Raw genomic sequence first — 57671 nt, forward strand, 5'->3', positions numbered from 1 at the left:
AAACTTTCTCCATCGTAACCCGCACTAACATCACCCGCAATATAAAAGAATCCTCTTTTGTCTGCAGAAACACCTCTGATCCATAAATTGGCACCGGTTGTACCCAAAATCTTCGCCCATTTGTAATAACCATCTGGATGAAATCCTAAAACAAAACTATCTTGGCTACCAGAAAGAGTTTGGTCAAAAAAAGTTCCCGAACCAATCACATGGCCCACGACGTAAATTTGGTTCGTAGAAGGATCGTATGTCGCTTTCACTCCATAAATTGACATACTATTTCTACCTAACAATCGTTTCCATACTATGGAACCATATTTGTCGTATTTGAAAACAAACACATTATATGGACCACCGGCATTCTCATCATCAATGTTTGTTAATTCCGTATGTCCTGTAATATAAATATTTCCTTGTAAATCTGAAGTGATGCCCACTCCCGCAATTAGTTGAGTTGCATTTGCGTAAAAGATTTTTGACCAAAGTAATTCCCCTGCACTAGAGAATTTGATCAATAAAGATCCAAAATCAGTAGATGAATATCCAACAAAGGCACCAACCGTTGATCCTGTTAAAATGACATCACCAAAAGTATCTACATGTATCGACTGAATATCAGAATGATTATTGCCTACTGAGCCCATCTGTCGAATCCACAGTCGATTCCCATTAGGATCGTACTTTGCTAAAAAAAGATCCGTATACAATCCATTAGCTATTTTTGTTTGCCCAGGAAGGGCTCCGGTTACTTTGCCAGCGATATAATTATTACCTTCGGAATCGGTAGCCGATGCAAATGAATTCGTTGTAATTCCGGAAGTACCACCTAACAGTCTTGTCCATTGTTTGATACCTTGGTTTTGTTGTTTGATTTCAAAACAAGGAACAAGTTGGTTCAAACAAGTCCATATAGCAGTTTCTAAATATGCTTTTGAATTTGAATCTGATGGATTATTGAGATTACTTTGTGTACATTGAAAAGTAAGAGGAAGTATAATTAAAAATAAAAGTATTCGAATTCTCATAGAACCCTTCTAAGTTTTATTGACTTTGTATGGCCGGATCTAAAATCCCTGCCTCTAAAAATCCTTTCGCCCTTAAAATACATGAATCACACTTGCCACAAGGTTTTCCACGCACAGGATCATAACAAGAATGAGTTAGGTGGAGTGGAGCGTCTACCTGGATTCCCAGTTCAATAATTTCTTTTTTGCCCAGATGCAAAAGTGGAGTTTTGATTTGGATGGAATCACCATCGCCACTCACACCTTTTTTTGTCCCGAGATTTGCCATCTTTTGGAAGGATTCGATAAATTCTGGCCGGCAATCCGGGTATCCTGAATAATCAAGTGCATTGACTCCAATGTAAATGGAATCATAGCCATGACCTTCTGCGAGTGACAATGCAAACGAAAGAAATAATATATTTCTTCCAGGAACATAAGTATTCGGAATCTCTTTTTCATTACCACTAAACAAGAATTTTGCGTTCTTTCTCACCTTGATTTTTTTTTCAGTGAGAGAACTTCCCAAAAAGAATCCCGGATCCAATTTTTGGATCACATGTTTGATACCGAGAGTTTTCGCGATTTTTTTACTTTTGATCAGTTCAATTTTATGTTTTTGAGAATAATCGAAAGATAAAGCGAGTATAGGTAATTTTTTGTTTTTAGGATAACCGAATTCTTTTGCTGCCACATAAAGACAAGTGGTTGAATCGAGTCCACCTGACAGAAGTACAACGGCACCTTTTTTTTCAGATTTGGATTTGGGAGAGGAATCCGTAACGGAAACCATTTACTTTTTCGGCCCTCTGTATACACAAGAGCTAGTACAAGTTTCGTAGAGAGTGATTTTATCGAGCAGTGGCAATTTTGGTTTTAATTGGTTCCAAAGCCATACTGCAATGTTTTCACTCGTTGGATTTTCAAGTCCAGGAACATCATTTAAAACATAATGATCCAAATGTTCGTCTAAGATTGGTTTTACGATGGATTTTAGTTCCCCAAAGTCCATGATCCAACCTGTATGCGGATCAATTTCTCCTTTGAGATACACAGCAAAACGAAAGCTATGGCCATGCATTCTTTTGCATTTATGGCCTTCGGGAACATTTGGTAAAAAATGTGCGGCTTCAAAACCAAAGGTTTTGGAAAGTTCAAGTTCTTCCATTACTCTTCCGTCGCGTATTCCGTAAAGAGTGACTTTTGGTTTCCCGCATGGTCTTGGAATTCCACTGGGTAATTGGATGTGAAACAAGCATCACAAAATCCACCACCCTTATGTCCTTCTACCGCTTTGTGCATTGTATCCAATGTTAAATAAGCAAGGGAATCCACACGAAGATACTTTTGGATTTCATCAATGCTATGTGTGGATGCAATGAGTTCTTTATGTGTAGGAATATCGATTCCGTAGTAACATGGAGAGACCGTTGGTGGTGCAGAAACTCGGAAATGGATTTCTTTAGCACCAGCATTACGAATCATTTTGATGATTTTGCGGCTTGTGGTTCCCCGCATCACCGAGTCGTCAATGATGACAACACGTTTCCCGTTCACCACTTCTTTCACCACATTGTATTTGATTTTGGCTCCAAAATCCCGAATCTTTTGATCCGGTTCAATGAAGGTTCGACCAATATAATGAGAACGCACAAGACCACTTTGGTAAGGAATTCCTGACTCTTCACTGTAACCAAGTGCCGCAATATTTGCGGAATCGGGAACAGGAATGATCACATCGGCTTCCACTGGCATAACACGTGCAAGCTGGCGACCGAGGGATTTTCTTACTTTGTAAACTGATTCTTCGAAAATATAAGAATCAGGTCTTGCGAAGTAGATATATTCAAAAATACAAAGGCTTGGTTTTGCTTTTGGGAATGGATAGAGAGAACGCATTCCGGTGTGGTCTATGACAACCATCTCCCCCGGTTCCACATCTCTTACATATTCCGTTTCTGTGATATCAAAAGCACAGGTTTCCGAAGCAAATACAATCGCCCCATCCGAACGTTTCCCCATGACAAGTGGTCGGAAACCATTTGGGTCTCTTACCGCAATTAGGTATCTAGGAGTTAAAACTAACAGAGAGTAGGCACCACGAACTTGTGCAAGTGATTCACAAAGTGCTTCTAACAAATCTGTTTTATGGCTTTTCGCCATTAAGTGGACGATGACTTCAGAATCGATGGTGGTTTGGAAGATCGATCCGTCTCTTTCGAGGCGATTTCGAATGTCCCAGGAGTTGACTAGGTTTCCATTGTGGGCAAGAGCCACAGGACCTAAGTGGGATTCCACGCGGATGGGCTGAGCATTTCGTAAAAAACTCGCTCCCGTTGTGGAATACCGGTTGTGACCAATGGCCGCATCCCCAATGAGCTCTTTGATCTTCGGTTGAGTGAAGATATTTGCCACGAGACCCATGTTGGCATACCGGTATAAGTGAGATCCATCGGTTGTGACGATCCCACTGGACTCCTGGCCTCGGTGTTGCATCGAGTACAAACCTAGGTAGGTAAAATTAGCAGCTTCCTTGCTATTGTAGATGCCGAAAATGGCACATTCTTCTTTTGGTTTGTCAGATTGGAGAATCATTGTTAGAATGACAATTGCAGTATTTCCAAAATCCCAATTAGATGCAAATCAATTCCAACTATATTCTCGTTGATACAGCAAAAGCTTTGGATTTAGCTCTGATCAATCTCAGACAGTCCAAAATCATGTCGATCGACACCGAGTCCTCCGGTTATTACACGTACTATCCCAAAGTTTGCCTCATCCAGATCAATTCTAATGGCAAAAATTACCTGATTGACCCACTAAAGATCACAAATTTGTCAGCTTTGGGTCCTTTATTCGAAGATGAGAACATTCTCAAAATCTTCCACTCGGCACAAGACGACATCAAAGCCTTAAAAAGAGACTTTGGGTTTAAATTTGTGAACACGGCAGATACAATGATCAGTTCTCGTTTGTTGTCATTAGAACAAAGTTCGTTATCACATGTTGTCGAACATTACCATAAAGTAACACTTTCTAAAGTAGAACAGAAGTCTAATTGGGAAATTCGTCCCCTTCAAAAACAACAACTTAAGTATGCAGCACTAGACACTGCTTATTTAGAATCCATTTGGTTGAAAATGGAAGAAGAACTCAAACGTAGAACTCTCTACGATGAGGCAAAATCAGAATTTGAATTCATAGCTTCTGAAGAGTATGTAGCCAAAGAAGGAGAAGGATTCTCTCTTGGAAAATTTCCTGACATTCTCAATTTCACTCCACTCGAAAGAAGAAAGATTTTAGAACTCCTTCGTTATCGTGACGAAAAAGCAAAACGAATCAACAAAGCAAGTTTCCGCGTTTTTAATAATGATAGATTGTCACAAGCAGTCAAAGGACATCCGAACGAAGAAAAATGTGTGGAATGGTTTGGCAAAAAAGACGGAACCGAAATTTTCAAACTTTTGACTGCGGAATACAATGATCCGATTGATACTTCTGAACTTTCAAAACGTCATGGCGAAGACTTAAACGAAGACGAAAACCATAAATTCGAAAACGCTAAAAAATGGCGACTCCGTATTATGCGCGCTAGACGGATGGAACATTCCCTTCTTCCTTCGAACAAACAACTCATTGTTATTTTACGTGCAGCCCCAAAAACCTTAGAAGAACTAAAAGCCCTACATGTATTTTCCGATTGGAAAGTACAAAACTACGGTCCAAGTTTACTTGCGGCCATCCAAGGACTTCCTTTTGATTCGATGATCAACCGTTTGGTGGCCATTCGTTCCAAAGAAGCATTTGTTGCCAAACGTAGGAAAAAACAAAACCAAAACGCGAAAGACGAGGGTTGATGTTACCCTACGAATCCTTTGTAAAAAAGCTTTCAAAGGACTTCGACGAAATCCCAGACACAACCGAAGTGAAGTCTGGGGTGGTCTTTCCCCTTTTTGGATCTAAAGAATTTGCAGAAGGAATCATCCTTACCGAACGTTCTAAAAACTTAAAATCTCATCCCGGCCAAATCTCCTTTCCGGGAGGTGTGAAAGAAAAAGAAGATCCCAATCTTCTTGTCACGGCCCTTCGGGAATGGGAAGAAGAGATGGGAGTTCACCGCTCCAGTTTGAAGGTTCTTGGAAAATTGGAAGGTCTCCATACAAGGACCGGTTTCCATATCACCCCATTTTTAGCCACTTATGATGGTGATTTTTCCTTTCAGCACAATACGGATGAAGTCGAAAGAGTCTTACTCGTTCCCTTTTCTGATCTTTGGACAAGTCCATTCTATTCCATCCAAATCCCAGGAAGGGATCATTTTGCTTATTATTTTGATTTGCCAGAGGGTCTACTTTGGGGAGCCACTTGCGAAATGATTTTGCGGTTCCTTCGAACACATTCATCCTTTGATAGAACACCGCTTCTCGTAAAACCAAACCTATCCAAACCGCCCTTTTTGGACCCCAAATCCCTCTAAGGTCTAATTCGATTTCCGCCGATGGTGTACAGGTGCGGGAAAAAATGAAAAACCTAGGTCGGCCATTAACAAAATCTTATGCCACCTTAAGTTTTATTTTGTTTTTACTTTCCTATTTTCCTCTTTCCACACAATCACAACCTAACAAAAGATATGTGTTTATACTCGATGCCAGTGGTTCCATGTCAGAAAAATGGGATGGAAAAACAAGGATGGCCGTTGCCAAAGAAAAACTTTTACAAGTCCTCGGAGGAATGCCAAAAGATGTGAGTGTGGGACTTGTTGCTTACGGGAATCGAATCGCTGGTTGTTCTTCCGCAAGATTGTATCACCCCATCCAACGAGGGGCAGCCTCCATTGTGAGTCAAAAAATTTCATCCATTGTCCCTGCAGGATCCACTCCCATAGCACAAACCTTAAATGTGGTCGGAGAGTTTCTTTTGAATGATGTCCAAGAAACGGAAATTATTTTTATCTCTGATGGAGTGGAAAGTTGTGATGGAGATCCGAAAGCGGTTCTTTACCAAATGAAACAATCGGGAAAAAAATTCCGATTACAAGTCCTTGGGATTGATATTGATCCCAAAGGGGAAGAAGACTTAAAACGCCTTTCCATTTTAGGAGATGGGAATTATTATTCTTTGAAACGGCCGGAAGATTATGATTCGTCTTTCAAACGAATCTTTTTTAACTCTACATTGGAACCACAAACGGTCACGGGAACAACTAATTCGAATCCAATCACTCCCACAAACTCTGAAAACCAAATCAAAATTCTAAACATCCTTCCTTACGAAGATGGATCCGAATCTGGCTATATTCTCAATTACGAATACTCAGGAAAAACCAATACTTCTTATATGATTCAGTTGAATCTCTATCCTGCAGAAGAAAAATTACGAAGTTTTCCCATCCCACCACTACGAGAACGTAGGATGGGAGACTTAACCAAACACCAAATTGAATTGAAGTCGGGGCCAGAAGGAAAAGGACGATTCGTTTTTCCACTCCCAAAGGGAAAACGAATGAAGGCTTCCGCTGAATTATGGGATTTGACAGGAGTTCCGAAAATTCTTGCTCTCTCGGAAGAAAAACCCGTTCACGAGAATTCAGGTTCTGACCGAAACTGATAGTAATGAGACAGAATTCGACAGTCTGGAAATTCAGGAAACCTAGCCTATTCGCCCTAGGAATCCTTATCCTTTTGGGGAATCTTTCGCTCCAAGCGGAGCGTTCTATAAGCCAAATTTTTGCTGAAGAACGAACCAAACAAGGAGATCTCCTCTACAAAAAGGCAAAAGAATTTTTGGAAGACCGGAATCACTGGCAATCGGTTGAATCTTGTAAAAGTTTTTTAATCCTCTACCCTAGCCATCCGAAAACACGTGAGGTAAGAAAGGCATTAAGCTCCAATTATAGAATGACAGGAGATATTTTGGCACTTGCCGAAAATGAACTGAAAATTTATAAAGAATTTCCTAATACAGAAGAAGGACTCGAATCCTACTTAATTTCCGGCAAAGCCTATGTCCGTATGGGTCGAGAAGACAAAGCCTATCAGATTTTTCAGGACATTATCAAAAATACGTATTCCAGTAAAATTGCACAAGAAGCGGAATTAGAACTGACTCAGATGGAAATTTTGGGAGAGAGTAAAAATAAGTAATTTTTACGAAAATATTGCCCTAGGGATCTCCGATAATAAACTAGGCACGTTGAGCAAAAAGGGTTCAGAGATTTAAGAATGTCGTTTTTTCAAATGGTTACTTTCCCGGCGAACTCCTACATCATTGTAGAGGGGAAAAAGGATGCGAACAATTTCTATATCATCCGCGAGGGGAAGGTACGTGTCACTCGTGAGACGGCTGTTGTCGGCGAAGATCCGAACCAAGTTTTAGGACCTGGTGATTTTTTCGGTGTAGTTGCTGCCATGAGCCAACACCCTCAGATCGAATCTGCCACTTCACTTACCAATGTATCTTTAATTTCTGTTAGTTACGACCAGTTTGGAACCTTAATCCAAAAGTCTACTGCCGTTGCAATGAATATCATTCGTTTCTTCTCCATGAAGTTACGCCAATTTGATACCACAATCACAAGATTGTCTTTTAGAAATGCTGTTGAAGAAGATCCAAACGAACTCTTTAAGATCGGTGAATACTACTTCCAACAACAGAATACATCCCATGCAACCTTTGCTTACCAAAGTTATTTAAAACACCTTCCCAATGGGCAGTTTGTTCCGCAGGCAAAACTACGTTTGCAGACAATCAACCAGCCATTCCAATCAGCTCCCATTGATTACAATAAATTCAATCGAAACTACAAAGATAGTGAGATGATCTTTTGTGAACATGAACCAGGTAAGGAATTATTCATTTTACAAAGTGGAAAGGTTAAAATTTCCAAAATCGTAAACCAAAACGAAGTGATGCTCGCCGTTCTCCAAGCAGGAGATATTTTCGGAGAGATGGCCATCCTCGACAACAAACCTCGCTCCGCTTCTGCAGTGGCAGCGGGTGATGTGGAACTACTTGCCATCAACAAAGCCAACTTTGAAGGGATGGTAAAAGCCCAACCTCAATTGGCAACTCGTCTCATTACACTACTCTCTGAACGAATTTGGATTGCTTACAAACAACTTGCGAACCTACTTCTAAAAGACCCACAAGGTCGAATTGTGGATACACTCATGACTTTGGCTGAAAAGAACCGAATCAAAGTGACACCCAAACAAGCTTACAATTTTGAAATTGGAACCAAAGACCTTCTCAAAATGGTAGGCCTCACCGATCCAAAAGACGAACTCATCATCTCCGATATCATGAAGAATAATAAATTTATTCGTATGGATATGGGAAAAATTGTTTGTTCCGACATGGCAGAGCTAGAAAAACTCGTCCAATTCTATCATAAAAAGGCTAACATGGAGAATAAGCTCAAGAAGCTGAAATAACTTCTTGCCAACTTTTCCCTCCTGACTTATGTTAGAGGCCAGCAAAATATGAGTGATAAGATACTAGTAGAAGAAAAGGGAAATACGATTCGTGTTCGTTTTATGGATCAGATTCTCGATGGAAATGCACCGGAACTTCGTGAAATTTTAGCAGAAATTTTAGAAAAGAATGCTCAGGAAATCTATTTGGATTTGGAGAAAGTGGTGATAGTGAGTTCTCTTGGAATCTCTCGTCTCCTCTCTTTTAAAAACAAAGCTGATGAAAAGAAAATGACAGTTAAGATTGTCAACATCCAAGACAAACTAAAAGAAACTTTAAAGAAGTTGATGTTAGATCAGTTTTTCGGACTTTAAACCAATTTAATTTTTCCAATTTTAACCCACTAAAAACCCAATCTGAAAATCTGCCTTTCTCTAGAGTTGATTCTGATTGGGTTATTTATTGATTCTCACAAAACTAAATTTCCAACATAACAAATTGAATTGATTTTCATTCGTATCAATTTTTAATTTCCCGTTATGTCCAAACGCATTCAAAAAATTCTAAACCGTTTACAACTTGTTCATCTCACAAAGGGCTTAAGTGATGAAAGTGCTCGTGCTTTACGAGTGAATGCCACTTTCCAAACCATTATGTTTTTGATTCCTTCTTTACTTGTACCTATTATTTATTTTACAGAACCACCCGAAACCCATTTAACTTCTTTTATCTCTTATTTAGTTTTAGTAATACCTTTGGCTTACTCTCGTTACCTTTTATATAAAGGAAGTTATGCGATGAGTGCGGTATTTGCACTCTCTTCGAGTAATTTTCACATAGCCTCACTTACCTTTTTCCAGGCAGATGATCCAGCTCCCCTTGGATTTTTACTTTTTTCGGTTATGCCTTTTTTGATGATCCCTCGTAAAAATATTAAACTGAGATGGTTCTTTGTGAGTTTGTCTGCGTTTTTATTTTTAGGTTCTCAATTCTATTATAGAGTTATGGGAAATGAAGGTCTCTATGGTCCACCGAAATGGGTTGTTCCGGCTGATTATTTAATGCCACCCTTAACTTTAATTGTTATATTTTTTATTCTTTTAATCAATCAATTCGTAAAAGCAGTCAACAGAGCAGAAGACAAACTCATCGCAGAACACCAAAAGTCAGAAAGTCTGTTACTCAATGTTTTACCATTGGAAGTTGCCAGGGAATTAAAACAAAATGGAGTGAGTAAACCTAGACATTATCCATCAGCTACTGTTTGTTTTACGGATTTTGAAGGATTTACAAAAATAGCAGAAACTCTTTCCCCTTCAGAACTTGTGGAAGAACTCGATCGTTGTTTTTCTTATTTTGATAGTTTGATGGAACGTCACAAACTCGAAAAACTAAAAACCATTGGTGATAGTTATATGTTTGTTGGTGGGATTCCCAAAACCAATTATACACATGCGATTGATAGTGTTTTAGCGGCTCTCGAAATCCAAGCCTTTATGAACCAAATGAAAGAAATCAAAGCGGCACAAGGTTTACCTTATTGGCAACTAAGACTAGGAATTCATTCGGGAGAGTTAATTGCAGGAGTCATTGGGGATAAAAAGTTTGCTTATGATGTTTGGAGTGATACGGTAAATACTGCCAGTCGATGTGAATCATCGGGAATGACTGGAAAGATCAATATATCCTCATCTACCTATGAACTGGTAAAAGATTTTTTCCAATGTGAATACAGAGGAGAAGTTCCGGCAAAACACAAAGGAAATATAAAAATGTATTTTGTAGAAGGACTCCTTCCCGAATTACAAAGGGAAGGCCATCCTCAAATTCCAAACCAAGAGTTTGTGAATCGTTACAAATCTCTTGGTAAAACGCACCTATGAAAGAGATTCTTTTCGGTGATTAAAATCCTTGGTCCTTTAAATCAGCTTCCATCATGATTTTAACCAATTCTTTAAACTTTACTTTTGGTTCCCAACCTAACTGACGTTTTGCTTTTTCTGGATTTCCAATAAGAAGTTCAACTTCAGTAGGTCTATAGTATTTTGGATCAATTTTGACAAGAACTTGGCCAGTTTTTTTGTCTTTACCGATTTCTTTGTCGTCCTTACCTTCCCAAACTACTTCGAATCCTGCAATTTTGTAAGACTCTTCGATAAACTCGCGCACTGTATGAGTTTCGTTGGTTGCCACAACATAATCATCTGGAGTATCTTTCTGTAACATCATCCACATCATTTCTACGTAGTCAGGAGCGTAACCCCAGTCACGTTTAGAATCAATGTTTCCCATTGTGATGTAAGGAAGTTTTCCCGCTTTGACAGCAGCAACGCCAAGTGTGATTTTTCTTGTCACAAAGGTTTCCCCACGTCTTGGAGATTCGTGATTGAATAAAATACCGTTAGAAGCGTGCAAATTGTACGCTTCTCTGTAATTCACAACTGCCCAATATGCATAAAGTTTTGCTACTGCATAAGGAGAACGTGGGTAAAATGGTGTTTTTTCAGTTTGTGGAACTTCTTGGACAAGGCCGTAAAGTTCAGATGTAGATGCTTGGTAAAACCGTGTATTGATCCCAGTTTGTTTGATGGCATCTAGAATTCGTAAAGTTCCTACTGCGTCTACCTCAGCTGTATATTCAGGAACTTCAAAAGAAACCTGAACATGGGACTGAGCAGCAAGATTATAGATTTCTGCTGGTTGGATTTTTTCTAAGATTCTGTTTAGGTTAGAAGAATCTGTCATGTCTCCATAATGGAGGTGGAGGTTTGAGTTTCCATGTAGATGTTCTATTCGGTTACGATTGAAAAGGCTCGTTCTACGAACGATTCCATGGACTTCGTACCCTTTTTGGAGCAGGAGTTCTGCCAAATAGGAACCGTCTTGGCCTGTGATTCCGGTTATTAGTGCTTTTTTCATAGATCAGGGATCAGTATTTTAAATTTCTTTGGTAAGAAAAGGAAAAATGAGTCTGAAATGGTAAATATTCTGAAAATTTAGGTCTGATTTCCTTTTGCCATTTCCTCCATCCTTCCAACTGTGACATTTATTACAAAAATTACAGTTATGTTTCAATCCATTCCCAATCCATTTCGAACGGTATTCCTTCTTTGGTGTATCTACTCCTTTCCTCTGGCACTCATCGCGGAAGAAAAACCAGAACCCAAAGCGGAAACCAGTGCGAACCCTGTAAGCCCGCCAGCCAATGCGCCTTTACAGGTGACAGCAGCGCCAGAAAACAAATCCAACTGGGAAACAGGACTAGGAAAAGGGATCAAGGCCACTTCCTCTGACGGCCAACACAATGTTCAACTTAGGTTTCGGTCCCAAGTCCAAGGAAACCAAAGTTTTCAATTGGATCCTTCCCAAGACACAACTAATTTTTTAGTCCGCCGAACGAGATTACAACTCAAAGCAGGACTATTCAATGATACTTGGCTTGTAAATTTACAAATGGGATTTGCAGAACGAGATATGGAAAGCCAAAGAAGGAACACATTACGAGATGCGAACATTGTGTACAACCAATATCGTGATGTAAAAGTTGCCTTTGGGCAAATGAAAGTTCCTTTTAGTAGGCAACGTTGGAATTCTTCCAGCGCCTTACAAACAGTAGATAGATCTTCTGTGACTGCCGAGTTCAACTTAGATCGTGATGTAGGAACTTATCTTTTTTCAGAAGATCTATTTGGCAGCAAACGAATGTTTGCTTATTATCTTGGTGTTTTTGGAGGACAAGGAAGGAACCGAGTCGAAAGACAAACTCCAGGTGTTCTCACAGTAGCAAGATTTGTATTTTCTCCGTTTGGTGGGATGTCAAAATCCGGCTCCGATAATGACTGGTTGTCGGAAGCTGATTTTGCCAGATACAAAGAACCTAAATTGTCTCTTGGGGTTTCTGGAGCCTATAATAAAAATTCAGACCGTTCACTTAGTACGCACGGTACAGAATTTACTTTTGCAAAATTCAATTATAGTCATGCCGCTGGAGATATTTATTTTAAATGGATGGGGTTTTCCTTCCAATACGAATGGTTATGGAGAAGAGCAAACACAGCTTATGTAGAAAGAACAGTAAGCTCCGCACTTTCCAGAGAATATTCTAGAAGTGGACAAGGTCACTTTGTACAATTCGGATATTTGTTTACGACTAATTACGAACTTAGTTTTCGATTTGGAGAATTTAGACCTTTAGGAGAAACCGATCCTAGTTTGAAGTATTCTCGTGAAATGGGAGGAGCTCTTTCCTATTATTTTGCTGAACATAATTTAAAGTGGCAAACAGATTACTTTTATTATACAGGAACTCCTACGGCTGCGGAAGGGGACCATGTGGTTCGAACCCAAATACAGGTATTTTATTAAAATGAAGCAATTGATTAAACCAATCATCACAATACTTTTGTTAGCTGTATTGAATATAAATTGTAAGGCACAAAGAGACAATAAAATACAGGAAACGAAAAACAAATGTTTAGAAACTATGTATTTAGCAAGTCTCAACGCAGGAAAACCAGGGTTTAGTGGGACATTTCAATTTTTAGGTTCTTGTTCTGGAACGTCTAACTATTCACCGTCTTGTATAGAACAATATGCTGTCGTCAAAGAAGAAATCGTATGCCCTCTCGGATATACAAAATCATCTGTAAAATGTTCCGTGCAAAACTTAGTGGGAGTTTGTAGATACCAACCAAACGGTGATACAACCAAGGTAACAACTGTAGTATACGCAAAACCAAATGATACCAGTGACACCGCCATCGCTAACTGTCAGAGTTATGGGGTTGGTTCCATTTTTACAGAAACCTATTTAAACCCCGGCGATAGATCCACTTCTCTGGATTCAATTCTTACCACTGCCTTTGTTTGTATCGATAAAGCAGAAAAAAACTAAAACAATCCTTCATACACTTTGGCTTTCTTTGTCGTCAATAGAAAAGGACGGCCAAAGGAATTGGTGAGTGTAGCATCAGGATCAACTCCTGCGGCTTTATAAATGGTGGCAACAAGATCCCGAACATGAATCGCTTCCTTTAGATTTACTGGTTTGGATCCAGTTTCATCGGTTTCTCCCAAAACATATCCTTTGTCAAATGGACCTCCTCCTAGTAAAGTGGACCAAACTTTAGGATGGTGGTCACGACCATCTCTGGATCCCACATCAGGGGTTCTGCCAAATTCACTCGTCAGACAGAATAACGTTTGTTTAATGAGACCAGTGTTATTTAGATCTTCTAACAGAGCAGCAATCCCCATATCCGTTTCTTTCATGATTTTGGTGATTTGTGCCTTGTTTCCAGTATGAGTGTCCCATCCTCCAATCGATATATGAATGAATGGAACTTCCTGGGCCGCGAGTCGTTTTGCCAGTAACATAGCTTTGCCTTGCCATGTGGTTCCATACCGTGTTCTTGTTTTTTCATCTTCCAAATTAATTCGAAAACTATCTATGTTTTTGGAATTACGAAATTCTTCTGCGGCCACGAGCATATTTTTCCAATGTTTGGATTCGTTAGTCGGATAGGTTTTTGCAAATTCCGTATTCATAAAGGAAACCAAATCTTTTCTTCGAAGGATTCGATCATCGGCAAATTTTCCATAGGATGGATTTAAGTGTTGGATGGGTTCGTCCACATTTCCAATATGATAACCAGAATAATCGATTCCCAAAAATCCAGAGTTACCATTTTTTCCCCCTCTTCCGCCAATCGTCACATAACTTGGGAAGTACGATGATTTGACTTTTGATTTTTTTGCATAAGCAATCACGGAGCCGAAATGAGGGATGTCGGGAAAACCCATAGCTTCCGTCATTCGGTATCCAGTTCCAAGTAACATTTGTGCAAATCCATGATCCCCTTCTTCACTCCAAGTAGAACGAATGATTCCTATCGAATGCAGTTGTTTGGCGGTAAGGGAAAATGGTTCCAAAACAGAAAGCCCAGAAATACTGGAACTGACTTTTCCAAAAGCACTATTAGGTTTGGGATCTAATGTATCGACATGACTCATCCCTCCCATCATTTCAATAAAGATAACAGACTTTACTTTGGAAGGAAGGGTGATGGATTCCTCTTCTTCCGAAGCGTGTAAACTACCGAAAGGATTCGATGAAAAAAGAAAGGGACTTATCCCCAAACTGAGAATTGATTTTTTTAAAAATTCTTTGCGATCCATAATTTTGCCTTAGTTGATGTGTTGGAACTCTTGGCTATTGATAAGAGCCCAGAGAATGTCTTGGAGTAAATCTTTGTCAAAAACAGTGTCTGGTTTTATCATCAGTGTTTTAATTTTTTCTGTTTCACCAGCGCTAGGTCCACGGCCTAAAAGTCGGAAGTAAAGATTGTTGATGACCATGTTCATTGACTTTAGTTGATCAAACTCTGCTTTCACAAGAGACTCTTTGTTACCAAAATCCCAAACAAGTTTTCCCACCACACGGCCATTCATTAGTGTTAACATTTGTTCTATGGTGAGTTCATCTACATCATCTGAAATGTCCACACGTGGACCTGAACCAAATACAGATAACATCGTGTGATAAGGAGCAGGTCTTTCCACTTCGACGGCATTTGAAAATTCTTTTAAGTTATCTTGAGGAAAGCGAACCGAACCCGTACCGGTCAAATCATAAGGTTTTTGGCCCATAAGACCCGTTAACCAAGATAGATTTCTTTCACGGATATTACTGATCTTTTGGGAATCAGAGATTCGGATGAGTGAGTTCAGGAGTTGGTCACTGTCCAAACGTTTGGGTGAAAAATACCGAATGGGATCTTGGTCTGTTGCCTTACTTGTCAGCGAACGATTGTAAACATCGGATGTGACAATGTACAAAATCAGTTCTTTTAGTTTGAAGTTGTTGGTTAAAAAATAAGAATCGAGATGATTTAAAATTTCTTCCCCTGTTACGACAGTGTCTTCATTCCAATCATCGAGTGGAGTGAAAAAACTCCAACCCATGAGTTCTGTCCACACTCGGTTGATCAAAACTTTGCGAAACCGATCATTAGATTTGTCGGTCAACCAATTGGCAAAAGCTTTCCTACGATCCTCACCGGGTTTGAGTTTAGCCTCTTTCCCATCCAAGTATTTGGGACGTACCAAATCTCCACCTGGTGCATCATCTGTATGAGGAAAACGAAGTCCCAGTTTGGGTTGGTAATAGAGAGTGGCAAATTCCACTTCATGTTTCTTTTGATAGTCTTTCCTTTGTTCGTCGGTCCACTTGTTCCAATTATCTCTATTCCATTCATTGTTTTTGTCTTGGAGATTTTTTTGCTCTTCCATCGGAAGATGGAGTTCTAATTCTCTCGGAACATAACTAAAAGATTTTCCATACCGATCCGCTTCCCAAGTGCCATCTCGAAAGAATTGTTGGCTAAAAAAGGCAGCAACAGCATAATAATCTCTCCTCGTAAAATCCGAGATATAAGGATGGTCATGGCACCTAGCACATGCTACTCGTTTTGCATAAAACAATCGTCCAACATACTCTGCTGTTTGTAAAGGATCGGCTCCGTCTCGAATGTAAAATAAAGTAGCCGGTGTTTCCTTAACGTTTCCTGTTGCTGTCAACATCTCTTGCACCAATTGGTCATAAGGTTTATTTTTATGAATGGATCCTGCTATGTATTGAAAGAAAGCTCCCGTTGGAATTTTACGTCCTTTGGATTTGTCTCGTAACATAGATGTAAACTTGGTCCCCCAATATTCAGCAAACTCAGGTTGTTTTAAAAAACTGACAGCAAAGGATTCTAAACTTTGGTCCTCTGGAAGCGCTTCTAATTCTTTCCATTCGTTTGCGCTAGGAATTACCCCGCGAAGGTGAAGGGAAAGCCTTCGAAAGGAAATTTTTCTGTCCGCCTTAACTATATTAGGTGAATATTTCGAATACAAACTATCTAGTGGATGAACCGCATTCTGTTTTGAACGGGACTGAATGTATCCAAAAGAGAAAATGACTAGGATTAAAGACAGGAGTAAGAATCGAAAATTGCCAAATGGTTTTAGTACCAATCTCATATTCCTAGAATTCTAGAATGGATTTTAAGATTTGAAAATATTTTTCTTGCAAAAGTCAATTTTTTGCGGATAAACCTTTGTTGCGATGGCAGAAGAAAAAATCTATGAAATGCTTTGGGACTGCGAGTTTTGCGGTTCTAAAAAGTTACTTGGGAAAACACATAGGCATTGTCCGAATTGTGGAGCCACACAAGATCCAAATCGTAGATACTTTCCAAACGATGAGGATAAAGTTGCAGTCCAAGATCATATTTACTACGGAGCCGACAAGGTTTGTCCTTTTTGCCAAACTGCCAATGGAGCAAAAGCCACGTTCTGCGGAAACTGCGGTGGTTCTCTCGATGGTGCTCAAAATGTAAAACTTCGTTCTGACCAAGACGGACTCACTGAAGATTCTGTAAAAAGAGCAAAAGAAGACTTAGCCTTCCAAAATTCTGAATTCATCAAACCTCATCCCAAAACTCCCAAATGGGTTTTGTGGTTACTAGGAACTATCGTCTTTGGTGGGATTGGATTTGTTTGTCTCGGAGTTCTTTGGACCGAAAAAGTAGAACTACAAATCACCCATCATGAATGGTCGCGCACCATTGCCATTGACCAGTTCAAACCAGTTTCTGAATCGGAGTGGTGTGATTCTATGCCGATGGGTGCGTACAGTGTGTCCAGAAGCCGTCAGATCAGAAGTTATGATAGTATCCCTGATGGAGAAGATTGCCATACAGTTCGTTCTGATCGTGGAGATGGAACGTTTTCAGAAAGTGAAAGTTGTTCCACCAAATACAGAAAAGAACCTGTTTATGATGATCATTGCAGTTACCGGATTGATAAATGGGCCTTTGATCGCAATGCAGTAGCGAAAGGATTTGGAACTACGCAAGAACCGTATTGGCCGACTCCTCAAATTCGCGAATGTTCCAGTACGAGTATCGGTTGTGAAAGATTAGGTGCAAAGGAAGAAAAGTATTTAGTTCATTTCACAGAATCCAGTGGTGAAACCAAAGGAGAAAAACATGACTGCGAATTTGATATGCCAAAATGGAAATCACTGCCAGCCAAAGCGTTGTACCAATCAGAAAAAAGTGTCATCTTCAATTACATTACTTGTGACACCATACAAACGTTAGAAGGAAGTTCAATAGAGGAATAAAATGGATCAAACCTGGTTAAAAACCACATTAGAAAGATTTAAGAACGAACAAGATCCCATTCGGAAGTTCTTAAAAGAAACCAAACTATTTGAAGAAGCTCTGGCCAACCAAGAGTTTGAAAAAACCGACCTTCTCGTTCGGAAGGAACTGGGAGGTTTGCTCTCAACCTTTAAGGAAAGTTTTCGTAAACTGGAAGAAGGTTTTGTGGCAAAAGCCCAAATTCAAAATATCGGAAAAACAAATCCAGCCATAACACTTCTCGATCGAATCATTATGAAGGTGAGTTCTGCAGGTTATGGACTGAATGGACTTGGTACTGGTGTCAAAGCCACATCTGAAGAAATAGAAAAACTATTAAACCATGACTTTTCTATGTTGGAAAAAGCCGGTATTTTACAAAAAGAAATTTTGGAAACTTTACCAACTGCTTTTGTTACAAATCCAGAAACGGCAATTGAATCGATTAACAAACTTTTGTTAGACTTCGAAACTCAATTTGAATCAAGAAACTCAATCTTTTTAAAAAAATAGGATAAGGATATAAACTATGGCACTAATAGATAGAATTAAATTTGAAGGAAATCCTAACGAAATTGTTTGGAAATACCCATCGGATGAAATCAGCACCGCAGGACAACTTGTCGTCGATGAAAACCAAGAAGCCATCTTCTTTAAAGAAGGAAAGGCTTTGGATACCTTTGGGCCAGGAACTCACACCTTAAAAACAGGAAACATTCCAATACTCGAAGCTCTCGTCAATCTTCCGTTTGGTGGCAAAACTCCCTTCACGGCTGAAGTTTATTATGTTAATAAAGCCATCTTTGCCATGAAATGGGGAACAAACACTCCCATTCCTTTGGAAGATCCGAAATACAAAATTGTTCTTAACATTCGTGCCTTTGGGGATTACAAATTCCGTATTAAAGATTCTAGATCCTTTTTACTGAATGTAGTGAAAGGTGGAAATCGAACCACAAACGAATCCGTTGATGAATTTTTAAAACCAAATATCGTTCGTGGAATTGGTGACTTCATTTCTGAAGTGATCTTAAACAACAACACCTCTGTTGTAGAAATTAACAAGTTTAGAGATGAAAGTTCTACCGCAGGAAGAGTCAAACTCGCTCCTGAATTCGAAAAATATGGAATCGACTTAACAGAGTTTAACGTATCTTCGGTGAACTTTGACCAAAACGACCCGAACTACCAAAGAATCCAAAAAATCATCACCGACAAATTTGAAATTGATATGCTCGGAGACAAATACCAACAAAAGAAAATGTTCGATATTGGACAAGCTGCTGCGGAAAACGAAGGCCAAGGTGGTGGTGCCATGGGTGCCGGTATGGGCATGGGAATGGGGATGAATATGGGCCAGATGATGGGCAATATGATGAACCAAGGGGGAGGCCAAAGTGGTGCGACACCGGCAGCCAATGATCCAGCAGCTCGGATTGCAAAACTAAAAGGATTACTGGATCAGGGTCTTATCAACGCAGAGGAATTTGAAGCCAAAAAAAAGGAAATCCTTTCCTCTTTGTAAAAACAAATCTCCTATACCAAACTTTCGCAAACCGAAAGATAATACTCCATCTTGAGAAAATATCTAAATTTCTTTAGATGGAGGTTGGAATAGAATTACCAATTTTCAATTTGACAAATTGCACGAAACTCGTGTAAAATAATAAGTATGAAAAGTATTACTTTTAGAGCTGATGAAAGAGCAATCGAAAAAGCTCGTTTAAAAGCTAGTAAACAAAAAAGGTCACTCAATGACATTTTTAATGAATGGCTTCGTGCTTATTCTGAATCTGAGCCAAAAGATTTTGATCTAGATGCATATTTGAAAAAATTTGAATATGTGAAGATAAACCGAAAAATAAGCCGTGAAGAAGCAAATGAAAGGTAAAATCTTCATCGATACGAATGTATTTATTTACTTCTTTTCACATAAAGATTTTGAAAAAAAGGAAATCTCTTCAAATATTATAAAAGCTTCTTTTAAATCTGATAGATTTTGTATAAGTTACCAAGTCATCCAAGAATTTAGCAATGTAATACTTACAAAAGGACAACCACCAATGAAAGGTCAGGATATTTCAAGTTTCATAGAAAAAATCTTAGATCCAATTTGTTCTTTTTTCCCCACAATTGAGTTTTACAAAAATGCTCTGAAATTAAGAGAGAAGAATAAATTATCTTATTATGATTCTTTGATTGTTTTGGCCGCTTTAGAACTTGATTGCGATTATTTATTGTCTGAAGACTTTAATGATGGAACAAAAATTAACAAATTGAAAATCATCAATCCATTCAATAAGATAAATGCAAAATTGCTAAACTCTATTCTATAATTCCCAATTTTCAAATATTAAGAAAACAATTGTTTGATCTCTGCTAAATTGGCTTCGGCTTCGGCTTCACCTTTATCGATGATTTCTTGGTAACGCGCAAAATCAAATAATTGAAATTCTTCCAAATGGAAATGTACAAAAAGATCCATTTTGGGACGTTTGAGACGAGTGATCTCTCGTCCTTCCAAGGTAATGGTTCTTGTCATGATCTGCAATATCGGTGGGTATTTTAAAGTATCCCAAATATAACGAAAGAAACCTTTTTCTGTTGTGTTACGATCTTCAAAGAGTTTGACAGGAACAATTTCTTGCAAAGGAGAAACGTTGATTCCCATCACCACATCTGCACCTTTAGAACGGATCAGATTTTCGGGAACATTGTTGATCATTCCCCCATCCACTAACAATTTTTCACCGAGCCGGTAAGGAGGAAAAGCTCCTGGCAAACTCATGGCACAAGTGAGAGCTTCTGTAATGGGTCCTTGGTCAAAGATATGTTCTTTTCCGGTTTGTAAGTCCACAGCAGAAGTGGCAAAAGGAAGAGGAAGTTCTTCGATTCTTTGGTCACCGAATCCTTTTTTCAACATCCGCTTCATTCGTTTCCCTTTAAAGAAGGCAACAATCGGAAGTGTAGGATCAAATGCACTTTCCAAACCACCAAAGAAATTTTTTACCATTTCTTCAATTTCTTCAGGAGTATTTTTTCTCGCATAAAGAGCAGCGATCACAGCACCCATCGAAGCACCAGATACAAAATCAAAATGGATTCCTTCTCTATGTAAAACTTTAAGTAAACCAACATGAGCGAGGGCTCTGGCACCACCACCACCTAACGCCAAACCTCTGGTTTTAGCTACTAAGTATCTTGCTAAGGTATCCTTTTGATAAAAGGTTTTGAGAGATTGGTCTTGTGGGAGATAACTTTTACGAACTCCACTTTCCATCATACGGATGGCACGACCTTCAAAGTTGCGAATTCGACTTTTCCAAAAATGAAGGATCTCTTCTTTTTCTTTATAAAATTTTTCTGGTTCATCTTCCCAAAAAATAATAAAGTCGGATTGAACTACTAAATAATGTAGGTCCGTCCTAGAAGTGGATTCATCAAAATAAATATGAAGTAAGGGAGTTTTGTTTCTAAGATTGGTTAGATACTCTGAAATTTGAGTGGGATCCATTCCTTTAAAAGTAGAAATTGGAATGGCCGCCGATAGTTTTTTGGTGACTTCTCCATATTCATCTATAAACGATTTTACTTTTTCACCAAAATGGTATTCTGGTTCCAAGGGAACATGAACACATAACCGGCGTAATCCGACAAAACTATCTTTATGATTAGTTCTGTTTAAATTTTCTCGCATCCGAGATCCCATCATTTGAATGATGTTTTGTGCAAAAACTTTTTCCTGTGATGCTAATTGTAAAAACAATTTTCCATTTAATACATAAACAAGAGAGTCAATCACGGCAATGGCGGAAGTAGAATGATTGGAACTGGAGATGAGTGAGTTCTCAGCCAAAACTTGGCCAGTCCCCACATATACATGACTTTGGCCAGATACGTTTTCTAAAAGAATTTCACCGTATCTGACAATATAAATCGATTCCGAAGACTCTCCTTTGTAATAGAGAGCTTCGTGGCTTCGAACTAGTTTTTCTTGGACATTGTTAGAAAGTCGTAACAAAACGGAAGGGGGAAGTTTTTTGAACAAATCCACAGACTTTAAAAATTTTTGAATCGCCTGTCTTTCTAATTCTGTTCGTTTCATTTTCCCCTCGTTCTATTAAATTCGTATGTTTACCCACTCCTTCTTACGAAATTTTCTGACAAAAAGCACTGCCATGAGTAAAATCCAAATAAAAAACGCAGACCAGATTCCAACTGTTCCCCAAGCTAGGACTATCCCGAGTAAATAAGCGAGTGGTAACATGATGATAAAGGATACGATGAGGTAAACAAACATCACATAGTACATCATCCCTGCACTACGAAGTGCCGAACCAATCACCATATGATAAGCATCTCCCACTTGGACGAGAGCAACGATACAAAGTGCAGGGTAAGCTTCTTTGATGACCGCAGGAACATCCGTAAAGAGACCAATGAGCCAAGGGCCGGAAATGATAAAAAAGAGTCCCATACTTCCCATAACGATGGCCGAGAAGGTAGCAGAACGCATAGTTCCTTCATAAGCCAATCGCAATTTACCCTGGCCCATAGATTGACCAAGAATGGTAGTGGCAGCAATCCCAAAGGAAAAACCTGGCATAAAAGACAAACTAAGACATGTTAATACAACACTAGCAGAAGCAAGAGTTGTGGTACTAATCATACCGGCGATTTTATAAAATCCAGAGAAAGCAAAGTTAACAAGTGTTCCTTCTACCGCGGGTGCAAAACCAACCATACAAAGTTCTTTGAGGGTTTCAGCACTTGGTGCAAAAATTTTGTATTGAAAGAATTTGATTACATCTTTGCGGAAAAAATAAAACACTACAACTAGTAACGCAGGTATGGAGGACAAACTAGATGCGATGGCCGCTCCCTTCACTCCCCAAGCAGGAAAACCCCAGTTCCCAAAAATGAGTAACCAGTTAAAAAAGATATTTGTGACCGCGGCTAAAATAGAAGAAATCATACCCACTTGTACAATTCCAATTCCATCAAAAAATCCACGTAAAGCAAATCCTACAAAGAAGAGAACGGTTCCCACAAACCGGTAAGATAAATACACTCCAGCGACTTCGATCACTTGTGGATCATCTCCGATCCAACCCATAAGGTTGGGAGCGTAGATAAATCCGAAATAGGATAGTAATGCTCCTAAAACAAAGGATAAATATACTGAATTGACTAGAGTGATTCCGACACCTTTGTCATTTTTTTCGCCAAATCTACGTGCTACGATGATTTGTACTGCCATGGATCCACCCATAAGAAAGGCAAAAATGGAAAAATAAACCATTCCACCAAATCCAACAGCGGCGAGAGGAACTTCTCCTAGTTTTCCAACCATAGCAGTATCAGCTACCATGATGGCAGTATAACTGATCATTCCAAAAAAAACAGGGATTGCTAATCCAAGAATTTTCTGATTCAATCGAGTTGGCTTCAAGATGCGTCTAATTTTGTGAAGCATAGTTTTGTCATTCTTATATGTATTGCGATCTACACAACCACCTTTATGGATGTTTACCCCCCGAAACACTGTTTCGCATCGGCAAAAATAACCCAGAACCAAGATGGCACTTATATCTGGATTCTTATGAAAAAGCTTATGGTGTAAAAATTCGACCTTCGACTTTTTTTGAAGATTATGCTGACCTGAAAGATTTTTCCAAACTCTATCACTTTCGAGAAAAGGCTCCTTTTTTACATTTCCAAGCAAAGTTTAACCTTATCATCGCCTTAGTAAAGTTTGATGAAAAGGAAATAACAGAAGTCACTCATGATGTAGTCCTTTCTAATAGTTTGGAAGATATCAGTTATGCAGAATATCGTTTGATGTTTGGAAAAGAAGAACCCAAAGAAATATTTTATAGTAAACTTATGGCTTGTTTGGAAGGGCTTTCTAAAGGAGAAAACTCTGCCAAAAAGGAAGGCAAAAGCATCCAATCAAAACTAGTCATGTCCTTACATAGAGATTTAAATTATGAAAGGCATTATGATTGGATGAAAAATTGGATGGAAAAAGATTCAGTCATTCGAAATGGACTTGTCGGAATCGATTTTTGTCATATAGAAGAAGGCCATCCTCCCAAAGATAAAAAATCTTTTTTCCAATCCGTAATCAATGATAACAAAGCAGAACCAAACACTGCATTGTCGATTCTCTACCATGTAGGAGAAAGTTTTCGAGACAAAACTCCCTTCTCAGCTGCACGTTGGGTTTTAGAATCAGCACTAAACGGCGCCCATAGACTGGGACATGCTTTGGCACTCGGAATTGATTCAGATTATTTTTTAGGGGATGAAAGAACAGAACTTGTATCGGAAGCCAAAGACCAAATCGAGTGTGAACTGGAATCTTATGATGAAATCACAAGTTACGGTGCATTTTACCCCAAAGAAGAACTCGAACTCAAACGAAAGGAACTGAAAACAAAATCAGATTCAGAACTACTAACCATTCCTTTTGATGAAACCCAGTCCCAATACTTTCACACATTTCAAAACTATGTTATGTCTACTATTGCAAAAACAGATGCTGTGATTGAATGTTGCCCTTCTTCCAATTTGTATATTGGAATGTTGGAATCACATATTGATCATCCCATCACAAGATTTTTGCAAAATGATATCAAACTCACCATAGGTTCCGATGACCCTGGTTTATTTGGAACAACTATGTCCGAAGAGTATGGACATGCCCATACAGCGGGACTGTCCGAAAAAGATTTAGAATCCATTCGAGAAAACTCATTTTCCTACCGTTCTACCAAACTTTCCGGTCGTGAATTGGATTGACCCTGACACGGATTAGGTAAACTGGAATGTATGCGGATTTTTTCCCAAATATTTGTGCCTATGATTGTGATCCCTCTGGCGATGGGACCTCTTCTCGGACAAACCAAAGAGGGATTTTATGACACAAATAATTATGACTTAAGAAATCTTCCTAAGTCCGATCCAGAATCCAATGTTTTGCAAGATGTCACACTTCCTCCGAAGTTTGAAACCCCCATTCTTGCGACTCCGAAAAATGCAAAAACCCAATACAGTGGAATCGAATCCATTCCTGGTGCTGGAGCTATGCTCAATTCCAGAACTACATCCAACTCGAGTCAAAACGCAGCCAATCCTTATAGTTTGACCAGTTCCCAAAATTTACCAATCAACCCACTCACTGGGGAAATCAACGAACAAGCTCTGCAAAACCAATTACAAAAAAGTAGAATCAAACAAGAGTTAAAGAAAAAACAAAAAGAAGAGTTTGATGAAGACTCCGTTTACGAAGAAACAAAGTTTCGTAGAGCGTATATTATTTTCTTCTTAACCTTACCGTTTGCTCTTATTGTTTCTGCTGGAGGTGTGGCACTACTTGCACCAACCTTACAAAAATCGGCCTTAGCCAGTGGAATTCTCATTACTGGTACGACCGGTTTATCTGGAACCAATGCGTATTTGGACAGACAACGAATCGAAGAACACCGCGAAAAGAAAAAACAACTGGCTGAAGTTTTCCCTTGAAGTTCAAACGATTCTTCGTTTTTCTCAACCGTTTATACCTTTATTTACAAGTCCAAAGATTCGAAATTCGAAATTTTTATATAGAACACCTTCGTTTGTTTGGAAGGGCTTTGTATATTTTATTTGGATTTTTATCTGTGACCATTTTGGTTTTAGATTTTGGATTTTATTATCCCGAAAGTTGGAAAGAATACGTTACACTCTCTATTCGAACCTTGGTATCGTTTTTTATTTTTTATGAATCGATCCACTTAATATTTACAAACAAACGATGGAGAGAATATGTTTCTCTTCATAAAATAGAACTAATCATCTTACTTATGTTAGGATTAGAATTCATATATGAAAAAAATATAGTTTCTGTTCTTAAATCTTATCATATATCTGGAGATGATACCACACTCATTTTTTTATCAGCCAACCAAGTTCTGTTTTTGTTTTCTAATTTGGCTCATTTCTTTCGACTTTCCAGAAAAAATGATTCTAAAAAACTAAACCCTTCCATTGTATTTGTATCTTCTTTTGCCTTTATCATTCTACTTGGTGTTTGTTTTTTACATTTCCCAAAATCTACAGATGGAACCGTAAAATCCATTGATATCATATTCACAACAATCAGCGCCACTTGTGTGACAGGACTTTCTACCGTTAACTTAGGAACTCAGTTCACACTGTCCGGTCAACTTGTTGTATTACTTCTGATCCAAGTGGGTGGACTTGGACTTATGACCTTAACCAGTTTTTTTTCCATCTTTCTCGCTGGAAAAGTTTCTGTGAGTGATACAATGATGATCAAAGATCTTCTTTCTGAAGAAACAATGGGTCGCGCCAAAGAAATTTTAAAACAAATTACCATCCAAACTCTTGTCATTGAATCGATTGGAGCTATTTTATTATTTTATAGTTTTCCTTCTAACTATCCCATAGCTTTGTCCGAAAAAATTTATTATTCCGTCTTTCATTCTATTTCAGCCTTTTGTAATGCTGGCTTTAGTTTGTTACCGAGTGGACTGGCGACAGAAGCCTTCAAACATTCCGAAGGATTTTTATCTGTAATTATGTTTCTCATTGTTCTAGGGGGACTTGGATTTCCTGTTTTGTTTCAAATTCGAACGAGACTTTCCAATCCCTTTGATTATAAGTTTCGATGGTCTGTCACATCCAAACTTGTATTTTGGACTACCGGTTCTCTTTTGTTATTTGGTTGGGTTTCCTATTATTTTTTAGAGTTAAACTTAAGTTTAAGAGGACTCACCACTACAGAACAAATTTTTCATTCTTTGTTTTATTCGGTAACCACAAGGACGGCTGGGTTTAATACATTAGAGTTAAGTCAAATGGGATTTCCCATTACCTTTATTTCCTTCTTTTTGATGTGGGTGGGTGCCTCGCCCGTTTCCACAGGAGGTGGAATCAAAACCACAACCTTTGCCATCTCTTTATTAAATATTACCAATCAAATACGCGGAAAAGATAGAATGGAGATAGACCATCGAACGATTGCTAATTCATCCATTGCAAGAGCCAGTGCAACTATCGTTCTTTCTTTATTTGTGATTTTTATAGCCATCTTTTGTTTGTTATTAACAGAGAATGCTAATTTTATCGATTTATGTTATGAAGTGGTGTCTGCTTTCGGGACTGTTGGTTTGACCCGTGATCTCACTCCTCATTTAAGTGATTATGGAAAAATCATCATTTGTACTGTAATGTTTGTAGGAAGAGTCGGAATTTTGACCTTACTTGTTGCCCTCTCTAAAAAAGTAGATCGTATCTCGTATGAATATCCGAAAGAATATGTGGTTGTAGGTTGAATTTTGTATGCAAAGAAAAAAAATAGCAGTCATCGGAATTGGAAGTTTTGGGAATTTATTTGTTCGATATCTTTTTGATGATGGGCATGAAGTCATTGCCATTGATAAAGATCCAATGGTCATTGATTCCATAAAAGATTATGTAACCATTGCTGTCACCCTGGATGCTACCGATGAACATGCATTACGATCACAAGGCATTGCTGACGTGGATTACGCGGTCATCGCTCTTGCCGATGATTTTGAAACTTCTATCATCTGTGCCGATAGTTTAAAAAAATGTGGTGTCAAAAATATTTACGCACGTTACCAAACTCCATTACAAATGAAGGTTTTGGAACTTCTTGGAATCAAAGACCTTTTTAATCCAGAAGAAAGAGCGGCAAGAAGTATGGCAGAAACATTTTCCTTTTCGGGAATGCGTTCTAGTTTTTTACTTTCTGATGAATACAGTGTAGTAGAAGTTACGGTTCCGAAACGTTATATCAACAAAACCATTGCAGACGCTGACCTACGTCATAAATACAATATCAATGTCATCACCATCAAACGCCCCACGATCAATAAAGAAGCCAAACGAGTATCCGATTCCAAAAGCGAAAAAATCTTAGGAATTCCACATGGAAACACAGTTCTCAAAGAAGACGATATCATTGTTCTTTTTGGGTCACAAACAGATCTGGCTCGTTTTTTGGAAACATAAACTATGGGTCCAGAAAGAATCATTTGTTTGACTGAAGAACCTACAGAGATGTTGTATCTGTTAGGTGAAGAAAAACGAATCGTCGGAATCTCTGTTTATACGGAACGACCTCCAAGGGCAAAGGAAGAAAAAACAAAAGTTTCTGCTTTTATCAGTGGAAATCTGAAAAAAATTACAGCTCTCGAACCAGACCTAGTTATTGGTTTTTCTGATATCCAATCCCAACTTGCCAAAGACCTCGTTGAACGAGGATTAAATGTTCTAATCTTCAACCAAAGATCCATTTCTGAAATATTGTCCAATATGCAAATGTTAGGAAACCTTGTGGGCCAAGCCGAAAAGGCAAAATCTCTCATCGAAGAATGGCAAAACCAGATCCTTTCCTGGAAACAGGAGAATGAAAAAAAAATAAACAAACCCAAAGTTTTCTTTCAGGAATGGGATGAACCCATCATCACCGGAATCCAATGGGTGAGTGAAGCAATCGAACTTGCTGGTGGAGTAGACTCTTTTTCCCATCTAAAGGACAGAAAACTAGCCAAAGACCGGATCATCACGGCCGAAGACGTAAAAGAAGCCAACCCAGATGTTTACGTGGGTTCTTGGTGTGGGAAAGCAATGGACTGGGACTGGGTGCGAAACAAACCCGAATGGCAATCCACAGGTTTTATCAAATCCAACAAAATATTTGAAATGGATCCAAGTATTATATTACAACCTGGCCCTGCTTTGTTTCTGGAAGGAATTCCCAAACTAAAAGAGATCTTTTCCTCATTCTAATTTCCCTCTTTGTCATTTCTCTGTAATCTATTTGTAACAAGGATATTCTAGATTTGAAACATATCAATTAGATATGGAGACATTCATGAAATTTTCATGTAACCAGACAAAAGCGAAAGTCACTTTGTCTTTTGTGATCGCCCTCATCACAATCTTTACTATTGCAGGAAAACTCGAAGCACAAACAGCACCTGCTGCACCAACAACTGAATCTACACAAACAGCGGAAACTCCAACTGATACCGCTGCTCCCGTAGCAGAAGCTGCTGAAGAAACACCAAAACAAGAATCCGAAATTGGACTCGTAAGTTTGTTTTTGGTTGGTGGATGGTCTATGTGGCCACTCCTACTTTCTTCCATCGTTGCATTTGGTGTGATTCTAGAAAGAAGCTACTTTTTCTTCACAGCAAAACTTCTTCGAAAAGGTTACAACCAAGACCTACAAGATGCCATCGATGCATCAGGTCTGAATGGCGTTACAGAATTCTTAAAAGCAAACGAAGGCCAAAAAATTACTACAGTCTTAAAGAATGGTATGGAAGTTTCTCAAAACGATCCTGAGATTTTTGCATCTGGAATTGAAAGAGAAGCTGGTGAAGTTATGACACTTCTCGAAAAAGGTCTCACAGTTCTTTCTGCTGTTTCTACCATTGCACCACTCGTTGGATTCCTCGGAACTGTATCCGGTATGATCAACGCCTTTGATGCGATTGCAAATGCTGACCAAGTCAACGCGAAAGTGGTTGCTGGTGGTATTAAAGAAGCGTTAATCACAACTGCTGCTGGTCTTATCGTTGCGATTCCTGCAATGACATTCTACCAATACTTACAAGGTCGAGTTGCTTTCTTTACTTCTGAAGTAGAAGAAGCTGCAAACAAAATCTACAAAGAATATTTAAAACTCAAAGCCGGTCACAAAGCGTAAACTACGGAAAGTAACTAACCATGATTAAGTTAAAGAAAAAACAAGAACTAGAAGAAATATCGGCAGCATCTATGTCGGATATTGCCTTTCTACTCTTGGTATTTTTTATGGTGACTGCTGTATTCTTTGTAAAGGAAGGACTTAACATTTCCCTTCCTCGCAAACAATCCGAACCTCAGCCTTTTTTACGTAAGAATGTATATGAGATTTTGGTAACACAAGATCGATATAAAATGCGTAATACGGCATTCGGAACCAAAGAATATTCTAGTTTAAAAGAATTTCGTGATGACCTAAATCAAATGGAAATCCCGGATCTTAAAAACAAACTAGCACTCATTGTTACAACCGGTGATACCAAATATGCAAAGATGTTGGATGCCTTATCCGCAGTCCAATTACGTGGATTTGAAAAAATCTCAGTGAGAAAGAAGAAATAATATGTTACGAAGAAAGAGAGTCGCACCTTCAGTTCCCGTAAGTTCGATGGCAGACATTGCCTTCTTACTCCTCGTGTTCTTTATGGTAACCTCCGTATTGGATTCGGATCCAGACCTTCCCATCAATCTACCAGATGTTCCTGGTGGAGAACAGTTAAACAAAAAGATTGCCAATCTTTATCTAACTGCTGATGAAAAGAGGACTGTCTATTTCAACTCTGTGAAGATGGAACTAAATGAAGCCATGAGTGAGATTCGTGCAAAACTTTCTACCACACCGGACTTGAAAGTTTTGATCCATGCGGATCAAGATTTAACTTATGAAGAGTTAGATAGTGTGTTCGAAACCCTCAGAGAAATTGGGGCCTTAAAGGTTTCCCTTGTCACCAAGACCACCCAAGGTGGCGGATTACAAGGGAAGTAACGTGAACGAAACAGTTGTTACACACAAAAGATCCAAACGAGAAAGGATCCATCGTTTCATTGACAGGTATCGGATTGAAACTGGTCTTGCGATTTCAGCGTTCCTTCAAGCCATCATCATTCTTTTTTGGTTCACTCCTCATTTGGATACAGATAGTTTGGATAGTCTTGTGGAAGAAGTTGCTTTCATCGACAACGTTCAAATCCAAGAGCCATCTACAGATTCCAAACCAACTGATGGAGACTTTGATCTTACCGACAAAGAAAAAGAAGATAAAAAAGAAGATCCTCGTATCGCTGGAGCTTCTGATCCTATTGTTTCTGGCGCAACATCCCCAGTAGACTTATCTCCTAACGTTCGACCTGAATATACCTCTGATGCAAAAGCTCTAGGTGTAACAGGAACTATGACTTTAGAAGTCATCATTGGAAACACCGGCGAAGTTTTACGAGTTAGATCCGTAGGAAAGCAGTTAGGTGGTGGTCTCGAAGAAGAAGCTGTCAAAGTTTACCGCAGAAAACGGTTTTCACCCTCTATCTTAGAAGGAAAAGCCATCACGGTAAAAGTTCTCGTTCCCATTCGATTCACTTTGAATTAATTAATTACCGCTGCTATCAATCATAGTAGTGGTTACACTTTTCCGTATTCAAATAAAACTTTTAAATATTTGTTGGGCGAATCCACCACCTTGCGGTGGTGGACCGGGCTCTCCGCTGCAATCTGCTTTGCAGGATTTCCGCTACGATCCCTTTCGCTATTCCGGTAACTCCAATACCTTATCTTCTTCTTCCATTGGTTGTTTTGGAATTTCCATTTTTTCGATTCGGATTTCGTGAACAAAATCAGCATCTTCAAACTTATCTAAAATACTAATTCGTCTGGGGTATTGTTTGTCGTTCCACGGTTCATAGTATCCGTATTTGATCACACCTTTGTAGAAACTAAAAAGTTCACGGTAAGTAAACTCCATCCATTCTAAGGCACCACTTGTTCTTTCAAAATATCCAACGTATTGGTCTGTGTCGGGAGTGGCACCGACTTGGACGGACGTAAAATAAACCACTTCATAATCTTGGCCTAATTTTTGAACAGGGCCTGCATACTGAATGATTGGATATTCGGTGAGTCGCCAAGGCAGTGTTAAATACAAGCGAAGGGATTCTAAATAAACCCGAACCTCGTCGTCGCCAGTAAAAACCTTTCCTGTATCAGCCGCAATTTGGTAAGGATCTTTTTTAACAAGACCGAGGATGAGACCTTTTTTTTCTCCACCAAGAAATTCCACTTCCATGGCATCTTTTTCAAAATCCAAATACACACGGAGTCTTTGTTCTGATTCTTTGATGGGCGTAAAAAATCGAATAAACTTAGAATGCCAAACATCTTTCAAAACAAATTGGATTTGTTTGTACCCTTTCCATTCACCAGGAGTGAGTTCTTTCACCGGCGGGTTGGTAATGATCGATAATCCCTTTTTCTTTAAATCAGGATTCAAACCTTCTTTTTGTAAGGTGGGAGGACGTAAGTCGGCTAAAGAACAAGAGATAGAAAATAAAGAAATAAAAATGAATGATAGATAGGAACGAAACATTGATTCCAGGATGAATCAAAAACTATACTCTGTCAATAGGGAAAGTGAATCGGGAGGATTTGGAGTGAGTGGGATAAGAGGTTCGGATATTTAAAATGAGAGTCTTAAGAAAAGAATACAAATAAAGAAGAAAAGAGAAAAGGTCGGGATTCCGACCTCCTCTTCTTTAAAGAAACTTATGCTTTTGCAGCACCTGTTTTTTTGATAGATTCCGCAACTTCATTGATTTTTGCTTTTACGGATTCAATTTTTCCTTCAGGCATTTTTGCTTTGATTTCTTCAGCAATTTTGTTGTAGTTGTCTACGATTTTAGAACGAGTTTCGTCGTAGTTTTTTCCAGCAACACTAGAGAATTCTTTAATGTCTGTTAGGATTTTGTCAACGGATTGGCGAATCTTTACAGAATCTTCCGTGTTGTCCAAAGCACCTTTGGATACTAATTCATTATAAGTTGTTTCCAACTGAGTTTTAGCTTTTTCAAGACCTTCTTTTCCTGATTGGAAAAGTCCGATACCTGCGTTAAGAATGTCCATGATTTGTTTTTCCATAATTTAGCTCCTGGTTTTCACCTATTTGTGCAACGCACAACACAGTTATGTGCGTTGCACAAATTAAGACAAGTATTTTTTCTAGGGGGAAATCGATTTTTTTTAGATTTTTTTCGTAGTCCCATTTACGATTCAATTCCAGAGAATTCTCCCCAAAGGGAAAAATACCGCTATCCGCATCTTTTCCTATTCGAATCTTCTGGAATTAAATGGGTAGATTGTTACTTAAATCCAAGTTCCGAAATGAAAATTCTAAATTCACCATCCAAGATGCCAACTGAAATCAAAAACATTCCCATGATCCACTTAACAGATGTTCATGAGGAAGACAAAAATCCTTATTACTATGCTGGCCGGTTAGAAGAATTACCAAATGAATTTCAGGACTTCGATAGTTCCCATAGACATTCCTATTATGCATTGTTTTATTTTACGGAAGGAGAAGGGATCCACTCCATCGACTTCCATTCCCATACGATTACAGAAAACAGTCTTTTTTTCTTAAGACCGGGCCAAGTGCATTCTTGGACTTTTTCCAAACCAGTGAAGGGTTTTGCTTTGAAGATTTATCCAGATTACCTATCCGAACATGGAGGACAAGTCACCAGTTTTCAAAACTATCCATTTTTCCAATTGGGAAATGAAAATTCTAAACTCATCATCCAAGATGCAGACCAATTCAAAAAAGATTTTGAAAGATTACTAGAAGAGAAGAATACAAAATCTGATTCTTCTATGACTTTCCTTTTGATTCAGTTGGTTTTGCAACAATCATTGAAAGAGTTTAATTCATCTTTTACCGACAATGTTACCGTTGATTCTAAGTTATGGGATTTTTTTCGGTTGTTAGAAAATCATTTCAAAGACCAAAAAACAACTTCATATTATGCAAAACAAATGGGGACATCCTCAGGAAATTTAAACCAACTTTGCCAAAAACAATATGGAAAATCGGCAAAGTCTATCATTCAAGAACGATTGGTTTTGGAAATCAAACGACTGTTAATTCATTCTGATTTGAATATCAATCAAATCGCTTTGACCTTGGGATTTATAGACAGTTCGTATTTTAGTAAATTTTTCAAAAATCATACAGACAACTCACCGGAAAATTTTAGACGGCTGAAACGAAAACTACCATAAAAATCAAATTCTCTCCATTTACTAACTTTCTGTTTTTCCGTAAGATAAAACACATCAAGGAGAATAGAATGTTAGAAAAGTTATTCTACACAGAAACAAGTTGGTTTTTTACCTTACTGAGATTGGTTTTAGGTCTTGTGATTTTACCACATGGATTACAGAAGTTATGCGGCTTTTTTGGAGGGTATGGATTTTCTGCGACTCTGAATTTTTTTAAATCGGAAGGAATTCCCTATGCCATAGGTTTTTTAGTGATTGTGGCAGAATCCTTTGGGGCCCTAGGGTTAATTTTGGGACTCTTCACAAGAATTTCCTCATTTGGAATTGCACTAACCATGATTGGAGCTGCTATTTATGTGAGAAAAAACGGCTTTTTTATGAATTGGTTCAACCAACAAGCCGGTGAAGGATTTGAATACCATATCTTAGCCATTGGAATTGCAGTAATTCTAATGATTTCTGGCGGCGGTCAACTAGCGGTTGATAGCTGGATTTCAAATAAAATTCAATCTAACTGAATGAAATCATTTGAAAGTTAAAGCGAAAGTGAATTTAGCGAAATCACATTAAAACCAAAACGAAAAAGATTTTAATCTAAATACAACAGTCCCATACAAATGAACGGCTTGTTGGATTTCAATCGGTTTCGATTTCTAAAGCGCTGATTGGCTCGAGTTGTTGGGCCATGATGGATTCCAAAAACTTTACATAAGCTTCTCGGCCTGGATACTCAACCTGGTTCACACCTGTTTTAACAGCGGCTTCTGCCACTGCGGGAGCCACATGGTAAAGAACTCTTGAGTCCAAAGGTTTTGGGATGATATAATCAGCACCAAATCGAATTTCTTTTTCGTTATAAGCTTCTGATACTTCGATAGGAACAGGAAGTTTAGTCAGTTCACTTAAAGCATAAGCTGCAGCTAACTTCATTTCCATGTTCACTACTTTTGCACGAATATCAAGAGCACCGCGAAAGATAAATGGAAACCCGAGTACATTATTGACTTGGTTAGGATAATCACTGCGACCCGTTGCCATAATCAAATCTGGCCTTGCGTGTTTTGCATCGGGATAAGGAATTTCTGGATCGGGGTTGGCAAGAGCAAACATAACCGGTTTGTCTGCCATTGTTTTTACCATTGCTTCAGTGACTACATTGGCAACAGAAACACCAATAAACACATCGGTTCCAGGAAAGATGTCTTCTAATGTTTCTGCATCGGTTTTGCGAACAAAAGGAAGTTTCGATTCATGTAAGTTGGTTCGTTTGTGATTGATCACACCACGAGAATCCAACATATATATAGATTCATGTTTGACTCCGATATGTGTTAACATCTCAGCAATGGAGATCGCAGCAGCTCCCGCTCCATTGATCACAACTTTGATGTTACCAGCTTTTTTACCAGTAATCTCTAATGAGTTTAATAAGGCAGCAGTAGAGATGATAGCCGTTCCATGTTGGTCATCATGAAACACAGGAATTTTCATACTTTCATCTAAAGTTTTTTCGATATGAAAACATTCTGGGGCACGAATGTCTTCCAAGTTGATACCACCAAACGTTGGTTCAAGGGCCTTAACAATTGTAATGAATTTTTCAGGATCGGTTTCATTGATTTCAATATCAAAGACATCAATGCCTGCAAATTTTTTAAATAAAACTGCCTTTCCTTCCATCACTGGTTTTCCAGCGGAAGCTCCAATATTACCAAGACCTAAAATAGCAGTTCCATTGGTGATGATTCCGACTAAATTTCCTCGGTTTGTGTATTCATAAACGAGATCAGGTTGTTTTTCGATTTCGAGGCAAGGGTAAGCGACTCCCGGTGAGTAGGCCAAGGACAGGTCGTAACTGTTCTCCGTTGGTTTTGTCGGAACTACTTTGGTTTTTCCTTTCGGAAACCTAGAGTGATACTCAAGTGCGCTATTTTTCATGGTCTATTTTCCCACGATTTATGATTCAATGGAAAATCCTAGAATAAATTGGAGGAATGGCCATCTAAAACTTGAAAGATTCTTATGTCACTATGGAAGGTTTTTGAGGAAATTTTGAAGAGAATTTATATATTTTTTTTAGTTGGCATTACCAAATTGAGTTACAAAAGTAATAAATTTTTCTACGCAGATGCTTCAGAATAGAAGGTAAAACCATACAAATACTTTTTTTTAATTCATAAATATTTATCGTCTTATCCAAGTACCGTGTAGTAATTTAACCTCCTATCGACTTCATATGAAAATTAAGAAATCGATTAAACAATTAATCCCTAACCGCGTGTCATACGTAACCTATATTGGATTATTGTTATTAAATGTACTCGCATACTTTCTTTCCTTTCAGTTAGGAATTCGTAACTTAAAAAATGATATCAATAATCACCTAAATTCGATGGAGAAGGTTATAGAAGATAACCTCCGTGAAAACCAACTAGCGCTAAAGAGAATGGGAAACCGGTGGAGCCAGATTGGCGGTACACCAGAAAATTTATGGAGATATGATGCAATATCTTATTCCAAAGATTTATTAGGAATCGTTGGCGTCGGTTATGCGGATTCCAATACTAAAATTAAATGGGTCGAACCAATAAAAACCAATTCATCCGCTATCGGATTTCAATTAAATTCAGATGAACGCAGACGAATTGCAATCAATAAAGCTATAAATATAAATAATCATGTAATGACATTGCCAATTAATTTGAAACAAGGCGGAAGGGGTTATTTAATCTTATACCCTGTTTTTAAAAATGGATTGAATGATGGTTTTGTTTATTTAGTTGGACGATACAAAGATTATTTTCCAAATTTATTGAGAGATAATAATTTCTTTTACCAGGTTTATTCAGGAAAAGAATTAGTTTATTCCACTAATTTTACTAATAATCAACGATACGAAAATTTAAGCGCTACAACTGAAACTCAAATTAAAAATAGTATCGATTGGAAAATAAAAATTACTCCAACTAAAAAAATTTACAACGATATTATATATCTTTTTACTTTATGGACACTATTGATTACATTTCTGCTATCGATTATCATTATTTACATATTATACCTATATAATAAATCGCAATATTTATCTAATCAATTAAATTCTCAGAATGTGTGGAAAAATGCTATATTAAACAATACAGATTTAGCAGTTATCTCCACTGATAAAAATGGATATTTAGTTTCCTTTAACTCTGCTGCTCAAAAAATGTTAGGTTACACAGAAAGCGAATTATTAGGTAAAGAGAATCCGATGCTTTGGCATGACGAACAAGAAGTCCTTAATTATTCAATTCAGGTATTTAAGGAATTAGGAGTTAAAATTAAACCTGGGTTTGATGTTATCGTAGCGAAATCCAAAATTGGTTATACAGAAAAAAATATTTGGACTATCATTTCTAAAGCTGGAATTCGTAAACAAGCATTTGTCTCAATTTACCCACTTATAAATAAAAAATACGAAATCGAAGGTTATGTCGAAATTTTAGAAAAACTAACAGATCATTTAGAATTTGAAGAACTAATTGCAACCAAAGAAATATTAATTAATTCCATGTTAGAAAACACCTTTGACGGTTTTTGGGATTGGAATTTAAAAATAGATTACCAATACATGTCCCCAAAATTTTGGGAAATGCTCGGACACAATCCTTCTGAAAAAAAACACCATCCAAGTGAATGGCAAAAGGTAATCTCACCAGAAGGACTCAAATTAACTCTCGAAAATTTTGAAAAACACGTAAAATCAAAAGGAACGTATCTTTTTAGTCAGGAAGTCCTATTTAAACATAAAGATGGTCATGACGTATGGATTTTATCAAAAGGTAAAGTTGTTGATTGGGATGAAGACGGCTCTCCTATTCGTGCAATTGGAACAAACACTGATATTTCCGAAATTAAAAAGAAAAATGAAATCATAGAAAAAACACAAAAAGAGCTAATTGAAAGAGATCGCAAAATTTTAGAGCTAAAAAATAAAACTGAAGATTGGTTTCGAATTATTACCAATTCATTGCCTCAATTGATGTGGACATGCGAGCCAGATGGACCATGTGATTATTTAAGCGAGCAATGGATTAACTATACTGGCATTCCAGAAAAAGAACAACTTGGATTTGAGTGGTTAAAACAAATTCATCCAGAAGACCAACCTAGAGTCATAGAAGAATGGCAAAAAAATGTCGTAAATGAAAAGGTTTTCTCCATTCAATTTAGAATTAGAAGACACGATGGAATTTACAATTGGTTTGATACAAAAGCAATTCCTATCAAAGATTCGAATCAAAATATAATAAGGTGGTTAGGGTCTAATACGAATGTACAAGAATTATATACAATTCAAGAGACTCTAGAAAAAGCAAAAGCAGAAGCTTTACAATCATCAAATGCTAAGGCACAATTTTTGGCGAATATGAGCCATGAAATAAGGACTCCAATCAATGGTATCTTAGGTTTATCGCAATTGTTAAAAGATACTAACTTAGACAATATACAAAAAGAATATCTTGAGCATATTAATCAATCTGGGACAATGTTATTATCTTTAATTAATGACATTTTAGATCTTTCTAAAATTGAATCCGGAAAAATTGAAATTGAATCTATTGATTTTAATTTAAAAGATACAATCGATTTTGTATTAGGTACCTTAACTTATTCGGCAGAAAACAAAGGTTTGCAACTGAAGACTGAATATGAATCAACAGATAAATTATGGCTAAAGGGAGATCCATCAAGAATCAAACAGGTGTTATTAAATTTTATTAACAATGCTATAAAATTTACTGAAAAAGGATTTGTGAATATCAGAACTAAAGTCATTTCTCAAACAGTGAAATCTCAGAGATTACGTGTAGAAGTAATTGATACGGGAATTGGAATTGCCGAAGAAAATATTCCAAAACTATTTCATAAATTTACTCAATCCGATTCATCCACACATAGAAAATTTGGAGGAACAGGTTTAGGATTATCTATCTCAAAATTGTTAGTTCATAAAATGGGAGGCACCATTGGTTTAGAAAGTAAGTTAGGAGTAGGCTCAACCTTTTGGTTTGAATTAGAGCTGCCTACCGGAGTCGAGAAATTGAACATACATAATGACAACGAAATAATTATAGAAAAATTTCCAAATTCTAACTATAAGATATTAGTCGCCGAAGACAATATAATTAATCAAAAAGTCACTATCGCTTTATTAAAAAAACTTGGGTATGAAAGTCAGGTTGTTGCAAATGGATTTGAAGTATTATCAATTTTAAATACTATTCAATGTGATTTGATTTTAATGGATTGTCAAATGCCAGAGATGGATGGATTCGAAGCAACAGAGAAAATAAGAAACCTAGACTCTAATTTAAAAAATATTCCAATTATCGCAATGACTGCGAATGCAATGGAAGGTGATCGTGAACGTTGTATTGCTGTTGGAATGAACGATTATCTCACTAAACCTGTTTCAATTAAGGATTTAAGTCTAACATTGAATAAATGGTTGATTAAAGAAAATTGATACCGGAAACTTTATTTTTTCAAAAATGTTTGCTTGTATTTTTTTTTCTATTCTATAAGTTACTAAATTCGCCATAAAGGGGGCAAATTTGGAACTCGTCGGAGAATTTTTTGGAACTGCTGTTCTTATTTTACTGGGTGATGGCGTTGTTGCCGGTGTTTTACTAGAAAAGTCAAAGGCAAAAGATGGAGGATGGATCACCATCACCACTGCTTGGGCCCTGGCGGTTTGTTTCGGTGTTTTGGTGGCAAAGGCTTTGGGAAGTCCCGGTGCTCATCTAAATCCCGCTGTTACCCTCTATGTTTGCATCCAATCGGGTGATTTTACGAATCTTCTACCGTATAGCCTCGCCCAAATCACCGGCGCGATTCTCGGAGCAACTCTCGTTTATTTACACTACCTTCCCCATTGGAAAGAAACCAAAGATTCTGGAACGATTCTAGCCGTATTCTCCACGTCACCTGCGATCAAACAAACTGCTGCCAATGCATTTAGCGAGGGACTCGGAACTTTTATCCTGATCTTGGGACTTCATGCCATCTCTTCTCCGTTAAATGGTGGAGCAGAAGGAATCGCCGGAGCCGGATTCGTAGGATTACTGGTTTGGGCCATTGGATTTTCGCTAGGTGGGACTACTGGTTATGCAATTAACCCCGCACGTGACTTAGGCCCAAGGATCGCCCATTGGCTATTGCCAATCTCCAACAAAGGAAATTCAAATTGGAAGTATGCATGGCTCCCCGTGGTGGCTCCGTTAGTGGGTGCAGCGATTGCTGCGGTTGTGATTCGGTGGGGGATAGGATAACGATAGTTTGATTGCAATAATTTGAGGGAGAGAAGGGAATGGTGGGGGGTGGGTTGGGGTTAGTTGAAAAAGACAAGTATAGTGTAATTTGCTGATTTTAAATAATCCCAAAAGATAAAACATATGAAAATTGATATCCATATACACACAAAAAAAACCAAAAGAGGCGATGCTCACACCCGTGAAATTACACCAAAAAAATTTTGTGAAATAATTACCAATTCAGATGTCGGCATTTGTGCAATTACAAATCATAATCACTTTGATATCGATCAATTCAATGAAATAGTAGCACTTAAAGCAAAGCACCTTCAAATTTGGCCTGGTGTTGAACTTGATATTAGTCACGAAAGTAAACGTGGACATCTGATTGTTATATCCAATCCAAAGCAAGTAGATACATTTAATGAAATTCTTTTAAAATTGTTGAATAATGAGTCTCCAGATAAATTTATTATCGATATAAGTAAAATTGCCAGCGTATTTAAAGATATAGATGTTATCTATATCGCTCACTATTATAATAAAAAGCCAAATATCGAAGACGCTGCAATTGAAGTTTTACTTTCTGAAATCAAAAACCCTAATCGGGTGATAAAAGAAGCTACTGATTCAATTTCTGCAGGAATATTTGTGAGTCATGGGCATAATTCAATTTATGGTTCAGATGTTCAAGATTGGGATTCATACTTAAAAATTTCCAATGGATTACCTGAGCTAAGACTTCCAGTAGAAAGTTTCGAACAATTTTGCCTTCTTTTAGATAAAAACGAAAGTACAATACAAACCTTATTGGCTTCAAAAAATAAAAGCCAAATTAAGTTATCTCCGTTTAAAGGAGAGTCTCCAATAGAAATTGACATCTGGGATGATGTGAATATATTATTTGGATCGAAAGGTACAGGAAAAACAGAAATACTTAAGAGTATTTGCAAGTTCTATAATGACAAAGGAATTAAGGCAAATCTTTTTGAATCAAACGTTGAAAACCTAGGAAAGAAATATGATTTGTCTGGTTCTAAAATAAACTTAGATATTTCTGAATCTGATATTTATGATTGTAAAGAAGAAATATTGCTTATTCGAAACGCAGAAGAAGCTGACATAGCAAGTTTAACGAGCTATCGAGAACACTATTCTAGACAAGCATTAAGCAAAATAGCCTCAAGACTTATAATAAGAGAAATTCTTCCCATTGATGAGAATCAATTATTATCAAATTTATCAGATACTACTAGCTTGAAAAAAGAGTTCGATAAATTTATAAACGTATTAAATCAAAATGATTCCAATAAAACTATTTTGGGCGAGGCTCTCCTTGAAGAATTGAACCAGATTTTAATTAAAGCCCAAAACCACTTGTCAGAAAAAAAATATGATGCTTTTAAAATCTACAAATCGACAACACTTATTAACTTCACTATCAAATGTTTTTCTTCGGAAGTTGCAAAAAAAACTGGAGTTCCTAAAAAACCTCAAAGCACAGGATTTCTTGAATATGCTAGCAATAGAATCAAACTAGACTTGGCTCTTCAAAAAATTGTATTAAATTTAAAGAAACCAATTAATAAATGGACTGAATTTGTTTGGGATTTTGAGAATAAAGGCAAATTGTTTTGTGTCACACATTTTAAATTTCAAAACGGCCATATTTCGGATGGCGAGCTCAAACATTTATCAAGTAATACAAAAAATCCAGAAAAAGACTTTTCAAAATGTATCAACGATCTTGCAGAAAAAGTTTACCGATCAGATTTTTTTGAAACATTATCAGAGTTATTAGCGATAGACGATTCAGAAAAAATTACTTCAATTAAAGATCTAGTTTTGTTCAAGAGATATTTTGAACTAAATCATGCAGAGTACAAACCTTCAAATGGAGAATCTTCAATGATTCTTTTAGCAAAAGAACTAAAAGAGGATAAAGATGTCTATTTGGTTGATGAACCAGAAAAAAGTCTCGGGAATGATTTCATTAGCGATTTCATCGTTCCGATACTTAAAGACCTTGCTAAAAGTGGGAAACGCATCGTTATAGCGACGCACGATGCGAATATAGCAGTTCGAACTTTACCATATAATTCAATTTATAGAGAACATTCTCCCGAAGGTTACAAAACTTATCAAGGAAATCCTTTTTCAAACCGCTTAAAAATGTTAAATGGAAACGAAAGTCTTGATTGGAAAGAAAAAAGTATGAATACACTAGAAGGTGGTAGAAATGCCTTCGGAGAAAGGAAGGGTATTTATGGAAACTATTAAATCTACTATCAGCAGATATGAAGAAAAGGCATTTTTACAGATCCATTTCACAGAAAAAGAAATCATGATTGATCTTACAAGCGACGACTCTATATCGCTAAAGAATAGTTTTAATGATTTAATTGTTCGATTAAAAAACGGGAAGTTTCAAATTGAATTGGTAGATTCTCAAGAGGATCTTTACTATCATGTTTGTAAAGAGTATTTAAGACAGCTTAATTCCGAGATATCAAATATTTACGGTCAAATGCGTACATATGGAATTGTAAAAGATGAATGAAATATTTTTGATATCATATTTCATGATTTTGAAACTTAGAATGCTCGGGCTCATCCGATGCTTTTCATTACACACGACACAAAACTTAATTCATCGATCGCAATACTTTAAATTTAACAATGATTATAAACCTCCCAAGACATTTAGTTTTAGAAACTGTCCCAGCTATAGTTGAATCAACAATTTCTCAAAATCGAAATCCTATTTCGGAGAGATTTACCTTCAATTTTGATACTTTACATTTTATTCAACCTGCAGGACTAACCGCACTTACTAATATTATTGAATTCTTACAGAAGAAAAATACTCAGATTGATTTCAAAGTAGATGTGAATAGAGCAAAATTTTCTAATTCTGTAATAAAATATTTGGACGATGTAAGTTTTTTCGAAAAGTATTTAGGAAATAAATTAAATATTCGATCTCGTATAAGGGATACAACTTTAACCATAAATATAATAAATATTGATTCGCGCTTTGAATGGATAGATAACACATTAATTCCTTGGATAAAAAAGCAACTCACCTTTCCGAATACTTCAAACTTTGAAACTCTCAGATTATGTTTAATGGAAATTTTTAATAATATAAGTGATCATTCGCAAGAAAATATAGCCTGCTTATATGCCCAACATTTTCCAAAATGGAAACAAATTCAAATAGCAATATCGGATTTCGGCATTGGAATTCCAACAAATGTAAAGAAAAAAATGCATTTTGATTATGATTCATATGCAATTAGAAAATCAGTAGAAGAAGGATTTTCTACTAAATCCGTTCCAACGAACAGGGGTGCAGGACTAGATGTTTTGAGGAAAAATATCGTTGAAAATAATGGTGGATCATTAACTATTTTATCAAACAGGGGTAAAGTCCGTATTTTTAGCGATTCTACTCAAATGAACCAATCAAATTTCCACTGCGCCGATTATGAATTGTCCGAGTATCCAGGTACACTTTTAAATCTAGAAATAAATTCCGAAAAATTTGACGATAGTGAGTCTGAGGAGGATTTCCAATGGTTTTAAAACTTCTAGATTATGTTTCGAATGGATCTTCAGCCATGGAAGGAAACGAAATTTTTGAAATTTTATTAAACCTACTAGAGACCAATGAAAATATATCTATATCCTTTAAGGGGTTAGGGGCGGTTTCTTCATCATTCGTAAACTCCGCTTTCATAAGACTTCTAGATAAATATTCATTCAATGAAATTCAAAAAAGAATAAAATTTATCGATACTCTTAAAATTCACAATAATTTAATAAAACAAAGATTTCAATTTGAAACCTCAACTCGACTAACAAATACTAAGGTTTAATTTATTATACTGCATCGCGAGATTTTTTTACTAAAAAGACGATTTCAAATAAAATTTTGAATAAAATATGGTTCAAAATAATTATCTCCGTTGAAATGATTCAGCAACCTCAATCAGGTGAATAAAAAGAAAGGATCTACGATAACGATTCGGCTTGGAATTCTGCAGACTGGTCGTACGTAAAATTTACGAATGATAACTATGATTAATGGTGTGGTCACTTCCGAGGGTCGGCTTACGGAGCTGCAATTTCGGATCGAAGAAGTGAAGTTCTCATCTCAACTTCTGACTATTTATATTTATTAGATACAAATGATGGCGATATTATTGAAATATTGGATTCCCCACAGTTCAGATGTATAACTGTTTCTCCCCAAGGAGATTTTATCCTAGCTGACTATTATCACATCCAAAGATTAAAGAAAAAAATATCGATAATCCCGTTAAAATGGATTCAATTGTATTCAAAGAATGGGATAATGATAATTTACTTATTTATTGTGAAGAGTTTATGAATTGGACTAGGAAATTAAAATTATTAAATCTACATAGAATCCAAGCTAAATATTAGGTTGCCTAAAAAATAATCGGAATAAAAGCAAAGTTGTTCCTCTCGATGCCACTTTACATCTGCTTATTGATTCATTATGGCCAAAATCTAACTCATTATCCAAAACAAATTAACATGCTACCTTTCACCGTAAAATTCAAAAGGAAACTATTCATTTCAAAGGATAAAACAGAAGTATTTTTAATTAGAAGTAAACAGGTTCTTATAAATTGTACTGATTGCGATATAGATTTAGTAAAAAATACCGTGATTTTAAATTCGAACTTTGAACCAAAATGGATCAAAAAATCTTACGTTATCGGATTTCTTAACTCAGCTGAATTCAATATAAAAGAAGAAAACGAATCCTTATACCTTTATATGAAGGTCTCCTTTATGCCTCTATTCGGTATTTCATTCATTTTGTTCCCATTTATTTTAACTTCATTATTACCCATTGACAATAATCCATTTGAAACAAAGAACCTTTTCTATTTCTGGTGCGCAAAGTTAGGCATTTTCATTCCTTGGAGTTTAATTGAGTATTATAGTCTAATAAACTATATTTCAAAAATAAAAGTCTGAAAATTTTTCAGTAACATTCTATACTCATTTGACATTTAGTAAATGATTCGACACTTACTCACGTGCTAAGACTGTGATTAATTCCTCTAAATCATGCTTTTCTTACCGTAAAAACGAGTCAATCCTGAAGACTCACTAAATCCACTTTCCCAGTCCCCCAACTAACGGCTGAATCTCCACCCGCTTCCATAAATAACAAACCGCCATTGCCAAAAAAAAACTCCACCGTAAGTTAACTTCACCACATACGATCTATAAAAACAAATTGCAATCAAATTACCGCCATCTAACAATGACACATACTTATTGTTATATAATTATATTAGGAATCTAATGCGACAAAAACTTATTTTATTAATCATACTTCAGATGGCCATTTTAACGAGTTTTGATTGTGCTTTTACTGAAATTACAATCAAAATGAATTAAAACAAACCTCTGCTAAATGAAAAATCGCAGAAAAAATTAATAAGGTATCCATATGAAATTTATAGCTCTTTTATCTACATCCATACTTTTTTCTTTATTAAGCAACTGCCTTTACCAATTGAAATATATTGATCGACAAGATAGAACTGAATCAACCTGGACAATCGAAAAAGAAACTAAGAAAACAAAATAAACCGAATCACAAAGTTTTGATATCTTTCGAGGATGAACCAATGAAAAACCACCAACAAAATTTCAACCTACTTTACCTATTACTCTTTATTTCATTTTCTTCTCTATGGGCCAATTCATGGGATAAGGATTATATATCAAATTTGTCTACTGCTGATTGCAGAGGGATTACTACGAAAAGTGAATATTCGTGCAGAACGAATGATTGTAAGGGAATTGCTTCTGGTGATCGATACAAGTGTGACAGTGATGATTGTAGGGCCGTAGTCAGCAGAGATAAATATATGTGTAAAAGCAATCTATGTAAAGCTTGGATTTCTGGCAATCCATACGGGTGTGACAGTGATGATTGTAGAGGTGTAGCCAGCAGAGATAAAAATTTGTGCGAAAGCAAGCAGTGCAAAGCCATTGCATCAGGTAATAGTTCGTGGTGTTCTTGATCCTAGACAAATATCGTTTTTGAATTTCATTATATTGCTCCAAACCAAGACTAAAATTCTAAAATTTTATATTTTCCGTGAAACAAATCTGTTAGGTGACTGTTAATTAAGTAAAACGGAATCTCATAAAAAATGAAAAACAAACTTTTACTCATCGCCTTACTCACTCTCCCCTTCCTCACGATTTTCGCTACAGAATCGGAAACTTCCGATAGTTTCAGAGGAATTGATTTCTCTACCACTGAAGTGCAAAAAATAAAGGCGATGACCATCACTGTTCCCAAAATCGCAAAACGTTCTGATTCAATCCATTTGAAAGATAAGTTTCCGATCACTTTCTTCAAAGCTGATTGCACTCAGGAAAAGGAATGTTTTTCGTTATTGATTTCTGTATCTATTTTACCCTCATCTTTAAAATCCTTTGAAACTTTGGTAGAAGATTCTAAAGCTAGCGACTTCGGGGACACACCTTACGAGGTCAATAAATGGGTGGAACTTCTCACCTTCAAAACTGACAAAACCAAAATCCTAATGGGGCCTGGCGAATTACTCGGTACTAAAATCAATGCGTTTTATCATATTAAAGAAACAAATGAAACTTATAAGGTTTCCATCAACCTGATCTTTCATCCAAAATTTCCAGATGAAGAATGGAAGGATATTCTTATGCATTCCTTTTTGATTCTAAATAGTATCAACATTGAATCTAAATGAAACTAAAGATTATTATAATTAAGTCATAAAGAGAATCATATATGAATCAATATGAAGTTATATTCAATCAAGTCTTCGATGAACATAAAAACCTCTTTGGCAAATCGGCATTTGTAACCATACCCTTTGAAAATAATCAAAAATCACAAAAAAACATTCGTCTCTTCCATTGGTTTAAAACAACTAAAGACAAAAAAATAGATTTCTATGACCGGTTTGGTGATATTGAGGAAGATAATGTTTTAGATAAATACATTATCGATATTGGAGATGATCAAATTTTCGCGCCGGAACTACGCGAAGGAGTCATTCCTTTTGCCTACATCGTCGATGACTGGGCTACAGGAAACGACTACCAAGTAGAAGGTATTTTAATGATCGACCTTGGAGAATCAAAACATCCAGTTCTCATAGCCGAAGTTGATGGTACCATTGATGGACAAACTCCATTTCAAATTGTGAGTTTTAAATCACTAAATATCACTTCTGGCAAAATCAAAGTCGATGATTAAAACATCATCACAAGTTGGAGTCCTGCAACCGCGATAGCTGTCGCATTACTTCTATTAAAGATTTTAACCTCAGAAGAAAACTCAAATTATATTAAAGATATTATGGGTTTTTAGAATCCTTTAGCTAAAATTACAAGTATAAATCAATTTACTGTTTCCACATTCATCGTAAGTTCTTTAAATTTTTTATCTATAAACTCTATATATTGCTGTAATCACAGCTGCTAAATATCCCATTCCATAACTGCCATCATTACTTAAGGAGCTCATGTTTTTGTGGAAGATATTACCCACATCAGCACGAATTATATCTGTGTTACGGATATCCAACTCAGCAAAAATTCTTTTAGTTACCGTTCTGGATCTTTTGAAAAGCCACACAAAGAGGGACAGTTTCAATCTTTCCTTCTTGTAAGTCCTTACAGCTAAACTGCAAAATTTGTTTATGACAATCCTTATAAGCTGTTTGTATCGCCAATGGATCTGCGCCGATCAATTTGTATGCATTACTTTCACGAAATCGTTTTTGGCATTGGGTTTCATCTAGTCTGCCTTCAGTAAACTTTTTTAAATTTTCAGGAATGGACTTCCATTCTTTATCAGCACACTCTCTATACTTTGCGCAAATCTCAGAAGTTAAACTTAACGATTCATTCTGCCACTCTAAGTTCATGATCCCTTTATCTTTTTTACAAGATACAGTTGTTACTAAAACTAAGATGGATAAGAAGATACTTACTCCATTTTTCACATTCAATTTAGGAAGAGAAAGATATATTTGGCTGTTAATCGTAGTTCGCTTATCATCCGCCGTCGCTCGGGAATTACGCGTAGTGCGTATATTCGCCACAATAAAGATAAGGGAGTTAACTGTATTACGCATATCCGCAGAAAAGTCTTGGATGGTTATATACGCATTGCGTATATTTCTCCAATAACTATGCAGGCTATGCGCATTGCGTTTAATTCCCCAATTACTATGCGGGCTATGCGCATTGCGCTTTATTCTCCAATTACTATGTGGGCTATGCGCATCGCGTTTAATTCCCCCACCCAATTTTGAAAAAAGTATATTTAGTAAGTTCATAAATCTTTTTGATTTTCCTTTGTTATTTCGAATTCTCTGTTGTGTCTTTTTTTCGAATCAGAATTTCGATTCGTTCTTCTTTGGCTTTTTTTTCCGGTGTGTCAGATTCTTTTGATTTTTGAAACATAGCATAACCTTGAACAGAAACTTGTTCTTTGGGAATTCCATATTCGTTTACCAATTTCTCTGCAAGTAAAGAAGCTCGGTGTGAATGGTAGTCCCATGAATTTTGAAATTTCGATTTATCAATTTGTGATTCGTATGGAATTTGTACGCGAACTACAATATCAATATCCATACCTTTGGATAATACCGCCAATTGTTCAAAGGCAAATTTTAGATCAGGATCCGCTTTTAATATATCATCGGATGCCAAGTCAGAACCAGCGAATGTTAATTTGAGTTCTTCGGTCTCAGCAAGTCCCAATTTTAATTTAGCTTTTTCTCGAAGAGTTTTTAATGCGAATCCAATTCGTTCCCAAAGTCGAAACACTTGTGACTTTGGTTCCATTGTGTCGTCTTCTAAAATACCTGAGCCACCTTCTAAAATTGCACCCACTGAACTTACATTTAGACCAAATCCTCTTTTGATATCTTTTGCAACTTCCGTTAGGCGATTGGCATCGACTTTACTAATTGCGTATAATATGATAAATAGTCCCAATAACAAAGTGATCATATCGGCGTAAGTCAACAACCAACGGTCATGGGCTTCTACATGTTCATCTTCTTTTGATACAAATCTGGAACGTCTTCTCATGTTTCCTCTTTGAGTGTTGGGAAAGCTTTATATAAAAAATCCCATTCCTTTTCTTGGACCTTTGCATAAAATTCATTAAATAAATCTTGGTTCACAGGCAAAGTAGCGTAGTAACCTTGTTCTACTTTTTTAAACAAAGGATACACTCCCAGTAATCTAGCCATCATAGCTGCGGGTTTTATAATATATGCACTTACCGGTTTATGGGCTAACTCATAAAATTTTTTAAGATTAAAGATTACAACTTCTAATTGTTTTTTTCGAATTTCTCTTTTGTCTAATTCGCAGAATAATGAGAAGTATTCCTCCTGAGAAATTTCTTTTCCAGCGAACCAACCTTTAGAGAGTAAAAGTTCCGCCATTTGAATGTCCAATTCATCGGTGATTGAATTTAGTTCGATCAATCGTTCGACACTTTCCCTAGTGCCTTCCTTCATCATATTTTTGACTTTATCATAAGTGGTAAATGCTAAAGATTCCCATTCTTCCTTACCATCTAAGTTATATACGGTTTCGAAAAAGAATTTTGCCATTTCGATGGTTTCCGTTCGATGAAAGTAATCATAATAGTAAAGATGAAATCGATCCACTTGTACACGAACAATCTCTCTTCTCGCAAGGGTGACTTCTTCTGTTAGTTTGTTTTTCATTTCCGCTTAGTTTGCAGGTGCTCCCAAAAGATAAGAAGGAAAGCCTTGTTGGTCTCGTTCAAATGGAGCAATGGAAAACTGATTGGGAATTGAAACGATTTCATGATAAAACTTATAAGTGGAACGGAATAATATTTTGGGATTCAGAGATTCTTTTGGTGTGTAATAAAACTTGATACCATAACGGAAGTTATTTGCCCATCCTTCCTTGGTCACTTCTAACAATGGATACTCTGCTGGAATTTTTTTGTTGGAGACAACATTATAAACAATATCACCCTTTTTATATAATCGAACTCCTTGACTCTCACCTGCCAACCGAACAGTACCAGCCTCAGGAAAGGATAAAGATAAATATGTTAAGCTAACATAGTTTCCTCGATTCTTTAATTGTAAAGTTACCAAAGACTCTTTTCCAATCTCAAACTTAGGAAGTACTTCCAAAGATACAAAAGCTGGAACTGGTTGCATAGGAAGGTTTGGAATCATTTCCCAACCATTAAAAACAAATTCTTGAGAATAATTTGGATTCGTTGGAAATATACGAAAGGATTTCTCTTTAGCATTGTATTCAAAATCCACACGTTTACTTCTTTTTAACTCTTCATGTTCTTTCAGTTGAAACCCGTCCCAAATCTTTTTTCCTTTGCGGTATCCCATCGGAACAGAAAATAAACCTAACGGTGGTTCTTCGGACAAAACTTCAAGAAAAACTGAATTAAAATTATCACCAGGAAGTTCAGCCACTACAATCCTACGAAGACAATCACCAGCAAATGAAACCTTTTCTTTACCTGGAGCAGATCCGGGAACCCAGGAATTTAGTTTAGCGTCGTAAAACATCTCTCCTAAATTCTTCAGAAAGAATTCCAACTTCCATAAATAAGTCCAACTCGATCCATCTTTCCGAAAGGCTGCGAGAACCTCGCTAGTACCAGATTGGAACAAAACCAGGGTTTCCATCTCTGGAGTTTCATCTAAATTGATCTGTTTTTGACCTAAAACACGAACTGGTTGGCCAGTATCACTACCATAGACCGCTTGTCGAATTTCTGAATCGGAAGGGACTTCCTTTTGTGAGCAGGATACGAAAGAAACAAATGCGAAAAGTAAAGTGACTGTAATTCGAAACTGGATGGATAATTTCATAGGAATTCTATCATTCCATCACACCAAAACTCCAATTCAACCTTTTTTGCTTTTCCTTTCGAACTCCTGTGTTTTACTCGTCTAAGTATTAAGAATTGGGGACGACATTGGTTTCGACTGTTGTTGGCTTGGATTCAGTGGCACGTAGGGGTGAGGGACCTCTTAAAAACCTTCAAAACAATAACTGCAAATAACGAATTTGCTCTAGCAGCTTAATTTTAAGCTCTACGGTTTCCATGGCTGTTTCCTTAGGTGGCCAAGAAACCGACACCTCTCTAAGGACCTTTCGGATTTGTTGCCCGCTTCGAACCGGATTGAACTTTAAGTAGGATAGGAATTAGTCCCCCGTTTGTAGGGTAAGTCTTTCCGAAATTTATTTGCAAACTAAACGTGTAGAAGCTGCATTTGAGGATGATAGGACCCGGGTTCGACTCCCGGCGTCTCCACAATTTCGGCATTCATTGTGCAGCGATCGCCTGGCCCTCCGTGGCCAGAGCTCCCGCCCGCATCATCCATGGGTGCTTTTCTAAGCAAACACCTACACTGGGTTATTAGCTAAAGTTTATTGGAATTTCTTTTCTAAAAGAACTTTGCAATTCGATCCAATAAGCTTAAATTAAGTTACTTTGAAAACACCTTACCGCTCAAAATTTATCTCTATTTCTATTGTCACTATAACTACCGCTATTTGTTTATTCTCTTACTCTTGTACACCTGCTTACGAAGAAATTGAAGTCGTTTACCAAGCTGAAAATGATCAAAGCATCAAAGCAGTTTACCACAACCCAACAAATGGAGAAGGGACATTCTCTGTGACTCTAAAATTTCCTAGTGGGCAATCTGTCACCTTAAATCAAGGTGATGCTGCCTCAGGAGTTCGTTATACAGATGACAAAACTTTGGTTTGGTGGACCAAAGGAGGTGAGGCATTTATGATGAAACCCGATGGAAAAGGTGATTGGGAGATTACAGACAGGTATAAGGAAATTCCGATACCGCCCAATCCTTGAATTCTGAAATTTTATTTATCTCAATTTGATGTTAGGCCAGGATCCGAACCATGTATGATAATAAAGCATATAGATTCCATACAATATCCCACATAAGATAAGAAAGATAGCTGTTTTACGGAAGACCAAAAGATTTCCCATTTCGACGGTAATTTTCAAAACGATCTTAGTTAGCCTATCGATAATGGAGAACAAAAAGAAAAAAAGCAAAAGGATCACACCCATACCGATCAAAGTCACGACAGGTTTTTCATACAGACTGGTAAGACCTAATACCCGTCCATTGATGAGGGTAACGACCAAATCAACAGCAAGTATACAAAGTAAGCGAAAATAAAAACCTAAAAAACGATGAAAGAGGGTTTGTTTTGGTGAAGACATGGGATAAAATTCGAGTTTGCGAGCCAAACTTGCAAGTATGATTTGTTAAAATCAGAGAGCAAATCTCTGGCTTTTTTCATTTTCGCAAAAACAATACATTGCCAACAGAATCTAACAAAATTCGAATTAAACCTTCGAAATAGAAAGATAGATACAATTTTACAAAATTTTAAAACCTAACGTTTGAAATGTTCTAGATTTATAATTATCGAATATAATTCTATGCCGGTAATGTTAGTTTTCAATCGTACAAATTGTCTAATTTTTTCCCTGTGTATCTCTTTCTCCATCTTTGCAGAAGAACCGACCAATACAAAGAAAGTGGAAAATTCCGGTTCAAAATTAACCACCGAAGGTACAATAGATCGAAGAATCCAGATTCAAAACGAGACGATTGCCGACCCACCTTCGAACACATACACGCCGGAGCCAGCAAAAGAATTATCTCTCAAAAAGGAAGATGGTGCTAAATACTTTACATTTTATCCAGGTGTTCAAGCTAACTTAAGTGATTTGAAAATCGTATCTTCTTCTGGTGGGAAGGCAGTTATGATGGATGACCAACGAATGGATCAAAATCTTACCTTCCTTTATGATTTAAAATCTCACGAATGGCAAATGGGAGAAAATTGGGGTTTATTCATTTTAAATCGAAATGTTAACTTCCGCCAATCCAAACAAAAAATAACAGACATTACTGCTACGAATATGTCTTCTAGTGAAGGAGAATCAGGATCATCCAATCGATCCTCTCCAATTAAACAATATAAAAATCAAGACTTAGGGACAGAAACCTATGGAAGTTATCACATGTTACTTCCTGCAATATATTATGGCAAAAAAGGAAATGATAAATTTAGAATTGGTTTAGGATTAGGATATTCAAAAGTCAACATACAAGGCACTGCAGATTTTAATGATGGAAACGGATATTTTAATAACATCATGATATTCGGCGCGGGAAGAAATCTCGATGAAAAAATCGATAACATGGGTAGATATTCTTTGTTAAACAATGGAAACATTGATGGTGATCCTTACCGTGCATACTTATTATCCAATTTATCTTATGGAAATAATTTGGAAGCTCTCGGAGCCTATACCTTAATCAAGGGAGATGTAAATCCCAAAACAATCAATCCATTGTTAGCTTTATATTATGCGCAAGCTACAGGAAACAATTTAAACCCGCTTGAACTGTATGCTTTGTTAACATTAGGAGTTGGAAGAGTTAATTCTTCCACAAACTATGCAAAAAGTTTTTATTTTTTTGGGAAATTCCCATTGGTTCCATCAATTGGAGATTGGGTTTAGGTGGACCTTTTTATGCGCAAAACGGATACAAAATTTCTTTCACTACGGTTGAAATGTCTTTTTATATGCCGATTGAATTTTAAACACATAAAAGCTAGGATTATTATCTTAATTCAATAAAGCTTTTATGTGTTCGTATCCTTTAATCAATCAAACGATCTCGTTGCACCTAAGGTAACGTTCACAAAGGAAGATTCTGCATTATAACTATACCCTAACCCATTAAACGATGTAGGGCCTGTGCGAATATAGTGCGATAAATCCCAATCAGTTCCTTTAGCACCAGTGATTTTATTTCTTGGTCCATTATAACTGATTCCGAAATCAATACTCCACTTATCAAAGAGATAACTAAAACCTGCGGCAACTACATGGTGTAGAGAAAAGAATCCTCCAGTCGATCCACCCAAACCGTTACTTTTAATGGGAAGAGTATTGTAACTATAACCCAACCGATAGATCCAACTTTCAGTCACTTTGTGCTCTAGTCCAATAAGGGCTGCAAATTGGTCTCTAAAATTTAATTGGGCATCACCAGCTTGGACATTCCCAATGGGTGTAGCAAGCCAAGGATCTTCTAACTTCTGAGTCACTTTTCTTAAGTAAGATCCATAGTTTGTATAAACAAAATCCAAACCAACTTTAAGATTGTCTGCACCAAAGGCAAAACCCAAGGAATGTTTTTCAGGCATATTGAAAAAATAAGAAACACCAGTAGTGCGATAATAGGCAGGGTTATTGATACCAACAGTGTAATGGCCATTCATTGGCAATGCGGCATGTGCTTGGTAAGAATAAGCAACACGCAACCACTCAGTTAATTTATAATTGAGTCCGAAAATCCCACCTAAGGCAAATGACTTCTTACTACTTTCATAATAAGATCCAGTCCCTGGAACTTCGATTGAACCTGTTAAATCATAATATTTTTGATTCAACCGTTGGTATCCGTACAGCCCTTCAATACTGATACCAACAGATAATTTTCCAAAATCATAAGAGATCCCGTTTACCAGTCTTGCGATTGCAAATTCGTTGGAATTGGACTCTTTGACTTGAGGATTGTCTCCAATGCCTGCAGGAAGATTTAAACCACCCCAATCATTTAACGTTTGTCCGGTGGGAGTGTTTCGAGTAATTTTGTCGACTCCTCCTTTAGCTCCTCCTGAAACATAAAATGCAATTCCATAGTGTAAGTTTTCTGTTACTTGAGTTTTAAAAGCAATGTAAGGAGCTGGTGCATTGATTGCTGATTTTTTATCGTTTGAATAGACATACTGTGGATTCGAATCCAAAAAACGATCTTGGTATCTCGTGTAAATAGTTGAGTTAGTGGCTCCAAATTCTAAAAGTTTTCCTTTTTTTAAGGAAAGATTTGCCGGGTTCAACGCAACATCAATCGCCGAACCACCTAACGCTGTATTGGTTCCTGCCAAACCTTCGTAACGTGCGTTAAAAGCATTCCGGGTGAGGCCATCAATCGCTTCGAGACGATTTCCACTAAAGATTCCTAGAATCAAAATGACAGAGTAAAAGGTGTAATTTTTATCTTTATAGAAGTTCATTTCATTTCCTTAGGAGACAAAATGTACGGATCAAATATCTCCCAGGTTCGAATTTGATGATCTTTTTTCGAAGTTAAAGAAATATATTTCCAATATAACGGATATTTGTTCCGTTTTAACGCCATATTCTAAACAAATTGTTCAGTACTCTGTAGGTCAGTCGGATGTTTAGAAACGGAAATCCAGCTCGCAGTAGCTCAAAACAAAAAAGGTAACCTTATGCCACCTCCACTTCCATTTCTTTTAATCTCTTCGTGTCACGCGCAGGAGAGGCGCCAAAAAACCGAGTGTATTCTCTGTTGAATTGAGACGTACTTTCATAACCAACATCTAACGCTGCATCGGTGACAGAATAACCACTGTAAGTTAAAAGTTTGCGGGCTTCGAGAAGTCGTAACTGTTTTTGAAATTGAATGGGACTTAAGCCAGTGATAGATTTGAATTGCCGATGAAATGTTGTGATTCCCATACAAGCCTTGTTTGCAAGATCTTCTATTTCAAAAGAATGAGTAAAGTGTTGCCTAACCCATTGGATGGATTGGTGAATGCTCGATCCTTTTTGATGAGATTGAAACAATTGTCGAAGACGCCACCCCTCAGGGCCAATCAACACATGATATAAAATTTCTCTTTCATATACTGGCGCTAAGGCCGCAATGTGTTCAGGTGTTTTCATAAGTCGCAACATTCGTAACCAAACTTCTAAAAATTCCTGAGTGGCAGGGCAGGCAGAAAACTCATCCGTATGATTTTTAACAGCAACTGTGTTTGGTGTATCTTTTAATAAATCAAGTAACACTTTCTGATCCAATTGGAGTGCAACAGATAAATAAGGAGAACCATTGTTTGCTTGTCTTACGTAACCAGTTGCTGGCATTTCTGTTGGAATGACAAAATAAGCAGGACCTTCCAAATGAACCACTTGGGTCCCAATCGAAATGGTTTTGCCGCCTTGAACAACGAGACCAATTAACGGTTCATAAACGGCAGCCAGTTGGTGTTCTGGAACTTCCCCTTGGATCATTAACACTCGAGGCAGACCCGTTTTTGTGGGTTCCGTGGTCGCACTACCACAAAGTTCAGTTATCTCATTCACTATCTTTTGCACATTCCCAAGATATCATACCTGACCCTTTTAGGCACTTTAAAAAAATAAAAACAAGATTTATATAGGATTTTTTGATCAAAAAAATATTTATCGGTAGTTTTAGGCAATCATTAGGTAAGATCCGATCTTGTTCTTAAAAGACATTTCGGCTATATTTTCATTCAAGAACGCAATAGGAGAATTTTATGAAAATAGCAATCATCACTGGTGGTAGCAATGGTATCGGTAAAGCAACAGCTCAGGAGTTAGGCAAACGAGGAATCAGCGTGATCCTCACTTACAATTCGTACAAAGAACGAGCAGAAGAAGTTGTGATTGAAATTGAAAAAAATAAAGGAGTTCGTGCTGTGGCTCTGAAGTTGGATCTCACAAAAAAAGAAACTTTTGATACATTTGTCGAAGAGGTAAAAAACAAACTCTCTACAATTTGGAATCGAACTAGTTTCGACTACTTAGTGAATAACGGTGGCATTGGTGGCCCGATGTTATTTACGGAATTAACAGAAGAGTATTTTGAACAAATTCTAAATACCAACTACAAAGGTCCCATCTTCTTATCACAAAAACTTGTAACCCTTATGGAAGATAACGGAGCGATCGTCAACACATCAAGTTCCTCAAGTTCAAAAGCCTTTGTTGGTTATTCCATTTATGGATCCCTCAAAGCAGCGCTTTCCACATGGACTCGTTATCTTGCCAATGAACTAGCCCCTCGCAAAATTCGTGTTAATGCCGTATCCCCTGGCCCAACACATAGTAATTTTGGAGATGGGGTGTTTGATAAATACCCTGAATACATCAAACCTTTGGCCGATCAAACTGCCTTTGGTCGTATTGGTTTACCAGAAGATATCGGCAAGGTGATTGTGAATTTACTCTCTGATGACTTTGGGTGGGTGACTGCCCAAGACATTGAAGTATCGGGAGGACATTTGTTATAAAATTTTTTAGAACTTCAAAAACCCTCTTTATATGAGAGGGTTTCTATTTTTAAAAAAACTCAGTGTTACGACCAAGCAGTGTTCGGTCTACTGCTCCACACAAAAGATAATAGATTTGGTATAAGCTGATAAAAATCTGATCTTAAATCCTTCTAACCTCTCATAAACGGAAATAAATCTGAAACAATAATCTCTCCTAGTTTAAGTACTTCGTTTTCAACTTTTTTCCTGTCTTTGTCTTCTAGAGCAAGCGATGATAACTGATTGATCGAACGATTTAAAGGCAAACGAATTGCATCGAAGGTGCGACCGCTAATTCCATCGGCCCTTTCATTTCTAAACAAAGAATTTCTGATAAAGGAATCTTTAATTTCTTTTTCTAAGTATTTTGCTACTACCTGATCTAAATCTTTCTCCTTAACTTCTTTATCATTTTTATCAAAAAAGTTAATGATCATATGGGAAAAAATGGGAGATCTCAAATTTAAGAAATTTATTTTTTCTTCCTTTGTAGTTGGATTCAAATGTTTGAATAATTCAGGAAAGTATTGGTTTGTGAATCGAACTAAATTGATCACAGAAGACCCATTATTAAAGTTAATCG

Annotated in this window: 56 protein-coding genes and 1 other RNA gene (2 of these 57 only partly in view); 37 read left to right on the top strand and 20 right to left on the bottom strand. The window is 37.1% G+C overall.

Annotation, left to right across the window (positions count from 1 at the left end):
* The 4 genes in view from EHQ70_RS14835 to purF are tightly spaced (at most 16 nt apart) and all read right to left on the bottom strand, a layout consistent with a single transcriptional unit that may run on beyond the window.
* Positions 1-1025 carry the 5' portion of an SBBP repeat-containing protein gene (locus EHQ70_RS14835; protein WP_244288355.1) on the bottom strand. It extends 391 nt beyond the left edge of the window, so 1025 of the gene's 1416 nt are visible here — the first part of the coding sequence; the start codon lies at positions 1023-1025; the stop codon falls past the left edge of the window.
* 16 nt (positions 1026-1041) lie between these two features.
* Positions 1042-1797: a 7-cyano-7-deazaguanine synthase QueC gene (gene queC, locus EHQ70_RS14840; RefSeq protein WP_135587707.1), complete on the bottom strand. Its 756-nt coding sequence runs from the start codon at positions 1795-1797 to the stop codon at positions 1042-1044.
* Positions 1798-2172, bottom strand: coding sequence for a 6-carboxytetrahydropterin synthase QueD (gene queD, locus EHQ70_RS14845; protein WP_100743536.1), 375 nt, complete (start codon positions 2170-2172; stop codon positions 1798-1800).
* Positions 2172-3599 carry an amidophosphoribosyltransferase gene (purF, locus tag EHQ70_RS14850; protein WP_035983037.1) on the bottom strand — a complete coding sequence of 476 codons (1428 nt, stop codon included), beginning with the start codon at positions 3597-3599 and terminating at the stop codon, positions 2172-2174. The genes queD and purF overlap by 1 nt, the downstream gene beginning before the upstream one ends.
* 41 nt (positions 3600-3640) lie before the next feature.
* Between purF and EHQ70_RS14855 the strand changes: the two genes are divergently transcribed.
* From EHQ70_RS14855 to EHQ70_RS14885, 7 genes are all read left to right on the top strand, one after another.
* Positions 3641-4861 (top strand): ribonuclease D, encoded by a 1221-nt coding sequence (locus EHQ70_RS14855; protein ID WP_135587708.1) that lies wholly within the window; start codon positions 3641-3643, stop codon positions 4859-4861.
* Positions 4861-5481, top strand: coding sequence for an NUDIX hydrolase (locus tag EHQ70_RS14860; RefSeq protein ID WP_135587709.1), 621 nt, complete (start codon positions 4861-4863; stop codon positions 5479-5481). Before EHQ70_RS14855 ends, EHQ70_RS14860 begins: the two co-directional genes overlap by 1 nt.
* A 44-nt stretch (positions 5482-5525) precedes the next feature.
* Positions 5526-6611, top strand: coding sequence for a vWA domain-containing protein (locus tag EHQ70_RS14865; protein WP_135587710.1), 1086 nt, complete (start codon positions 5526-5528; stop codon positions 6609-6611).
* A 5-nt stretch (positions 6612-6616) separates the two neighbouring features.
* Positions 6617-7147 carry a tetratricopeptide repeat protein gene (locus EHQ70_RS14870; RefSeq protein WP_135587711.1) on the top strand — a complete coding sequence of 177 codons (531 nt, stop codon included), beginning with the start codon at positions 6617-6619 and terminating at the stop codon, positions 7145-7147.
* Positions 7148-7225: 78 nt separating this feature from the next.
* Positions 7226-8437 (top strand): Crp/Fnr family transcriptional regulator, encoded by a 1212-nt coding sequence (locus EHQ70_RS14875; protein WP_135587712.1) that lies wholly within the window; start codon positions 7226-7228, stop codon positions 8435-8437.
* Between the two features lie 48 nt (positions 8438-8485).
* Entirely contained in the window at positions 8486-8791 is a 306-nt protein-coding gene (locus tag EHQ70_RS14880; protein WP_135587713.1) for an STAS domain-containing protein, read from the top strand.
* Between the two features lie 165 nt (positions 8792-8956).
* Entirely contained in the window at positions 8957-10300 is a 1344-nt protein-coding gene (locus EHQ70_RS14885) for an adenylate/guanylate cyclase domain-containing protein (RefSeq protein WP_135587714.1), read from the top strand.
* A 19-nt stretch (positions 10301-10319) separates the two neighbouring features.
* Here EHQ70_RS14885 and gmd read toward each other — a convergent pair whose 3' ends face one another.
* Positions 10320-11336 carry a GDP-mannose 4,6-dehydratase gene (gene gmd / locus EHQ70_RS14890; protein ID WP_135587715.1) on the bottom strand — a complete coding sequence of 339 codons (1017 nt, stop codon included), beginning with the start codon at positions 11334-11336 and terminating at the stop codon, positions 10320-10322.
* Positions 11337-11483: 147 nt separating this feature from the next.
* On the opposite strand from gmd, the gene EHQ70_RS14895 reads away from it, so the two are divergent.
* Both EHQ70_RS14895 and EHQ70_RS14900 read left to right on the top strand, forming a co-directional pair.
* The gene (locus EHQ70_RS14895; RefSeq protein ID WP_135587716.1) at positions 11484-12782 is read left to right on the top strand and encodes a porin; all 1299 of its coding nucleotides are present in this window, start codon (positions 11484-11486) and stop codon (positions 12780-12782) included.
* A 1-nt stretch (position 12783) separates the two neighbouring features.
* Positions 12784-13311 carry a hypothetical protein gene (locus EHQ70_RS14900; RefSeq protein WP_135587717.1) on the top strand — a complete coding sequence of 176 codons (528 nt, stop codon included), beginning with the start codon at positions 12784-12786 and terminating at the stop codon, positions 13309-13311.
* Here the strand turns inward: EHQ70_RS14900 and EHQ70_RS14905 are convergent.
* Together EHQ70_RS14905 and EHQ70_RS14910 are read right to left on the bottom strand one after the other, a co-directional pair.
* Positions 13308-14594, bottom strand: a complete 1287-nt coding sequence (locus EHQ70_RS14905) for a DUF1501 domain-containing protein (RefSeq protein WP_135587718.1) — start codon at positions 14592-14594, stop codon at positions 13308-13310. The genes EHQ70_RS14900 and EHQ70_RS14905 overlap by 4 nt on opposite strands.
* Positions 14595-14603: 9 nt before the next feature.
* Positions 14604-16442: a DUF1553 domain-containing protein gene (locus EHQ70_RS14910; protein WP_135587719.1), complete on the bottom strand. Its 1839-nt coding sequence runs from the start codon at positions 16440-16442 to the stop codon at positions 14604-14606.
* 85 nt (positions 16443-16527) lie between these two features.
* On the opposite strand from EHQ70_RS14910, the gene EHQ70_RS14915 reads away from it, so the two are divergent.
* From EHQ70_RS14915 to EHQ70_RS14935, 5 genes are all read left to right on the top strand, one after another.
* On the top strand, positions 16528-17589 hold the full coding sequence (locus EHQ70_RS14915; protein WP_135587720.1) for a zinc ribbon domain-containing protein: 1062 nt from the start codon (positions 16528-16530) through the stop codon (positions 17587-17589).
* A gap of 1 nt (position 17590) precedes the next feature.
* Positions 17591-18121 carry an LIMLP_15305 family protein gene (locus tag EHQ70_RS14920; RefSeq protein WP_135587721.1) on the top strand — a complete coding sequence of 177 codons (531 nt, stop codon included), beginning with the start codon at positions 17591-17593 and terminating at the stop codon, positions 18119-18121.
* A gap of 16 nt (positions 18122-18137) precedes the next feature.
* Entirely contained in the window at positions 18138-19133 is a 996-nt protein-coding gene (locus tag EHQ70_RS14925; RefSeq protein ID WP_135587722.1) for an SPFH domain-containing protein, read from the top strand.
* 147 nt (positions 19134-19280) lie between these two features.
* A complete protein-coding gene (locus tag EHQ70_RS14930) occupies positions 19281-19499 on the top strand; it encodes an antitoxin (protein WP_135587723.1) in 219 nt (72 codons plus the stop codon).
* Positions 19489-19944, top strand: a complete 456-nt coding sequence (locus EHQ70_RS14935; RefSeq protein WP_135587724.1) for a PIN domain-containing protein — start codon at positions 19489-19491, stop codon at positions 19942-19944. The genes EHQ70_RS14930 and EHQ70_RS14935 overlap by 11 nt, the downstream gene beginning before the upstream one ends.
* A 17-nt stretch (positions 19945-19961) precedes the next feature.
* Here EHQ70_RS14935 and EHQ70_RS14940 read toward each other — a convergent pair whose 3' ends face one another.
* Together EHQ70_RS14940 and EHQ70_RS14945 are read right to left on the bottom strand one after the other, a co-directional pair.
* Positions 19962-21713, bottom strand: coding sequence for a patatin-like phospholipase family protein (locus tag EHQ70_RS14940; RefSeq protein ID WP_135587725.1), 1752 nt, complete (start codon positions 21711-21713; stop codon positions 19962-19964).
* Positions 21714-21728: 15 nt separating this feature from the next.
* Positions 21729-23045: an MATE family efflux transporter gene (locus tag EHQ70_RS14945; RefSeq protein WP_244288358.1), complete on the bottom strand. Its 1317-nt coding sequence runs from the start codon at positions 23043-23045 to the stop codon at positions 21729-21731.
* 56 nt (positions 23046-23101) lie between these two features.
* Between EHQ70_RS14945 and EHQ70_RS14950 the strand changes: the two genes are divergently transcribed.
* The 9 genes from EHQ70_RS14950 to EHQ70_RS14990 all read left to right on the top strand — a co-directional run bounded on the left by EHQ70_RS14950 (position 23102) and on the right by EHQ70_RS14990 (position 30819).
* The gene (locus EHQ70_RS14950; RefSeq protein ID WP_135587727.1) at positions 23102-24412 is read left to right on the top strand and encodes an amidohydrolase family protein; all 1311 of its coding nucleotides are present in this window, start codon (positions 23102-23104) and stop codon (positions 24410-24412) included.
* A 30-nt stretch (positions 24413-24442) separates the two neighbouring features.
* On the top strand, positions 24443-25135 hold the full coding sequence (locus tag EHQ70_RS14955; protein WP_135587728.1) for a hypothetical protein: 693 nt from the start codon (positions 24443-24445) through the stop codon (positions 25133-25135).
* Complete coding sequence (locus EHQ70_RS14960; protein WP_135587729.1) at positions 25132-26949, top strand: TrkH family potassium uptake protein; 1818 nt, start codon at positions 25132-25134, stop codon at positions 26947-26949. The genes EHQ70_RS14955 and EHQ70_RS14960 overlap by 4 nt, the downstream gene beginning before the upstream one ends.
* Before the next feature lie 7 nt (positions 26950-26956).
* Positions 26957-27652 (top strand): potassium channel family protein, encoded by a 696-nt coding sequence (locus EHQ70_RS14965; protein ID WP_135587730.1) that lies wholly within the window; start codon positions 26957-26959, stop codon positions 27650-27652.
* Between the two features lie 3 nt (positions 27653-27655).
* Positions 27656-28432 (top strand): cobalamin-binding protein, encoded by a 777-nt coding sequence (locus EHQ70_RS14970; protein WP_135587731.1) that lies wholly within the window; start codon positions 27656-27658, stop codon positions 28430-28432.
* An 85-nt stretch (positions 28433-28517) separates the two neighbouring features.
* Positions 28518-29357 (top strand): MotA/TolQ/ExbB proton channel family protein, encoded by an 840-nt coding sequence (locus tag EHQ70_RS14975; protein WP_135587732.1) that lies wholly within the window; start codon positions 28518-28520, stop codon positions 29355-29357.
* Positions 29358-29377: 20 nt separating this feature from the next.
* On the top strand, positions 29378-29797 hold the full coding sequence (locus tag EHQ70_RS14980; RefSeq protein ID WP_100743556.1) for an ExbD/TolR family protein: 420 nt from the start codon (positions 29378-29380) through the stop codon (positions 29795-29797).
* Between the two features lies 1 nt (position 29798).
* Entirely contained in the window at positions 29799-30221 is a 423-nt protein-coding gene (locus EHQ70_RS14985) for an ExbD/TolR family protein (protein ID WP_135576072.1), read from the top strand.
* A 1-nt stretch (position 30222) separates the two neighbouring features.
* Positions 30223-30819 carry an energy transducer TonB gene (locus EHQ70_RS14990; protein WP_135587733.1) on the top strand — a complete coding sequence of 199 codons (597 nt, stop codon included), beginning with the start codon at positions 30223-30225 and terminating at the stop codon, positions 30817-30819.
* Positions 30820-30975: 156 nt separating this feature from the next.
* On the opposite strand, the gene EHQ70_RS14995 is transcribed toward EHQ70_RS14990, so the two are convergent.
* Both EHQ70_RS14995 and EHQ70_RS15000 read right to left on the bottom strand, forming a co-directional pair.
* On the bottom strand, positions 30976-31812 hold the full coding sequence (locus tag EHQ70_RS14995) for an LBF_0142 family lipoprotein (RefSeq protein WP_135587734.1): 837 nt from the start codon (positions 31810-31812) through the stop codon (positions 30976-30978).
* 176 nt (positions 31813-31988) lie between these two features.
* Entirely contained in the window at positions 31989-32360 is a 372-nt protein-coding gene (locus tag EHQ70_RS15000; RefSeq protein WP_135587735.1) for a phasin-related domain-containing protein, read from the bottom strand.
* Positions 32361-32603: 243 nt separating this feature from the next.
* Here EHQ70_RS15000 and EHQ70_RS15005 point away from each other — a divergent pair, with 243 nt between their 5' ends.
* Complete coding sequence (locus tag EHQ70_RS15005) at positions 32604-33503, top strand: AraC family transcriptional regulator (RefSeq protein ID WP_135587736.1); 900 nt, start codon at positions 32604-32606, stop codon at positions 33501-33503.
* A gap of 68 nt (positions 33504-33571) precedes the next feature.
* The gene (locus tag EHQ70_RS15010; RefSeq protein ID WP_135587737.1) at positions 33572-34021 is read left to right on the top strand and encodes a DoxX family protein; all 450 of its coding nucleotides are present in this window, start codon (positions 33572-33574) and stop codon (positions 34019-34021) included.
* A 118-nt stretch (positions 34022-34139) separates the two neighbouring features.
* On the opposite strand, the gene EHQ70_RS15015 is transcribed toward EHQ70_RS15010, so the two are convergent.
* Positions 34140-35441 (bottom strand): malic enzyme-like NAD(P)-binding protein, encoded by a 1302-nt coding sequence (locus EHQ70_RS15015; RefSeq protein WP_135587738.1) that lies wholly within the window; start codon positions 35439-35441, stop codon positions 34140-34142.
* Between the two features lie 298 nt (positions 35442-35739).
* Here EHQ70_RS15015 and EHQ70_RS15020 point away from each other — a divergent pair, with 298 nt between their 5' ends.
* From EHQ70_RS15020 to EHQ70_RS15055, 8 genes are all read left to right on the top strand, one after another.
* Positions 35740-39012 carry a PAS domain-containing protein gene (locus tag EHQ70_RS15020; protein WP_135587739.1) on the top strand — a complete coding sequence of 1091 codons (3273 nt, stop codon included), beginning with the start codon at positions 35740-35742 and terminating at the stop codon, positions 39010-39012.
* 88 nt (positions 39013-39100) lie between these two features.
* Positions 39101-39817, top strand: coding sequence for an MIP/aquaporin family protein (locus EHQ70_RS15025; RefSeq protein WP_135587740.1), 717 nt, complete (start codon positions 39101-39103; stop codon positions 39815-39817).
* Positions 39818-39940: 123 nt separating this feature from the next.
* On the top strand, positions 39941-42079 hold the full coding sequence (locus EHQ70_RS15030; RefSeq protein ID WP_135587741.1) for an ABC transporter ATP-binding protein: 2139 nt from the start codon (positions 39941-39943) through the stop codon (positions 42077-42079).
* Complete coding sequence (locus EHQ70_RS15035) at positions 42066-42359, top strand: hypothetical protein (protein WP_135587742.1); 294 nt, start codon at positions 42066-42068, stop codon at positions 42357-42359. Before EHQ70_RS15030 ends, EHQ70_RS15035 begins: the two co-directional genes overlap by 14 nt.
* A gap of 119 nt (positions 42360-42478) precedes the next feature.
* On the top strand, positions 42479-43387 hold the full coding sequence (locus EHQ70_RS15040) for an ATP-binding protein (protein WP_135587743.1): 909 nt from the start codon (positions 42479-42481) through the stop codon (positions 43385-43387).
* Between the two features lie 35 nt (positions 43388-43422).
* Positions 43423-43680: an STAS-like domain-containing protein gene (locus EHQ70_RS18775; RefSeq protein ID WP_425270051.1), complete on the top strand. Its 258-nt coding sequence runs from the start codon at positions 43423-43425 to the stop codon at positions 43678-43680.
* 2328 nt (positions 43681-46008) lie between these two features.
* Positions 46009-46590 (top strand): hypothetical protein, encoded by a 582-nt coding sequence (locus tag EHQ70_RS15050; protein ID WP_135587745.1) that lies wholly within the window; start codon positions 46009-46011, stop codon positions 46588-46590.
* 41 nt (positions 46591-46631) lie between these two features.
* Entirely contained in the window at positions 46632-47102 is a 471-nt protein-coding gene (locus EHQ70_RS15055) for a hypothetical protein (RefSeq protein ID WP_135587746.1), read from the top strand.
* A 346-nt stretch (positions 47103-47448) separates the two neighbouring features.
* On the opposite strand, the gene EHQ70_RS18610 is transcribed toward EHQ70_RS15055, so the two are convergent.
* Genes EHQ70_RS18610 through EHQ70_RS15075 form a run of 4 tightly spaced genes read right to left on the bottom strand, consistent with a single transcriptional unit; the run spans position 47449 to position 50748 of the window.
* Positions 47449-48189, bottom strand: coding sequence for an LA_2478/LA_2722/LA_4182 family protein (locus EHQ70_RS18610; protein ID WP_167481723.1), 741 nt, complete (start codon positions 48187-48189; stop codon positions 47449-47451).
* A gap of 22 nt (positions 48190-48211) precedes the next feature.
* Positions 48212-48949: a flagellar motor protein MotB gene (locus EHQ70_RS15065; RefSeq protein ID WP_135587747.1), complete on the bottom strand. Its 738-nt coding sequence runs from the start codon at positions 48947-48949 to the stop codon at positions 48212-48214.
* Positions 48946-49599: an FFLEELY motif protein gene (locus EHQ70_RS15070; protein ID WP_135587749.1), complete on the bottom strand. Its 654-nt coding sequence runs from the start codon at positions 49597-49599 to the stop codon at positions 48946-48948. Before EHQ70_RS15070 ends, EHQ70_RS15065 begins: the two co-directional genes overlap by 4 nt.
* A 6-nt stretch (positions 49600-49605) precedes the next feature.
* Entirely contained in the window at positions 49606-50748 is a 1143-nt protein-coding gene (locus tag EHQ70_RS15075) for an LIC13341 family surface-exposed protein (RefSeq protein ID WP_135587751.1), read from the bottom strand.
* A 97-nt stretch (positions 50749-50845) separates the two neighbouring features.
* On the opposite strand from EHQ70_RS15075, the gene ssrA reads away from it, so the two are divergent.
* Positions 50846-51197: a transfer-messenger RNA gene (ssrA, locus tag EHQ70_RS15080) on the top strand.
* 177 nt (positions 51198-51374) lie between these two features.
* Complete coding sequence (locus EHQ70_RS15085) at positions 51375-51758, top strand: MliC family protein (protein ID WP_135587753.1); 384 nt, start codon at positions 51375-51377, stop codon at positions 51756-51758.
* Between the two features lie 15 nt (positions 51759-51773).
* Here the strand turns inward: EHQ70_RS15085 and EHQ70_RS15090 are convergent, their stop codons facing one another.
* Positions 51774-52139 (bottom strand): hypothetical protein, encoded by a 366-nt coding sequence (locus EHQ70_RS15090; protein WP_135588496.1) that lies wholly within the window; start codon positions 52137-52139, stop codon positions 51774-51776.
* 321 nt (positions 52140-52460) lie between these two features.
* Between EHQ70_RS15090 and EHQ70_RS15095 the strand changes: the two genes are divergently transcribed.
* Positions 52461-53453, top strand: a complete 993-nt coding sequence (locus EHQ70_RS15095) for a hypothetical protein (protein ID WP_244288359.1) — start codon at positions 52461-52463, stop codon at positions 53451-53453.
* A 146-nt stretch (positions 53454-53599) separates the two neighbouring features.
* Here EHQ70_RS15095 and EHQ70_RS15100 read toward each other — a convergent pair whose 3' ends face one another.
* Both EHQ70_RS15100 and EHQ70_RS15105 read right to left on the bottom strand, forming a co-directional pair.
* Positions 53600-55018 (bottom strand): OmpP1/FadL family transporter, encoded by a 1419-nt coding sequence (locus EHQ70_RS15100; RefSeq protein ID WP_135587754.1) that lies wholly within the window; start codon positions 55016-55018, stop codon positions 53600-53602.
* Positions 55019-55235: 217 nt separating this feature from the next.
* Positions 55236-56126 carry an AraC family transcriptional regulator gene (locus EHQ70_RS15105; RefSeq protein WP_135587756.1) on the bottom strand — a complete coding sequence of 297 codons (891 nt, stop codon included), beginning with the start codon at positions 56124-56126 and terminating at the stop codon, positions 55236-55238.
* Positions 56127-56311: 185 nt separating this feature from the next.
* Here EHQ70_RS15105 and EHQ70_RS15110 point away from each other — a divergent pair, with 185 nt between their 5' ends.
* Positions 56312-57067 carry an SDR family NAD(P)-dependent oxidoreductase gene (locus EHQ70_RS15110; protein ID WP_135587757.1) on the top strand — a complete coding sequence of 252 codons (756 nt, stop codon included), beginning with the start codon at positions 56312-56314 and terminating at the stop codon, positions 57065-57067.
* Positions 57068-57219: 152 nt separating this feature from the next.
* Here EHQ70_RS15110 and EHQ70_RS15115 read toward each other — a convergent pair whose 3' ends face one another.
* Positions 57220-57671, bottom strand: partial view of a ParA family protein gene (locus tag EHQ70_RS15115; protein WP_135587759.1) — the end only. The gene runs 1027 nt beyond the window's last position; the window shows 452 of its 1479 coding nt (coding positions 1028-1479); its start codon lies off the right edge, out of view; its stop codon occupies positions 57220-57222.

This window comes from Leptospira congkakensis, from assembly GCF_004770265.1.
GTDB lineage: Bacteria > Spirochaetota > Leptospiria > Leptospirales > Leptospiraceae > Leptospira_A > Leptospira_A congkakensis.

Coding starts and splice junctions, on each gene's coding strand:
- EHQ70_RS15010 (WP_135587737.1), top strand. CDS start 33,572: ATGTTAGAAAAGTTATTCTACACAGAAACAAGTTGGTTTTTTACCTTA.
- gmd (WP_135587715.1), bottom strand. CDS start 11,336: ATGAAAAAAGCACTAATAACCGGAATCACAGGCCAAGACGGTTCCTAT.
- EHQ70_RS15040 (WP_135587743.1), top strand. CDS start 42,479: ATGATTATAAACCTCCCAAGACATTTAGTTTTAGAAACTGTCCCAGCT.
- EHQ70_RS14955 (WP_135587728.1), top strand. CDS start 24,443: ATGCGGATTTTTTCCCAAATATTTGTGCCTATGATTGTGATCCCTCTG.
- EHQ70_RS14995 (WP_135587734.1), bottom strand. CDS start 31,812: ATGTTTCGTTCCTATCTATCATTCATTTTTATTTCTTTATTTTCTATC.
- EHQ70_RS15035 (WP_135587742.1), top strand. CDS start 42,066: ATGGAAACTATTAAATCTACTATCAGCAGATATGAAGAAAAGGCATTT.
- EHQ70_RS15070 (WP_135587749.1), bottom strand. CDS start 49,599: ATGAAAAACAAACTAACAGAAGAAGTCACCCTTGCGAGAAGAGAGATT.
- EHQ70_RS15110 (WP_135587757.1), top strand. CDS start 56,312: ATGAAAATAGCAATCATCACTGGTGGTAGCAATGGTATCGGTAAAGCA.
- EHQ70_RS14895 (WP_135587716.1), top strand. CDS start 11,484: ATGTTTCAATCCATTCCCAATCCATTTCGAACGGTATTCCTTCTTTGG.
- EHQ70_RS14925 (WP_135587722.1), top strand. CDS start 18,138: ATGGCACTAATAGATAGAATTAAATTTGAAGGAAATCCTAACGAAATT.
- EHQ70_RS18775 (WP_425270051.1), top strand. CDS start 43,423: ATGGAAGGAAACGAAATTTTTGAAATTTTATTAAACCTACTAGAGACC.
- EHQ70_RS15020 (WP_135587739.1), top strand. CDS start 35,740: ATGAAAATTAAGAAATCGATTAAACAATTAATCCCTAACCGCGTGTCA.
- EHQ70_RS14980 (WP_100743556.1), top strand. CDS start 29,378: ATGATTAAGTTAAAGAAAAAACAAGAACTAGAAGAAATATCGGCAGCA.
- EHQ70_RS15030 (WP_135587741.1), top strand. CDS start 39,941: ATGAAAATTGATATCCATATACACACAAAAAAAACCAAAAGAGGCGAT.
- EHQ70_RS15015 (WP_135587738.1), bottom strand. CDS start 35,441: ATGAAAAATAGCGCACTTGAGTATCACTCTAGGTTTCCGAAAGGAAAA.
- EHQ70_RS14885 (WP_135587714.1), top strand. CDS start 8,957: ATGTCCAAACGCATTCAAAAAATTCTAAACCGTTTACAACTTGTTCAT.
- EHQ70_RS14930 (WP_135587723.1), top strand. CDS start 19,281: ATGAAAAGTATTACTTTTAGAGCTGATGAAAGAGCAATCGAAAAAGCT.
- EHQ70_RS14870 (WP_135587711.1), top strand. CDS start 6,617: ATGAGACAGAATTCGACAGTCTGGAAATTCAGGAAACCTAGCCTATTC.
- EHQ70_RS14865 (WP_135587710.1), top strand. CDS start 5,526: ATGAAAAACCTAGGTCGGCCATTAACAAAATCTTATGCCACCTTAAGT.
- EHQ70_RS14970 (WP_135587731.1), top strand. CDS start 27,656: ATGGGTCCAGAAAGAATCATTTGTTTGACTGAAGAACCTACAGAGATG.
- EHQ70_RS14860 (WP_135587709.1), top strand. CDS start 4,861: ATGTTACCCTACGAATCCTTTGTAAAAAAGCTTTCAAAGGACTTCGAC.
- EHQ70_RS15055 (WP_135587746.1), top strand. CDS start 46,632: ATGAATCAATATGAAGTTATATTCAATCAAGTCTTCGATGAACATAAA.
- EHQ70_RS15005 (WP_135587736.1), top strand. CDS start 32,604: ATGAAAATTCTAAATTCACCATCCAAGATGCCAACTGAAATCAAAAAC.
- EHQ70_RS14935 (WP_135587724.1), top strand. CDS start 19,489: ATGAAAGGTAAAATCTTCATCGATACGAATGTATTTATTTACTTCTTT.
- EHQ70_RS15050 (WP_135587745.1), top strand. CDS start 46,009: ATGAAAAACAAACTTTTACTCATCGCCTTACTCACTCTCCCCTTCCTC.
- EHQ70_RS14855 (WP_135587708.1), top strand. CDS start 3,641: ATGCAAATCAATTCCAACTATATTCTCGTTGATACAGCAAAAGCTTTG.
- EHQ70_RS14965 (WP_135587730.1), top strand. CDS start 26,957: ATGCAAAGAAAAAAAATAGCAGTCATCGGAATTGGAAGTTTTGGGAAT.
- EHQ70_RS14875 (WP_135587712.1), top strand. CDS start 7,226: ATGTCGTTTTTTCAAATGGTTACTTTCCCGGCGAACTCCTACATCATT.
- EHQ70_RS14950 (WP_135587727.1), top strand. CDS start 23,102: ATGTATTGCGATCTACACAACCACCTTTATGGATGTTTACCCCCCGAA.
- EHQ70_RS15075 (WP_135587751.1), bottom strand. CDS start 50,748: ATGAAATTATCCATCCAGTTTCGAATTACAGTCACTTTACTTTTCGCA.
- EHQ70_RS14940 (WP_135587725.1), bottom strand. CDS start 21,713: ATGAAACGAACAGAATTAGAAAGACAGGCGATTCAAAAATTTTTAAAG.
- purF (WP_035983037.1), bottom strand. CDS start 3,599: ATGATTCTCCAATCTGACAAACCAAAAGAAGAATGTGCCATTTTCGGC.
- EHQ70_RS15000 (WP_135587735.1), bottom strand. CDS start 32,360: ATGGAAAAACAAATCATGGACATTCTTAACGCAGGTATCGGACTTTTC.
- EHQ70_RS14910 (WP_135587719.1), bottom strand. CDS start 16,442: ATGAGATTGGTACTAAAACCATTTGGCAATTTTCGATTCTTACTCCTG.
- EHQ70_RS14975 (WP_135587732.1), top strand. CDS start 28,518: ATGAAATTTTCATGTAACCAGACAAAAGCGAAAGTCACTTTGTCTTTT.
- EHQ70_RS14880 (WP_135587713.1), top strand. CDS start 8,486: ATGAGTGATAAGATACTAGTAGAAGAAAAGGGAAATACGATTCGTGTT.
- EHQ70_RS14985 (WP_135576072.1), top strand. CDS start 29,799: ATGTTACGAAGAAAGAGAGTCGCACCTTCAGTTCCCGTAAGTTCGATG.
- EHQ70_RS18610 (WP_167481723.1), bottom strand. CDS start 48,189: ATGAACTTACTAAATATACTTTTTTCAAAATTGGGTGGGGGAATTAAA.
- queC (WP_135587707.1), bottom strand. CDS start 1,797: ATGGTTTCCGTTACGGATTCCTCTCCCAAATCCAAATCTGAAAAAAAA.
- EHQ70_RS14920 (WP_135587721.1), top strand. CDS start 17,591: ATGGATCAAACCTGGTTAAAAACCACATTAGAAAGATTTAAGAACGAA.
- EHQ70_RS15090 (WP_135588496.1), bottom strand. CDS start 52,139: ATGTCTTCACCAAAACAAACCCTCTTTCATCGTTTTTTAGGTTTTTAT.
- EHQ70_RS14915 (WP_135587720.1), top strand. CDS start 16,528: ATGGCAGAAGAAAAAATCTATGAAATGCTTTGGGACTGCGAGTTTTGC.
- EHQ70_RS15065 (WP_135587747.1), bottom strand. CDS start 48,949: ATGAGAAGACGTTCCAGATTTGTATCAAAAGAAGATGAACATGTAGAA.
- EHQ70_RS14905 (WP_135587718.1), bottom strand. CDS start 14,594: ATGGATCGCAAAGAATTTTTAAAAAAATCAATTCTCAGTTTGGGGATA.
- EHQ70_RS15100 (WP_135587754.1), bottom strand. CDS start 55,018: ATGAACTTCTATAAAGATAAAAATTACACCTTTTACTCTGTCATTTTG.
- EHQ70_RS14900 (WP_135587717.1), top strand. CDS start 12,784: ATGAAGCAATTGATTAAACCAATCATCACAATACTTTTGTTAGCTGTA.
- queD (WP_100743536.1), bottom strand. CDS start 2,172: ATGGAAGAACTTGAACTTTCCAAAACCTTTGGTTTTGAAGCCGCACAT.